This window comes from Cohnella herbarum, from assembly GCF_012849095.1.
GTDB lineage: Bacteria > Bacillota > Bacilli > Paenibacillales > Paenibacillaceae > Cohnella > Cohnella herbarum.
The window spans coordinates 5,445,001-5,502,671 of sequence record NZ_CP051680.1 but is presented as its reverse complement, the minus strand read 5'-3'; the positions used below and the strand labels follow the sequence as shown (position 1 = coordinate 5,502,671).

The 57,671-nt window shown below is 52.0% G+C and carries 53 protein-coding genes, 2 rRNA genes, 1 pseudogene and 3 riboswitches (2 of these 59 only partly in view); of the genes and pseudogenes, 3 read left to right on the top strand and 53 right to left on the bottom strand.

The features are described from left to right. From HH215_RS23465 to pth, 21 genes and pseudogenes are all read right to left on the bottom strand, one after another. Positions 1-456, bottom strand: partial view of a polysaccharide biosynthesis protein gene (locus tag HH215_RS23465; RefSeq protein WP_169282096.1) — the beginning only. It extends 1,257 nt beyond the left edge of the window; the window shows 456 of its 1,713 coding nt (coding positions 1-456); its start codon is at positions 454-456; its stop codon lies beyond the left edge, outside the window. Between the two features lie 264 nt (positions 457-720). Continuing rightward, complete coding sequence (spoVT, locus tag HH215_RS23460; protein WP_169282095.1) at positions 721-1,263, bottom strand: stage V sporulation protein T; 543 nt, start codon at positions 1,261-1,263, stop codon at positions 721-723. 421 nt (positions 1,264-1,684) lie between these two features. Then, positions 1,685-2,533, bottom strand: coding sequence for an ABC transporter ATP-binding protein (locus HH215_RS23455; RefSeq protein WP_254450195.1), 849 nt, complete (start codon positions 2,531-2,533; stop codon positions 1,685-1,687). A 24-nt stretch (positions 2,534-2,557) separates the two neighbouring features. Then, positions 2,558-3,436 carry an ABC transporter permease gene (locus HH215_RS23450; RefSeq protein WP_310735500.1) on the bottom strand — a complete coding sequence of 293 codons (879 nt, stop codon included), beginning with the start codon at positions 3,434-3,436 and terminating at the stop codon, positions 2,558-2,560. Positions 3,437-3,442: 6 nt separating this feature from the next. Then, entirely contained in the window at positions 3,443-4,474 is a 1,032-nt protein-coding gene (locus tag HH215_RS23445; RefSeq protein WP_169282094.1) for an ABC transporter substrate-binding protein, read from the bottom strand. Between the two features lie 63 nt (positions 4,475-4,537). Beyond that, positions 4,538-4,670, bottom strand: a riboswitch (guanidine-I (ykkC/yxkD leader). 98 nt (positions 4,671-4,768) lie between these two features. After that, positions 4,769-5,476: an urea ABC transporter ATP-binding subunit UrtE gene (gene urtE / locus HH215_RS23440; protein WP_169282093.1), complete on the bottom strand. Its 708-nt coding sequence runs from the start codon at positions 5,474-5,476 to the stop codon at positions 4,769-4,771. Then, entirely contained in the window at positions 5,454-6,242 is a 789-nt protein-coding gene (gene urtD / locus HH215_RS23435; RefSeq protein WP_169282092.1) for an urea ABC transporter ATP-binding protein UrtD, read from the bottom strand. Before urtD ends, urtE begins: the two co-directional genes overlap by 23 nt. After that, complete coding sequence (urtC, locus tag HH215_RS23430) at positions 6,193-7,296, bottom strand: urea ABC transporter permease subunit UrtC (RefSeq protein ID WP_169282091.1); 1,104 nt, start codon at positions 7,294-7,296, stop codon at positions 6,193-6,195. The genes urtD and urtC overlap by 50 nt, the downstream gene beginning before the upstream one ends. Positions 7,297-7,339: 43 nt before the next feature. Then, the gene (gene urtB / locus HH215_RS23425; protein WP_169282090.1) at positions 7,340-8,245 is read right to left on the bottom strand and encodes an urea ABC transporter permease subunit UrtB; all 906 of its coding nucleotides are present in this window, start codon (positions 8,243-8,245) and stop codon (positions 7,340-7,342) included. Positions 8,246-8,376: 131 nt separating this feature from the next. Continuing rightward, positions 8,377-9,672: an urea ABC transporter substrate-binding protein gene (urtA, locus tag HH215_RS23420; RefSeq protein WP_174887636.1), complete on the bottom strand. Its 1,296-nt coding sequence runs from the start codon at positions 9,670-9,672 to the stop codon at positions 8,377-8,379. A 618-nt stretch (positions 9,673-10,290) separates the two neighbouring features. Beyond that, the gene (locus HH215_RS23415; protein WP_169282089.1) at positions 10,291-11,472 is read right to left on the bottom strand and encodes an IS256 family transposase; all 1,182 of its coding nucleotides are present in this window, start codon (positions 11,470-11,472) and stop codon (positions 10,291-10,293) included. A gap of 442 nt (positions 11,473-11,914) precedes the next feature. After that, on the bottom strand, positions 11,915-12,301 hold the full coding sequence (locus tag HH215_RS36510; protein ID WP_254450194.1) for an allophanate hydrolase-related protein: 387 nt from the start codon (positions 12,299-12,301) through the stop codon (positions 11,915-11,917). Next, positions 12,301-13,284 carry an amidase family protein gene (locus HH215_RS36505; RefSeq protein WP_254450193.1) on the bottom strand — a complete coding sequence of 328 codons (984 nt, stop codon included), beginning with the start codon at positions 13,282-13,284 and terminating at the stop codon, positions 12,301-12,303. The genes HH215_RS36510 and HH215_RS36505 overlap by 1 nt, the downstream gene beginning before the upstream one ends. A gap of 67 nt (positions 13,285-13,351) precedes the next feature. Then, positions 13,352-13,525, bottom strand: a pseudogene (locus tag HH215_RS36500) (amidase family protein); the annotation flags it as partial. Between the two features lie 170 nt (positions 13,526-13,695). After that, positions 13,696-17,331 carry an urea carboxylase gene (gene uca / locus HH215_RS23405; protein ID WP_169282088.1) on the bottom strand — a complete coding sequence of 1,212 codons (3,636 nt, stop codon included), beginning with the start codon at positions 17,329-17,331 and terminating at the stop codon, positions 13,696-13,698. 32 nt (positions 17,332-17,363) lie between these two features. Continuing rightward, complete coding sequence (locus tag HH215_RS23400) at positions 17,364-18,020, bottom strand: urea amidolyase associated protein UAAP2 (RefSeq protein WP_169282087.1); 657 nt, start codon at positions 18,018-18,020, stop codon at positions 17,364-17,366. 33 nt (positions 18,021-18,053) lie between these two features. Beyond that, positions 18,054-18,779: an urea amidolyase associated protein UAAP1 gene (locus HH215_RS23395; protein ID WP_169282086.1), complete on the bottom strand. Its 726-nt coding sequence runs from the start codon at positions 18,777-18,779 to the stop codon at positions 18,054-18,056. Positions 18,780-18,859: 80 nt separating this feature from the next. Further along, positions 18,860-18,965: riboswitch (guanidine-I (ykkC/yxkD leader) on the bottom strand. A 226-nt stretch (positions 18,966-19,191) separates the two neighbouring features. Beyond that, positions 19,192-20,292, bottom strand: coding sequence for a peptidylprolyl isomerase (locus tag HH215_RS23390; RefSeq protein ID WP_169282085.1), 1,101 nt, complete (start codon positions 20,290-20,292; stop codon positions 19,192-19,194). Continuing rightward, positions 20,279-23,800 (bottom strand): transcription-repair coupling factor, encoded by a 3,522-nt coding sequence (gene mfd, locus HH215_RS23385; protein WP_169282084.1) that lies wholly within the window; start codon positions 23,798-23,800, stop codon positions 20,279-20,281. The genes HH215_RS23390 and mfd overlap by 14 nt, the downstream gene beginning before the upstream one ends. A gap of 201 nt (positions 23,801-24,001) precedes the next feature. Continuing rightward, on the bottom strand, positions 24,002-24,232 hold the full coding sequence (locus HH215_RS23380) for an anti-sigma-F factor Fin family protein (RefSeq protein ID WP_169282083.1): 231 nt from the start codon (positions 24,230-24,232) through the stop codon (positions 24,002-24,004). A gap of 182 nt (positions 24,233-24,414) precedes the next feature. Further along, positions 24,415-24,981 (bottom strand): aminoacyl-tRNA hydrolase, encoded by a 567-nt coding sequence (gene pth, locus HH215_RS23375; RefSeq protein WP_169282082.1) that lies wholly within the window; start codon positions 24,979-24,981, stop codon positions 24,415-24,417. Positions 24,982-25,106: 125 nt separating this feature from the next. On the opposite strand from pth, the gene HH215_RS23370 reads away from it, so the two are divergent. Then, positions 25,107-25,301 (top strand): hypothetical protein, encoded by a 195-nt coding sequence (locus HH215_RS23370; RefSeq protein WP_174887700.1) that lies wholly within the window; start codon positions 25,107-25,109, stop codon positions 25,299-25,301. Positions 25,302-25,854: 553 nt separating this feature from the next. On the opposite strand, the gene HH215_RS23365 is transcribed toward HH215_RS23370, so the two are convergent. The 15 genes from HH215_RS23365 to HH215_RS23295 all read right to left on the bottom strand — a co-directional run bounded on the left by HH215_RS23365 (position 25,855) and on the right by HH215_RS23295 (position 39,890). Beyond that, positions 25,855-26,499 (bottom strand): 50S ribosomal protein L25, encoded by a 645-nt coding sequence (locus HH215_RS23365; RefSeq protein ID WP_169282081.1) that lies wholly within the window; start codon positions 26,497-26,499, stop codon positions 25,855-25,857. Between the two features lie 54 nt (positions 26,500-26,553). Further along, positions 26,554-27,510, bottom strand: a complete 957-nt coding sequence (locus HH215_RS23360; protein WP_169282080.1) for a ribose-phosphate diphosphokinase — start codon at positions 27,508-27,510, stop codon at positions 26,554-26,556. A 17-nt stretch (positions 27,511-27,527) separates the two neighbouring features. Continuing rightward, positions 27,528-28,925 carry a bifunctional UDP-N-acetylglucosamine diphosphorylase/glucosamine-1-phosphate N-acetyltransferase GlmU gene (glmU, locus tag HH215_RS23355; RefSeq protein WP_169282079.1) on the bottom strand — a complete coding sequence of 466 codons (1,398 nt, stop codon included), beginning with the start codon at positions 28,923-28,925 and terminating at the stop codon, positions 27,528-27,530. Between the two features lie 118 nt (positions 28,926-29,043). Beyond that, positions 29,044-29,328, bottom strand: coding sequence for a septation regulator SpoVG (gene spoVG, locus HH215_RS23350; RefSeq protein WP_115995948.1), 285 nt, complete (start codon positions 29,326-29,328; stop codon positions 29,044-29,046). A gap of 110 nt (positions 29,329-29,438) precedes the next feature. Continuing rightward, complete coding sequence (locus HH215_RS23345) at positions 29,439-29,837, bottom strand: RidA family protein (protein ID WP_169282078.1); 399 nt, start codon at positions 29,835-29,837, stop codon at positions 29,439-29,441. Positions 29,838-29,865: 28 nt separating this feature from the next. Beyond that, positions 29,866-30,693, bottom strand: coding sequence for a pur operon repressor (gene purR / locus HH215_RS23340; RefSeq protein ID WP_169282077.1), 828 nt, complete (start codon positions 30,691-30,693; stop codon positions 29,866-29,868). A 102-nt stretch (positions 30,694-30,795) separates the two neighbouring features. Continuing rightward, complete coding sequence (gene ispE, locus HH215_RS23335) at positions 30,796-31,659, bottom strand: 4-(cytidine 5'-diphospho)-2-C-methyl-D-erythritol kinase (protein WP_169284542.1); 864 nt, start codon at positions 31,657-31,659, stop codon at positions 30,796-30,798. 617 nt (positions 31,660-32,276) lie between these two features. After that, positions 32,277-32,456 carry a small, acid-soluble spore protein, alpha/beta type gene (locus tag HH215_RS23330; RefSeq protein ID WP_169282076.1) on the bottom strand — a complete coding sequence of 60 codons (180 nt, stop codon included), beginning with the start codon at positions 32,454-32,456 and terminating at the stop codon, positions 32,277-32,279. A gap of 122 nt (positions 32,457-32,578) precedes the next feature. Beyond that, entirely contained in the window at positions 32,579-32,854 is a 276-nt protein-coding gene (gene veg, locus HH215_RS23325; protein ID WP_115995944.1) for a biofilm formation stimulator Veg, read from the bottom strand. Between the two features lie 149 nt (positions 32,855-33,003). Further along, positions 33,004-33,882 (bottom strand): sporulation peptidase YabG, encoded by an 879-nt coding sequence (gene yabG, locus HH215_RS23320; RefSeq protein WP_169282075.1) that lies wholly within the window; start codon positions 33,880-33,882, stop codon positions 33,004-33,006. 159 nt (positions 33,883-34,041) lie between these two features. Continuing rightward, entirely contained in the window at positions 34,042-34,917 is an 876-nt protein-coding gene (gene rsmA, locus HH215_RS23315) for a 16S rRNA (adenine(1518)-N(6)/adenine(1519)-N(6))-dimethyltransferase RsmA (RefSeq protein ID WP_169284541.1), read from the bottom strand. Between the two features lie 207 nt (positions 34,918-35,124). Beyond that, positions 35,125-35,676 carry a ribonuclease M5 gene (gene rnmV / locus HH215_RS23310; protein WP_169282074.1) on the bottom strand — a complete coding sequence of 184 codons (552 nt, stop codon included), beginning with the start codon at positions 35,674-35,676 and terminating at the stop codon, positions 35,125-35,127. A 183-nt stretch (positions 35,677-35,859) separates the two neighbouring features. Beyond that, positions 35,860-37,017, bottom strand: coding sequence for a resuscitation-promoting factor (locus HH215_RS23305; protein WP_169282073.1), 1,158 nt, complete (start codon positions 37,015-37,017; stop codon positions 35,860-35,862). A 276-nt stretch (positions 37,018-37,293) separates the two neighbouring features. Continuing rightward, positions 37,294-37,516, bottom strand: a riboswitch (cyclic di-AMP (ydaO/yuaA leader). Positions 37,517-37,694: 178 nt separating this feature from the next. After that, a complete protein-coding gene (locus tag HH215_RS23300; RefSeq protein WP_169282072.1) occupies positions 37,695-38,468 on the bottom strand; it encodes a TatD family hydrolase in 774 nt (257 codons plus the stop codon). A gap of 129 nt (positions 38,469-38,597) precedes the next feature. Further along, positions 38,598-39,890 (bottom strand): HD domain-containing protein, encoded by a 1,293-nt coding sequence (locus HH215_RS23295; protein WP_169282071.1) that lies wholly within the window; start codon positions 39,888-39,890, stop codon positions 38,598-38,600. Positions 39,891-40,220: 330 nt separating this feature from the next. Here HH215_RS23295 and HH215_RS23290 point away from each other — a divergent pair, with 330 nt between their 5' ends. Continuing rightward, positions 40,221-40,475, top strand: coding sequence for an AbrB/MazE/SpoVT family DNA-binding domain-containing protein (locus tag HH215_RS23290; protein ID WP_027086730.1), 255 nt, complete (start codon positions 40,221-40,223; stop codon positions 40,473-40,475). Between the two features lie 123 nt (positions 40,476-40,598). Here HH215_RS23290 and rsmI read toward each other — a convergent pair whose 3' ends face one another. The 15 genes from rsmI to HH215_RS23215 form a co-directional block, all read right to left on the bottom strand. After that, positions 40,599-41,558 carry a 16S rRNA (cytidine(1402)-2'-O)-methyltransferase gene (gene rsmI, locus HH215_RS23285; RefSeq protein ID WP_254450192.1) on the bottom strand — a complete coding sequence of 320 codons (960 nt, stop codon included), beginning with the start codon at positions 41,556-41,558 and terminating at the stop codon, positions 40,599-40,601. Next, positions 41,551-42,393: a tRNA1(Val) (adenine(37)-N6)-methyltransferase gene (locus HH215_RS23280; RefSeq protein WP_169282070.1), complete on the bottom strand. Its 843-nt coding sequence runs from the start codon at positions 42,391-42,393 to the stop codon at positions 41,551-41,553. Before HH215_RS23280 ends, rsmI begins: the two co-directional genes overlap by 8 nt. Positions 42,394-42,488: 95 nt before the next feature. Then, entirely contained in the window at positions 42,489-43,613 is a 1,125-nt protein-coding gene (gene vanT, locus HH215_RS23275; protein ID WP_169282069.1) for a serine racemase VanT catalytic subunit, read from the bottom strand. 33 nt (positions 43,614-43,646) lie between these two features. Next, the gene (gene vanG, locus HH215_RS23270) at positions 43,647-44,708 is read right to left on the bottom strand and encodes a D-alanine--D-serine ligase VanG (protein WP_169282068.1); all 1,062 of its coding nucleotides are present in this window, start codon (positions 44,706-44,708) and stop codon (positions 43,647-43,649) included. A 199-nt stretch (positions 44,709-44,907) separates the two neighbouring features. Beyond that, positions 44,908-45,270, bottom strand: coding sequence for a DNA replication initiation control protein YabA (yabA, locus tag HH215_RS23265; protein ID WP_375140458.1), 363 nt, complete (start codon positions 45,268-45,270; stop codon positions 44,908-44,910). A 131-nt stretch (positions 45,271-45,401) separates the two neighbouring features. Further along, complete coding sequence (locus HH215_RS23260) at positions 45,402-46,202, bottom strand: PSP1 domain-containing protein (RefSeq protein WP_169282066.1); 801 nt, start codon at positions 46,200-46,202, stop codon at positions 45,402-45,404. 2 nt (positions 46,203-46,204) lie between these two features. Beyond that, on the bottom strand, positions 46,205-47,182 hold the full coding sequence (gene holB, locus HH215_RS23255; RefSeq protein ID WP_169282065.1) for a DNA polymerase III subunit delta': 978 nt from the start codon (positions 47,180-47,182) through the stop codon (positions 46,205-46,207). 55 nt (positions 47,183-47,237) lie between these two features. Beyond that, complete coding sequence (locus tag HH215_RS23250; RefSeq protein WP_169282064.1) at positions 47,238-47,681, bottom strand: YaaR family protein; 444 nt, start codon at positions 47,679-47,681, stop codon at positions 47,238-47,240. Between the two features lie 22 nt (positions 47,682-47,703). Then, on the bottom strand, positions 47,704-48,033 hold the full coding sequence (gene darA, locus HH215_RS23245; protein WP_115995932.1) for a cyclic di-AMP receptor DarA: 330 nt from the start codon (positions 48,031-48,033) through the stop codon (positions 47,704-47,706). A gap of 109 nt (positions 48,034-48,142) precedes the next feature. Beyond that, complete coding sequence (tmk, locus tag HH215_RS23240) at positions 48,143-48,781, bottom strand: dTMP kinase (RefSeq protein WP_169284539.1); 639 nt, start codon at positions 48,779-48,781, stop codon at positions 48,143-48,145. A gap of 26 nt (positions 48,782-48,807) precedes the next feature. Then, the gene (gene wsfD / locus HH215_RS23235) at positions 48,808-50,271 is read right to left on the bottom strand and encodes a glycan biosynthesis hexose transferase WsfD (RefSeq protein WP_169282063.1); all 1,464 of its coding nucleotides are present in this window, start codon (positions 50,269-50,271) and stop codon (positions 48,808-48,810) included. Positions 50,272-50,292: 21 nt separating this feature from the next. Then, entirely contained in the window at positions 50,293-51,780 is a 1,488-nt protein-coding gene (locus HH215_RS36495; protein WP_169282062.1) for an aminotransferase class I/II-fold pyridoxal phosphate-dependent enzyme, read from the bottom strand. A gap of 27 nt (positions 51,781-51,807) precedes the next feature. Then, entirely contained in the window at positions 51,808-54,015 is a 2,208-nt protein-coding gene (locus HH215_RS23225) for an MMPL family transporter (RefSeq protein ID WP_169282061.1), read from the bottom strand. 18 nt (positions 54,016-54,033) lie between these two features. Next, on the bottom strand, positions 54,034-54,651 hold the full coding sequence (locus HH215_RS23220; protein ID WP_169282060.1) for a TetR/AcrR family transcriptional regulator: 618 nt from the start codon (positions 54,649-54,651) through the stop codon (positions 54,034-54,036). Positions 54,652-54,791: 140 nt separating this feature from the next. Beyond that, positions 54,792-54,977 (bottom strand): sigma factor G inhibitor Gin, encoded by a 186-nt coding sequence (locus HH215_RS23215; protein ID WP_169282059.1) that lies wholly within the window; start codon positions 54,975-54,977, stop codon positions 54,792-54,794. A 160-nt stretch (positions 54,978-55,137) separates the two neighbouring features. Between HH215_RS23215 and HH215_RS23210 the strand changes: the two genes are divergently transcribed. Further along, positions 55,138-55,665: a transposase gene (locus tag HH215_RS23210; RefSeq protein WP_169282058.1), complete on the top strand. Its 528-nt coding sequence runs from the start codon at positions 55,138-55,140 to the stop codon at positions 55,663-55,665. A 374-nt stretch (positions 55,666-56,039) separates the two neighbouring features. Here HH215_RS23210 and rrf read toward each other — a convergent pair. Beyond that, positions 56,040-56,156, bottom strand: a 5S ribosomal RNA gene (rrf, locus tag HH215_RS23205). Positions 56,157-56,279: 123 nt separating this feature from the next. After that, positions 56,280-57,671, bottom strand: a 23S ribosomal RNA gene (locus HH215_RS23200) (it continues 1,645 nt past the right edge of the window).

Below are 57,671 nucleotides of genomic sequence, written 5' to 3'. Positions count from 1 at the left end.
CCGATACCCTCTAAGAACCGCGGTCGCGGGAGCAAACAGTAGTGCTAGCGAAGACATTCGGATGGCCGGAGCCGCCGACTCCAGACCCATCAAGCCCGCAAACCAATCCGCTCCCAACCACAGAATGCCGAACATGGCGATTCCGCTTGTTCCAAGCAGGACAAGAGCCCAACGAAGTACCCGATTAGCCCCGTTCTCATCCCCGTGAGCCCTTCTCTCCGCTACGAGGACGCTGACCGCGACGGGAATACCCGCGGAAGCTAACGTCATCCACATCACGGCTAACGCGTAGACCGCGCTATACAAACCGAAAGCTTCGTCTCCGGCCAAGTTCTGTAGCGGAATTTTCTGCAGCGTGCCGATCAGCTTAGAGAGGATAGCCGCTCCCCCGAGCAAAGCCGCTCCTTGCCACATTGCCTTTTTTCCCGAATTATCGGCTCCGTATTCAATTCCCATTTCCGACCATTCCCCATTCCTTCTTCGCCAAGCATAAACGGCTTCCGCTGTCCTTAGGGACGGCGGATAAACGTTTATGTCGGAGACGATTCAGTAATAGATAACGAATTTATATCTAATCTGAATCGTGAATAAACCCGGCTTCCACATTCTCCCGTTGCATGGCCTGTGCTTCGATTATAATCGAAAGCCGCAAAGCAAAAAAGCTTCCCGGCGACAGATAGTCATCTGTCCGGGAAACTTTTTCGCGATTGCTCGTTATGTTTATTGCTCCATTTGCTTCGCAAGGAAGCCTGCTGCGGTTTCCACCATCTTGCTCTCCATGTCTCCCATGTTCACCTGCTCGTCCTTGCTGAGCAGTACGACCGTGCCGATCGGATCTCCGCCCGCGACGATCGGAGCTGCCACGAACGAACTGAGCGTTTCGCTCACGTCGCGCAGAACCTCATAGCTGCCCGATCCGGGTTCCAGAATGATTTTACGATTCTCCATGCAGCCTTCCAATAAATTGCCGATCGGTTTTTCCAAATATTCCTTCTTGGATGCTCCGGCTACGGCAATAAAGGTATCACGGTCGGAGATCATGGCGACATGACCCGTGCTCTCGAACAATGACTCTGCGTACTCTTTGGCAAAATCGCCCAACTCGCCGATCGGAGAATATTTTTTGAGAATAACTTCACCGTCGCGATCAACGAAAATTTCCAACGGATCCCCTTCGCGGATCCGGAGCGTGCGACGAATTTCTTTCGGAATGACGACCCGTCCGAGGTCATCAATACGGCGTACAATCCCGGTTGCTTTCATAGCTCGTGTTGCCCCACTTTCATTGGTGTATTCGCTCTGCAGTCGTCGGCGTGGATGACATGCCGACCTTTATGACGAACGCTTGATCAATCGGAAAAAGGTGACATTGAATCGTAAATGTAGTATTTAACCTCTCCCATTTTCTTATGCGCGCACCCTCTACTGGTGGAATCATCCAATTGATAAAAATATCCGGGCGTTTCGACGCTCAGCCACTCCGAAGAACTTAAAAATTGCCGCTCCCGCGCCGAAATGGCAGCAAGAGCAGCAAGAGTCCGTCGAAGATTCGGGACTGACATGTCGCACCTTAAGTTCCCAAAAATAATGGGTTGATCCAAGCCATGATGATTTTCCGATTGAAGATCAAGAATCCGAATTTGTTAAGTCTACACGTATTTAAGCAAAAATCAAAATTTAGACCTTACTCTTCCTTGTGCTTCAACAGAGCGGCCAGTTCTCTCCTAAGCTTCAGGAATTCCGAATGCTCGCGCACCTCCGACGTGCGTTCCGCGGGCAACGTTACGGGATAGGCCTTCAGAATCCGGCCCGGTCCCGCCCCCATCACGATGATGCGTTGCGAAAGAAAGATCGCTTCGTCGATATCGTGCGTGATGAACAGGACGGTCGTCTTTTCCTTCTCCCATACGTCAAGCAGCGCTTCCTGCATCTCCAGCTTCGTCTGCGCGTCGAGCGCTCCGAAGGGTTCGTCCATTAGCAACACCTTAGGCCCGTTAGCGAGAGCCCTAGCGATCGCCACGCGTTGCTTCATCCCGCCCGACAGCTGCTTCGGAAACCGATTCGCGAACGGCTCCAGCCGGGTGATTCGTAAATATCGGTTGGAAATCGCGCGGCGCTCCAGAATCGAGACTCCCTTAAGCTTTGGTCCGTATTCGATATTTTGACGGACCGTTAGCCAAGGAAAGAGCGTATACCCCTGGAACACCATGCCCCGATCGGCACCCGGTCCCACGACCGAATCGCCGTCCACGCAGACCGCTCCTTCGTTGGCCTCCTCCAAGCCCGCCACGATGCGCAATAGAGTGGATTTTCCGCAACCGGAAGGACCCAATATCGTCACGAACTCGTTCGCGCGAATTTCCAAATCGATATTGTCCAAAGCCCGAAAGCTCGTTTTCCCCGTCTTAAAAGTTTTTCCCACGCCCCGAATCGCTATCGCGCCCAATCCCCCTCCAGTCGAGAGTCCTTGGGACGTTATCGTTGCCGGCGTGCCGATGACTCCGTTACCGGTTGCCTCCATCGTTTCGCTCATGGCCTATTCCTCCTTCGGCGTTCATTACGCCCATGGGTACAACCGACGGTTAAGGAAAGCAAAGATTCGGTCGCTTATTAAGCCAAGCAGGCCTATAACAATGATGCCGACGAATATTTGCTCCGTATTCAAGAATCTTTGGGCTTTCATGATCGCGTATCCGAGCCCGCTATTCACGGCGACGAGCTCCGCGACGACCAAATAGGTCCATGCCCAGCCCAGCATCAATCGGAGCGTATTCAGCAATCGGGGCTGTACGGCCGGGATGATGACGGTCTGAATCACCTGCCACCGACTTGCCCCTAGCGTAAAGGAGGCTTGCACCAAATCCTTGGACACAAGTCGAGTGTCCGCGGCGACCATCAACACGAGTTGAAAGAAGCACCCTATGAAGATAAGCAGGATTTTGGCCCACTCGCCAATGCCGGCCCATACCATGATTAACGGAATGAACGCCACTGCGGGCATGTAACGGATAAATTCCATCGGCGGCTCGATGAAGGCTTCCCCATAACGATAGGTTCCTGCGAACAGACCGATCGGAATAGCTAAGAGACAGGCAAGCGCAAACCCTGCCATTACCCGGAAAACGCTAATCCCGATATGGTTCCAGTAGACGCTCGTGCCTAGCTGATCGAACAGACTTACGAGCACCTTGTCCGGCGTAGGCAGGAAAATCGGATTCACGAGTTGTCCATAGCTTAAGACCGACCAGAAAGAGAGCATAACGAGAAAAGAGGCGATCGCGGTAATCCCGAAGCCGCGCCTCGGGATATCTTCGAAGATTTGCATGGCATGCCTTTTTCTGGTCTTCGCACTTGAAACCGGGGGAGACGGTGACGACGCAGACCCGATAATGGTATCCGCAACCGTAACTCCGCCTGTTGCATTGGGCTTACTCATATGCCGTCACTCCCCTGCTGCTTTTTGTACGAATTTAGGCTCGAGCAGTGCGTCAACGTCAGGGATCTCGCTTATCATATCTAGCTTTTTCAGGAACTCCGCCGTCTTCTTGCCCGTGAATGATAGGGAGGTCAATTCCTCCCGTTGGCCGAAAGCGTTGACGTTGTCTTCCTTGCTGAACAGCTTGATGCTCTCGAGTCCAAGTTTGAAATCTTCCGGTGTCGTCTCGGCCCGCTTCGCCATGATTTCGATGGACTCCGTTTCGTTGGCTTTGAAATATTCAAGCGCCTCGAACCAAGCGTCGACGATCTTCTGAACGTCGTCCGAACGATCCTTTACGACGCTTTCGCGGAAAACGAGCAAATCGGGAATGAGCCCCGGCGTTTCTTTCGACGAGAACAAGATCTTGCCTTTGCCTTCCTTGACCGCCTTGGTCTGGAACGGCTCCCATAGCACGGAAGCGTCCGTGTTGCCTGCAATGAACGCCGGACCCGCGTCGTTGACCGTCATATTCACGTAATTGATATCGCCTTCGCCCAGTCCGTTCTGCTCTAGCGCCGTTAACAGAAGCAAATGGTCGACCGTCCCAAGCTCCGTGGCGACCGTCTTGCCCTTCAATTCCTTCACGCTTCCGATGTCAGGCTTGCTGACAATCGCGTCCCCGCCGTTCGAGTTGTCATTGACAAGCACGGCTTTTAACTTGATGCCCTTGGAGGCGGCAGGCAGCGTGTCGGACAACGTCTGGCTATTCGCATCGACTTTGCCCGTAGCCAGCGCCTGCAAGGAATCGCTATATACGGGAAACCACTCCAGCTTCACGTTAACGCCGTGTTTCTCGAAGAACCCTTTCTCCTCGACCAAATACCACATAAACCAGCCCGGCCAAGGGCTCAACGCGATGGAGATCGGCTCGTCAGAGCTTCCCGATTTCTCTTTGTTACCGCAAGCGGACAGTACGGACAGAACGCAAACGACGATAAGAATGACGGAGAATGCACTGAACAGCCGATTACGAGAAAGTTCCCGACTCCGATTCATAACGATCCCACTCCTTTGGATTTCGATTTGATCTTAGAAAATAACAAAAGCCTGGGAGAGAGGGTCTCCCAGGCTTTTGTCCTTCCGTGTGATATGGCGGGGCGGGCCTAACGTAACTCCGCGTTGCTCCCGTTGCCATACGCCATCTCTCGGACCAGCTTGACCTCACGCCAACGGAACCCTAGACGACTTTTGCGTTCCTAACTAGAGGAACCTTTATCTAATTGTCAACTTTGTTTACATTTTATCAGCCATTATCTAAAATCGTCAACACTTATGTTAGATATTATTACATTAAATCGTTAGATGCTTCATAACCGCCGGATCGTCCAGTTCCTCCCGCCCGCCTTGCCAAACGATCGTACCCTTCTCCATGATGTAGAAACGATCTCCGACGCTGCGAACGAAGTCCAAGCTTTGCTCCACGAGAAGAATCGCCGTCTTGCCCTCATCGCGGATCGACCGGATAACGTCTTGAATCGCATCCACGATAGAAGGCTGAATCCCTTCCGTCGGCTCATCGAGCACAAGTAAGTCCGGCTCGGAGATGAGCGCCCGCGCGAAAGCCAATTGCTGCTGCTGCCCGCCGCTCAAATCTCCGCCGCGACGTTTGTAGAAGGTCGGCAAAATCGGAAATTTCTCGATCGCCTCCGGCGGAATCGTTTTGCTTCGGCGCTTGGCGGAATCCGGATGAGCCTCCAGACCGACTCGCAAATTCTCATAGACGGTCAATTGGGAGAAAATCTCCCGCCCTTGCGGAACGTAACCGATACCCTTCTTCGCCCGCTCTCCCGGTGCCCGCTTCGTTACGTCCGCTCCTTTGAAGGATACGGAGCCTTTTCTTGCCTTAAGAAGTCCCATGATGCTTTTGACCAACGTAGACTTCCCTACGCCGTTGCGCCCCATCAGGCAGACGACTTGCCCCGGTTCAACCGTAAGCGACACGTCCCGTAAAATAACGCTCTCGCCGTATCCCGCTTCAAGCCGTTGAACTGATAACATCGTAATCCCGCCTTTTCCTGCCCAGATACACTTCCGCCACCCGGTCGTCCCTTTGCACTTCGTCCATGGACCCTTCCTTCAACAGCTTCCCTTCGTGCATAACGGTGACTTTGCTAGCGAAATTACGCACGAATTCCATATCATGCTCTACGACCACCACCGTACGTTTACGTACGATTTCCTGCAGCAGCTCGCCCGTTTTGTCCGTTTCCTTATCCGTCATCCCGGCTACCGGTTCATCCAATAACAGAATTTCCGGCTCCTGAAGGAGCATCATGCCGATTTCCAACCACTGCTTCTCCCCATGCGACAGGAGACCGGCGCGAAGCCGTTTCTTGTCGCCCAATCCGATCAACTCCAACTCCGCCTCCATGCGCTCTTGGTCGCTTTTCTTCATCGAAGCCCGCAAAGTCGCCCAAACTCCGCGGTTTTGGGACATCGCGATCTCCAAATTTTCTTCCACGGTTAAACCGGAGAAAATCGAAGGCGTCTGGAACTTCCGTCCGATGCCCAATTGCGCGATCTCATGCTCCTTACGCCGAGTTACGTCTACCGTCCCTTCGCGCCCATGGAATGCGACGCTGCCCGATGCGGGTCTCACTTTGCCGCAGATCGCGTCCAACATCGTCGTTTTCCCCGCGCCGTTCGGCCCGATGAGGAACCGAAGCTCGCCCGCGGCAAGCTCCAAGCTCATTTCTTGTACCGCCTTGAATCCATCAAACGACACCGTTACCTTCTGGCACGACAGAATTGAGTTTGATTTCATTCGTACTCCGCCTCCTAATGATCGTTTGGCGCAATTGACGGATCAAACCGACGATTCCGCCCGGTAAGAATACAGTGACCACGATAAACAACGCCCCGAGAAAAAATAACCAAAAATCCGGATAGGACGCGCTGAGTTCGCTCTTCGCTTGCGTCATGATGACGGCCCCGATAACGGCACCTACCAATGTCCCGCGCCCTCCGATGGCGACTAGAAGCACCATTTCGATAGACGGCACGATGGCCATCATCGTCGGAGAAATAATCCCTACATGGAGCACGAATAACATCCCCGCTACCCCCGCCAGTCCCGCCGATACGGCAAAAGCCGCCATCTGATAACTCGAAGGATCGTAACCCAGAAACCTCGTTCGGTTCTCTCCGTCCCGAATCGCCCTCAGCACCTTACCGAAGCGACTCTTGACCAAATATCTGCATAACAGAAATGCCAATATCAATGCCACAACGGTAGCCAAGTAAACCATCGTTTTAGCCGTATCCGACTTCAAGCTGTACCCGAACATTTTCGTATATCCGGTTAGTCCGTTCGTACCGCCCGTGTACGCCTGTTGACCCACGAATAAGGTCACCGTAATAATGACCAAAGCTTGGGTAAGAATCGTAAAATATACGCCGCGGATTCGGTTTCGGAAAGTGAAGAAGCCGAGCAGCAGCGCCAACCCGGCAGGAATGGCAATGCCCATTAAGGCCGCAAAAGCGAAGCTCTTGAACAGCTCCCAAAACCAAGGAAGCTTCGTTAACCCCATCCAATCCATGAAGTCGGGAATTCGCGACCCGCTCGACACGAGCTTCAGATGCATAGCCATCGCGTATGCTCCCAATCCGAAGAACACCCCGTGCCCCAAACTCAGAATACCCGTATAACCCCACAGCAGATCCAATCCCAAAGCCACGATGGCAAACGCCAAACATTTAGCCAATAAGTTTAAGCGAAAATCATTCAGATAGAGCGGAGCCGAGAACAATGCGGCCGCAGAGACGGCATAGCCGATCAACAACCAGACACGGCGCGGCAGTATAGAGGAGGATAGCACCGCGATCACCTTCTTCCTTACGTTTGTCTGATCCTAGTCCAGTCTAATCCAGGGACCGGGTCCTTACCGCGAACATCCCCATCGGCTTCCATTGCAGGAAGGCGACGATGCAGAGGAATACCAACACTTTGCCGAGAGAAGCATCCGTCCACCATTCGAAGAGCGTATTGAATACTCCGATACCGAGCGCTCCGGCTACGGTCCCGACCAACTTCCCGACTCCGCCGAGCACGACGACCATGAAGGCGTCCACGATGTAATAAGTGCCGATGGAAGGCCCGATCGGACCGATCAAAGTAAGCGCGCAACCCGCTATGCCGGCGATGCCGGAACCGATCGCGAACGTGAACGAATCCACGCGTCTGGTCGAGATGCCGAGACAGGCGGCCATCTCTCTATTTTGCATAACCGCCCTCATCCGCCGACCGGCGTTGCTCCGGTAAATATACAAGTACATCGCGAAGAGACAAAGCGCCACTAGCGCGATAATGAACAATCTTTTATAGGGAAGCACCACTCCCGAGAATACCGTCAGTCCTCCGTCTAACCAAGACGGACTCGACACTGCCACGTTAGGCGCCCCGAAGATGGAGCGAGCCAACTGTTGAAGCATCAATCCGACGCCCCAGGTGGCCAACAAGCTATCGAGCGGCCTTCCGTAGAGGAAGCGGATCAGCGTGACTTCGAGCAAGTAACCGATCGCGAATGCGATGACGAAGCTAACGAGTATAGCAACGGGAAAATAAGCGTCGAATAGGCTCTTGGGAAGGGTTGATTTGAATATTTGCTGCGTCATATACGCCCCGTAGGCGCCAATCATAATGAATTCCCCGTGCGACATGTTAATGACCTTCATGAGGCCGAAAGTAATCGCAAGACCAAGCGCGATTAACAATAGAATCGAACTCACGCTCAAACCGTTAAAAAATTGCGAGACCCATATTTCCATTACGCAACCCCCTACGCTCCAAATGCGTCAAACCCTACCGCGCGTTTTGCGATTTTGCTTAAAAGCGAGGGGAAGCCCCGGCTTTCGCCGAACACTCCCCCATCCCTCCCAGTTTCCGCAAGACGACACCTTTATTGATCGCTCAGACCTTTGGCCCAGTCATACGTCGTAAGGTACGGATCCGGCTTAACGGGACCGCCGGAATTCCACAATTCAACGATTTGACCGTCTGCTTTGATCTCGCCGATCCGAACGGTTTTGTAAATATGCTGATTGTCGCCGTCGATCGTGACTTTGCCTTCCGGCGCATTGAATTCAATGCCCTTGGCCGCTTCCTTCACTTTATCGACCTCGAAGGATCCCGCTTTCTCTGCCGCGGCCGCCCACAAGTACACGGCAACGTAACCGGCTTCCATCGGATCGCTCGTCACGCTTTCCGCGCCGTATTCTTTCTTGAAATTTTCGACGAAAATTTTGTTTTCCGGCGTATCCGTCGTTTGATAGTAATCCCACGCAACGAGGTGACCGGTTAAGTATTCGGGTCCGATCCCTTTTACTTCCTCTTCCGCAACGGATACGGAAATCGTCATCAGATCCGCGGACGTAATTCCCGCGTCCTTCAATTGTTTGAAGAAAGCCACGTTGCTATCGCCGTTCAGCGTATTGTAGACAACGTCAGGTTTAGCTTCTTTGATTTTCGCGATAATCGTCGTGTAATCCGTATGTCCAAGCGGCGTGTATTCTTCCGCTACCGTCTCTCCGCCTTTGGCCGCCAATTGCGCCTTGATGATTTTGTTCGCGGTACGCGGGAAAACATAGTCGGAGCCGAGCAAGAACACTTTTTTCTTGCCTTTCTCCAGCAAGAAATCAACCGAAGGGATGATTTGTTGGTTAGTGGTAGCTCCCGTATAGAAAATGTTAGGGGATGATTCCAATCCTTCATACTGCACCGGGTACCAGAGAAGTCCGTTTAATTCTTCGAATACGGGCAACATCGCTTTCCGGCTGGAGGAAGTCCATCCCCCGAATACCGTCGCGACTTTATCTTCGGACAAGAGTTTGCGGGCTTTCTCGGCGAAAGTCGGCCAATCGGAAGCGCCGTCCTCGACTACCGCCTCGATCTGTTTGCCAAGCACGCCGCCTTTGGCGTTTATCTCTTTAATCGCCATCAGTTCGGAATTCTTAACCGTTACCTCCGAGATCGACATCGTGCCGCTTAAGGAATGCAGAATACCAACCTTAACCGTATCTCCGCCCGCAGCGGCGGGCGATGAAGCAGGCGCCGATGACGATGACTCCGACGATGCCGGCGCCGCCGGCGAAGCCGAACCCCCGGCTTCGTTGTTGTTATTGCCGCCGCACCCCGCCAACACCAAACTTGCCGTCATCGTCAGAACGAATCCCTTTAACCAATTGCCCTTCTTCATCTTTCCACTCCCCGATCCTTAGTATGGTTTTCTCTCTAAAATCCGAACGTTCGGTTCTCTCCACAGCCCAACCGTTCGTAATTACATTATATGGTTATGTCATCATTTGTGTCAATATACCTTACATTTATTATTGAAATTTCGTGGAAATGGAGTAGTTATTCTAATTTTATGTAATAAAATATTACATAAATGTTCGTATTGTTATGTTGAAATAGGATGGTATTCGGTTTTTAGTGGATTTATGTTAGATATTCTAAAAATATAGCCTGACCTTATCCGTCGAAAGTCGGGCCGTCCCACGATATAGCGGTGAAAATCACCACTATCGAGCCGAAAGTCAGGCCGTCACGTGAAATAGCGGTAGAAATCAACACTATCGAGCCGAAAGTCAGGTCGTCACGTGAAATAGCGGTACAAATCACCACTATTGAGCCGAAAGTCGGGCCGTCACGTGAAATAGCGGTGAAAATCACCACTATCGAGCCGAAAGTTGGTAGCGTCAAGTAGTCTGTGTAGTAGGTTTTTCCATCGGGACGATGGATAGAAAAAATCAATTTGTTTAAGGTCGTGTGACTTGAGGCGCGTAGCTCAAGCGAAGGCGCGGGAGCTACAGCTTTAAGTCTTTTGTCTTGAATATTTCTCAGTGTACATCTTCTCAAATGCTGCTTTGGTGTCTGGGTCTACAAAGCCTCGAATTGCTCTTCCGCACCATTTCTCATTGTAGTCTAGGGATTGGAGGTAGATGATTTTCTCTGCTGCTTCAATGTTAGTTAGACTATTCATTGGCTTCAGGCGCTTGCGTAACTCTTTGTTCGTCCGTTCAATGGGGTTCGAAGTGTAAATCGCAGGTCGTGTGAGTGCTGGGAACTTGTAGAAGGTCAGTAACGTCGGGAGTTGTTCCTCCCACGACTTCACTTCCTTCGGATATTGCTTGCTCCATTTGGCTTTGAACCCATCGAAGACCGCCAAAGCTACATCGCCATCAAATGCCGTGTATACACCCTTCAAATCTTCGAGAAACTCGGTTTTATCGTTGACTCGAATTTTTGGAAAGGTACTTCTCACTTTATGGACGATACAGTGCTGCACATCGGCCTGAGGATACACTGCTCGAAAAGCTTCCTCAAGTCCAGGTAGCCCGTCAAAAACGCCAACTAGCACTTCGGTTGCTCCGCGGTTCTTTAAGTCAATTAAGACCTCTTTCCAAACGTTAGAACTCTCTTGGCCACCGACGTAAAATCCTAGAATTTGACGTATCCCTTTCTCGTCGATACCCATGACCAAGTAAACAGCCTCGCTACTGACTGTATTACGTTTGAGCTTAACATAGAGCCCGTCCAAATAGATAACGGAGTAGCGTTTCTCTAGCGGGCGCTTCTGCCACTGTTCGATGTCCTCCATAACCGTCTGAGTAATGTTACTGATGGTGGTCGGAGAATACTGAGTACCGAACATGCTCTCGATGAACTTGGCAACTTCGCGTGTGCTCATTCCGCCTTTGTACATATGAATGATGGCCTCTTCCAACCAGCCTTCTCTACGTTGGTAGGGTTGGAACAAACGCGTTTGAAAAGTGCCTTTACGGTCGCGAGGAACTTGGAGTTCGTTTATGGTTCCGTAACGGGTTTGGAACGTACGCTTGTAGTGACCATTACGACTGTTTCGCTGATCCTGTTGCTCGTTAAGCATGTAGTTCTTAATTTCTTCACGCATGAGCAGTTCTAGCTTCTCCTGCAACAGCTTTTTTACAGCATTTTCAAGTAGATTGCCGTACGCATTTTCGGATATAGTAGTCATCGAGTAGGGCTCCTTCTTGGTGATGTCGTAATCCCGAGGATACCCTACTTTTTTGTTGCCTGTTAAGGCTCCAAATGTTGGTACACAGACTACTTTACATCATCCGAAAGTTAGGCCGTCCCACGAAATAGCGGTGAAAATCACCACTATCGAGCCGAAAGTCAGGCCGTCCCACGATATAGCGGTAGAAATCACCACTATCGACCCGAAAGTCGGGCCGTCGCACGATATAGCGGTGAAAATCGCCACTATCGAGCCGAAAGTCGGGCCGTCGCACGAAATAGCGGTGAAAATCACCACTATCGTCTATCCAGGGGTTCTGCGTTGCGGGCGCATCTCTGTCCGCGGAAATGCTTAAAAGCCTTATTCGTTTACAAATAAGGCCCCTACAGTCCGAAAGCCCAAAGCACAATGAACTTCCGCCCTTGAGTCATGACCGTCTTTACACGTTCCTCCAACCTCCGAAAGCCGTTACGTCCACGGCTCCTACCATCTCCGCCCCATAGCCCTCGCAGATGAATCCGGAAACCTCGGACCCGTCCGCGAGCTCGACTTTGCCGATCCCTAGCGGGGCCGGTATCATGGCGACGAAAGAGCCGAACTCCGTCACCGGCACCTTCCATATTTCCAACTCTATCGCTTCCCCGCCGGACTTTTGCTTGATCAACCCCGGCTTGGCGGGAGTTGTCGGAAGTTTATAAAGCTTATATTTCGGGGCGGTTTTCGTTTCTCGTACGAACGTCGCTCCACGCTCCAGAAGTTGCGTCTCCAACGGAAACCCTCGCATGTGCAATCCGCATACGGCCACGAATATCCTATCGGCGGACACTAGACCCCCTCCCTTTCCAGCGCAATCGTCGCTTCGAACAATGTCGCCGCGCCCCGGATCAAATCCTCGCGCTCCGCCGAGGCGAAGAACGTGATTCCGAACGGAAGATCGGGAGCCACATCGCAAGAAGGCACGGCAACGGCGCACATATCCAGCAAATTGCAATGATTCGTGTATCTCCCCATATCACGGTTCGTCGCGACCGGATCCAGACGAACCTGCTCGCGCGTCCAAGTACCGCCCGCCGTCGGCATGACGAGCACGGCGTCCTCCAACCTTTTGCGAGCTTCGAGCTTATAAGCCTGCAACTTATGCATCACTTTGAATAGCGACGCGGCCGTATGCTTCCCATCCGCGCCCGATCGAAGGATCCGTTCGGTTACCGGAAACAAGCGTCCTTCATTCGCTTCTACGAACGCCTCCAATCCCGCCCACCGCTCGGCCACCCAAGGTCCTTCATACAAGATGGCCGCAGCCTCTTCATAAATCGACGCGTCAACTTCCTCTACAGGAATGCCGAGACCCCTTATTCGCGCGAGCGACATTGCCCACGCCCGTTCGTACTCCGCGGCGAAAGGCCCGAAAAATCCAACCATTCCGGCGATAGGCACGCAAATCCGGGACGGCAGCGAACAACCGGGGACCGGAAGCTCCCGCGACCACGGATCGCCCGAACACGATCCGCGCGCGACTCTATCCACCGCCAGAGCGTCGTCCAGACTCCAGGCGAATACCGACACGCAATCCAGGCTTTCGCACGCTGGCACGACGCCTTTGACCGGCCAAGCGCCAAGGCTCGGCTTGTAACCGACAAGCCGGTTCAGATGAGCGGGCACCCGCCCGGAGCCCGCTGTGTCGGTTCCGAGGGAAAAGGCCGCTTGCCCCCTTGCCACCGCAACCGCCGAGCCGCCGCTCGACCCTCCGCTGATCAGCTCCGCCTTCAGCGAATTGCAGGTTTCGCCATACGGACTGCGCGATCCCACCAACCCCGTTGCGAACTGGTCGAGATTCGTCTTGCCAAGCGGAATCGCCCCCCGCCGCTATGAGCCGACCCACGACTTCCGCATCCTCCGAAGGAGAATAGGCGAACGCGGGGCAAGCCGCGGTCGTCGGAGCCGCCCTCCAGTCCATGTTATCCTTAATGGCGAAAGGAATTCCCCATAGCGGCGAACCCAGCGGATCAAGCTCGCCCAGCTTTCGCAAATACGGTTCGATCCGCGACATCTCGGGTGGCGTGATCCAAATATTCATCCCCTCGTCATCCCGAGATCGGCGAATGATTTCCAGTACGACTTCTTCCGGGGTCGTCTCCCTTTTCAGATAAAGCTCGCGTAGTCCGCCGATGGTTAATACCGCCGGCAATGTCTCCGTCTCCATTTTTCAATCCCCCTCGTCTATTCCCGCAAGATGCTCAACATCAATTGACCGGAATGAACCGATTCCCCCGGGCCTACGAAAACCGTGCCAACGACCCCATCGCCAGGCGCCTGCTGGGCGAATTCCATCTTCATGCTCTCCTGAATAACGAGCGTGTCGCCCTTCTTAACTTCCTGCCCCGCGGTTACAAGCACCTTCCACACGCTTCCGGGCATTGGACTGCGCACCGCAATTGCCCCTTCCGGCAATTCGTCTTCCGCCGCCGGTTCGGTCGATTCCTGGTCCGATACGTATTTAGCCAAGCCAAGTTTTATCCAACTTTCTCGCTCCTCACGGAAAGCCGCTTGCTGTCGATCACGGAAAGCATCCGCGCCCCCCTTGATCGATTCGAGGAAACGTAAATATTCCCCGAGATCGAACGACGTTTCCGTAATGTCCACCTCGTATCTGCCGCGAAGGAAATCTTCTCGCAGGATGAGCAGTTCATCGGCGTCCACCGGGTAAAATTGGATTTGATCGAAAAACCGAAGCAACCACGGTTCGCCCGGTTTAAAGCTTGCCGTAGGACGAAGGCGGTTCCACATCTGCACCGTTCGGCCGACGAATTGGTACCCTCCCGGGCCTTCCATTCCATAGACGCACATATAAGCCCCGCCGATTCCGACCGCATTTTCCGGCGTCCAAGTTCGGGCGGGATTGTACTTCGTCGTCACCAGCCGATGACGCGGATCGGTCGGCGTTGCGACTGGAGCGCCCAAATAAACGTCGCCAAGGCCAAGCACCAAATAATTCGCTTCGAAAACGATCCTGCGAACATCCTCGACACTATCCAACCCGTTCACTCGGCGGATGAATTCGATGTTGCTCGGGCACCATGGCGCGTCAGGGCGAACGTTCTGCCGATAACGATCGATGGCAACTCTTGTCGCCGGATCGTCCCAAGATAAAGGAAGTCGGACGATTCTAGACGGAACCCGGATCGATTCCAGCGACGGAAGCGATCGTTCGATCTCGACAATACGCCGACAGGCTTCCATTACCGTCATTTTCGAAGGGTCGATATGAATTTGCAGAGAGCGAATGCCGGGCGTCAGATCGAGCACAGGAACGGCATCACTCTCCTTAATGGCCTGCATAAGCGCATGCGCCTGAAAGCGAAGCGCAAGATCAAGCTCCATCCGACCGTATTCCACCAACAAATAACGATCGCCGCTGCATCGGATAGTCAGCGGGAATTGACGCCTTTCCTCCTCGCGAAACAACACCGGGTAATCGCCGCGAAAATCGGTTGCCGCCGACAACGGGAGTACGACCGGCTCCAACTCGTCTCGCTCTCCTGCTCCGATCGCTAACAAGTTCCCTTCTTGAACGACTCTCAACGCATCGGCTTCTTGTAAAGACAGTAGCCGGAAACGGATTTTATCTCCCGGATGTAATTGGCCGAGCTTCCACAGCTCCGCGGTCGCCGTCGTCGCCGGGCACACGAATCCGCCAAGGCTCGGACCGTCCGGACCAAGTAGAATCGGCATGTCTCCGGTCAGATCAAGCGTGCCGATCGCATACGCGTTGTCGTGTATGTTGGACGGATGAAGCCCCGCTTCCCCGCCGTCTTCCCGTGCCCAGAGAGGCGCGGGCCCGATCAGTCGGACGCCCGTCCGCGAGCTGTTATAATGTACTTCCCACTCCGTTTCGGCAAGTTGGCGCAAATACTCCGGCCGCAGATATTCCTCCGTACAATGCGGCCCGGGTATAACTCCGATCGTCCACTCGTTTGTCATCGCCGTCCGATGCGCCGTCGCCAACGCCGTCCACTCGGTTTCTTCAGCACCTCGCTTCGAAGCCCCATGCACATTCACGTTCAGTACGTCGCCCGTTCGAATCGCCCGACCTCCGTGCCCGCCGAATTGGCCTAGAGTAAACGTCGAAGAGCTGCCGAGAATTTTCGCCATATCGAACCCCCCGCCGACAAGCAAATAGGAACGCATCCCCACTTTGGCTTCTCCGAATGTCAGCGTCTCGCCCCGCCGAGCTTGAATCGCCCGATACATAGGAACAGACTTCCCATCTATCATCGGCAGCATATCGGCCCCCGTCACGCAGAAAGTCATGTTGCTGCGGAATCGAAAGGAGCCGCCCCTAAGCGTCATTTCCAGACCGGATGCATCGTCTTCGTTGCCCAACAGTTTATTGCCTATCCGGAACGACAACGAATCCATCGGTCCGCATGGCGGAACGCCGACGTTCCAATAGCCGACCCGGCCCGGATAATCCTGCACCGTCGTCTGAACTCCGCCATCCAGCACTTCCAACGCGAATTCCGCCGGCTCGAAACCATTCAACAACCCCGTATAGACGTTACCCGATAAGCAATCCTCATTCGCAAGCAACTCTCTCAAATATTGCAAATTCGTCGTCACGCCATAGAAGCGAGTATCCGACAGCGCCTTTACCAGCTTGCGGATCGCGTCTTCTCGATCTTCCCCATGCACGATGATTTTGGCCAGCATCGGATCATACAAGGTCGTAACGGTCAATCCGTCCCGCACCCAAGTTTCATTACGAGCCTCTTCGGAAAATATCGCTTGATCCAACTGACCGGCGCTCGGGCGGAACCCCTGCAAGCAATCCTCCGCGTAGATTCGGGCCTGAATGCTATGCCCCTTCGGCTTCGCAACAAGGGAATCCAACCCCGTCAATTCGTTCGCCGCTTCTCGCACCATCCACTCCACGAGATCAACCCCGAGCACCTCTTCGGTGACGCCGTGCTCCACCTGAAGCCTCGTGTTCACCTCCAAGAAGTAGTACTCGCAAGACTCAGGGTCATACAGAAATTCAACCGTCCCAGCGCTGCGGTAACCGACCTCGGCCGCCAGCTTGCGTGCCGACTCCAACATGCCGGACCGCACGCGATCGGGAAAATTCGGTGCCGGGGTTTCTTCGATTACCTTCTGGTTCCGTCGTTGAATGGAGCAATCCCTCTCTCCTAAAGCAACCACCTCGCCGAACCCGTTTCCGAATATTTGCACCTCCACATGGCGTGCCTTCGCGATGTATTTCTCGAGAAAAACGCCGCCATTCCTGAAGTTCGTTTCCGCCAAATGCCTAACGGAATCGAACGCGGATCGGAGAGCCCCCTCCCCGTCGCATACCCGCATTCCAATCCCGCCGCCCCCGGCGGTACTTTTCAAGATGACAGGATACCCGATCCCATCGGCCTCTCGAACCGCCTCTTCGATCTCGACGATAAGCCCCGTCCCGGGCAACATCGGAACACCTGCTTTCGCCGCCGCCTCGCGGGCGGAATGCTTCAGCCCGAACGTCTCCATCTGCTCCGGAGTCGGCCCGATAAATGCGATCCCCCGCTCCCGGCATGCGCGAGAGAATTCGGCATTTTCGCTAAGAAAGCCGTAACCCGGATGAATGGCCTGCGCTCCCGTATCCACAGCGGTTTGCAAGATCAGTTCCGCGTTGAGATAACTATCCTTGGCCGGCCCGTCGCCAATCCGTACGGCTTCGTCGGCACGATCAACGTGAAGGCTGTCTTGATCCGCCTTCGTATAGACGGCCACGGATGCGATTCCGAGTTTCCGAAGCGTACGCTCGATGCGGACGGCGATGGCGCCGCGGTTCGCGATGAGAACTTTAGTAAACATAATGACCACTCCCTAAGCGATAATCTTCCCGATCAACAATCCCAGATGAGAACCCGAATCGGAGTCGGATGATAGGCGTTGCAAGGATTATTAAGCTGAGGACAGTTGCTGATCAGCGCCATAGTACGGCCGTACGATCTCATTTCGACGTAAGCCCCCGGCGAGGAGACGCCATCCTGGAACGTTAGCCCGCCTTCCGGCGTGACCGGAACGTTCATGAAGAAGTTAATGTTCGGCGCCAAATTACGCTTGGAGTATTTACCTCCTTCCGCGTGATTCGCCAGTTGAAGCATAAAAGTATCGCGGCAATTGTGCATGTGCAGCTTCTCATGGGCGTAGCGCACGGTGTTGCTCTGCGCCGAGCAAGCACCGCCCAACGTATCATGGCGGCCGCACGTATCCGCGACGATCGTCAGCAGCTCTTTGCCCGATTCCGCCCGCAGCACGGAGCCGGCCGACAAGTAGATGTTGCGCTGACCCGTTATCGTGCGAACGGCGCTATAGTGATCCTCCGGATTGTCCGCATCGTAGAAAAGCGTATCCGCAGCTTGATTCCCCTCCAGATCGACGATCCGCAGCACTTGCCCCGGATTTAGCTCCCGCATCCAACCGTTCCCCGCAAGGACGACTTCGTCGTAGACGGCGGATTCAGGTTGTCGCGAACTTTCGACTCGATTAAATACGGCCATGGATAATTCCTCCCAGAAAGTATGGATTGCTCGCTATCGGCCTTGCAGCGCGTAATATTCCCATGTGTTCTCATAAGCGCGTCGATTCTCCGGACGAAAGCCGACGCAGTAATCGTCGTAGCCGACCGCCCCTTCCGACGGCAGCACCTCCAATTTCACCGGCACCGAAGGATAAATCGTTCTCGGATCGAGCGGATTCGGGGTGTTCGACAGCACGAGCACGACATCCATTTCGGTTCGAAGCGTAACGGTGGAGTTCGGGAGGCAGTGCCCCGTATCGTAGTGCAATTCTCCCGTTTCGTCGCAATACACCTTCGAGAACAAATTCACGTTGGGCATGAGATCGCGCACGCCGAGTCCGCATCGCACGAGTTCGACGGCCAGATTGTCCCGACCGCTCCGCAACCAATCGTTCCGCGTTTCCTGATACGTAGTTACTCCGTATTTCGCATCCGTCTCCTCCCGGGTCGTGTAACCCGAAATCGTATCGTGCCAGCCCAAGCTATCCTCCACGATAGCCGCGAGCACCCTCCCGTTATCGCTCATAAGCGTATGCCCCCTTGTCAGATGCGCGGTGTACTGCGCCTTCAGAGTATCCGGCATATTGTAGCGCTCGGTTAGATCGTCCGCGTTATAGAGCAATACGGAGACGTTAGCCCCTGCTCCTAACGCCGTGAAGCGTAGCCGTTTGCCTCTGCCGATCTTGCCCGACCATTTCCCTCCCGGTCGGATGGAAACGCTCCAGTCGTTGTTTTCCATTCGAATCGCTCCTTTTTTAGATTCAAACCTGATCTTGGGTAAATAAAAAGGAGACATCACAAGACGATTGTCTTGATGATATCTCCCAGGTTTTTATCCTTCCGTGTCGCCCCCGCGCTCGGGAACGGTTTACTCTCGGACCAGCCCGGTAATCGAGTCTCCGGCGGAACCCTAGTAAACTTAGTATTAAGTTGTGTAACTAAACATAACATATCACGAGCGATTATCTTCGTCAATCCTGATTATTTGAATTTTTGGTCGCTTTTTTATTCAATAATCAATTTTTATGTTAGTTTATATTACATAATTGGATGATTAATTCGGCAGAAAAGCTGCATATAAAAAAAGACGCGCCCGGAATCCTTCGATCGCTTGATCGGAATTCCGGAACACGTCTTCGATTAGGGTTGCCTTACTTCGCTCCTGCCGACGCGCTTGGCGACGCGCTTGGCGATGCGCTTGGCGATGACGAAGGAGAAGCACTAGGAGATGCGCTAGGAGAACCCGATGCGCTAGGCGTCGGTTCTTGCGGCAACGTCACCTTGATTTCAAGCTTGTCCTGTTCTGCGGTCAAGAACTCGTTCAATTTCGTCGATGCAACGGCTGTCTTGATCTCGTCTTTGTCGGTCTCCTTAAGCTTATCGTAAGCCGTCGCTTCGCGACTCTCAACTTTCATGACGTGATAGCCGAATTGCGTTTTGACCGGTTCGCCGATAACGCCGATTTCTTGCGTGTTGGCCGCTTCCTTGAATTCCGGAACCCAGCCCTTCGCGGTTTGCTTCTCGTAAAGTCCGCCTTTATCTTTAGAGCCGTCATCCGTCGAATACTCCTTCGCCAGAGCCGCCCAGTCCTCGTTCGTTTCCAATTTCGTTTTGACCTCTTTGGCCAACTTCAACGCGTCTTCTTCGGATTTCAATTCCGCGCCGGTGTTCGGATCGACCGTACCGATCAGAATATGACGAACGGTAACTACGTTATAGTCCGTAGGAGCTTTCTCATACTCCGCTTTGATTTCTTCTTCCTTAACCGTCGGCTTCAGCTCTTCGCCTTTAGCCCCGTAGAAGGATTGGAATGCTGCGAGGTCCTTATACTGCGCGACCGCTTCTTTCACGGATAGATCTCCGTCATCCATAAGCTTCTTCAATGACGCATCCGTTTTTCTTGCATCTTCAAGCTGCTTTTTGAACGAATCCGCCGCCGTCTGAGCTTTCTTGTCCTCCTCCTTGGAGATATCCTTGATAAGGACTTTGCTCACGATATACTGCTTAACGAATTGTTCTTTGATTTGCGGAATCGACATGTACATCGCCGCTTGAGGATTCATGATCGATTGGAACGTCGCGTATTTGTTGAATTCTTTTTCTGTGACTTCTCCGCCCTTATACGTTGCGATAACGGTGGCACCAGCCCCCTTGTCGTTCTTACCGCAAGCGGATATTAGTGCGACGAGCATGACCAATGCCAGCGTCAACATTGACAACCGGCGGTATGGCATGCGATTACGGTGCAACATCCTGTAGTTCCCCCTTTGATTTTGTCGCTTCTTTGTATTGTACCAGAAAATCCTCCACGAGCGCTAATAAGGCATTCTCGTCCATCCCTCTTACCTTGAAGCGAATAAGCAATTGCTGCTCGGTGAAAGCCGTGACCATGCGCCCTTGCATCTTAGCTTCCAACGCTTTAAGCTTGCTCACTTCCACGTCGGCCCGACGTCGCTCTTCCAGCTTAAGCGTCAATTCGTCTCCTCGCCGGACAATGGATTCGATGCCGTATTTGCGTCCGTACACTTTTAGTCTAGCCACCGTCATTAAGTTAAGCACGGCTTTAGGCGGTTCTCCGAAACGGTCTACCAGCTCTTCGAACAAATCTTCGACGTCTTCGAGCGACGTTGCCGTCGCGACCTTCTTGTAGATCTCGATTTTCTGTATGCTATCGTAAATATATTCAGGAGGCAAATACGCGTCCACGCCCAAATCCAACTGGGTATTGACCGGCTGAGGCGGAAGAACGACGCCCCCCATCTCTAGCTTGCGGCTTTGAATTTCTTCCGCGAGCATCTGAGAATACAGGTCAAAGCCGACGGATGCGATAAAGCCATGCTGCTCGGCGCCGAGCAAATTGCCCGCTCCGCGGATCGATAGATCGCGCATGGCAATCTTGAAGCCGGAGCCGAGCTCCGTAAATTCCTTGATCGATTGCAGACGTTTCTCCGCAACCTCCGTCAACACCTTGTCCCGCTGATACGTAAAGTACGCATACGCGATCCGATTCGAACGTCCTACGCGTCCCCGAAGCTGATACAACTGAGATAGACCCATTCGATCCGCATCGTGCACGAGCAACGTATTGACGTTCGGGATATCTACTCCGGTCTCGATAATGCTCGTGCTAACCAAGACGTCGTATTCGCCGTCCAAGAAGTCCAGAATCGTTCTCTCCAGCTCCTGCTCCGACATCTGCCCATGAGCGACGGCAACGCGGGCATCCGGAACGAGCGCGCTAATCTGCTCGGCCATCTGGTAGATGCCTTGAACCCGGTTAAACAAATAATAAACTTGACCGTCCCGCGCGAGCTCCCGTTCCACCGCTTCCCTAACGAGCGTAGGGCTATATTCGACCACGTAGGTTTGCACCGGAAAACGATTTTCCGGCGGCGTCTCGATGACCGACAAATCCCTAACGCCCAGCATGGACATATGAAGCGTACGCGGAATAGGCGTGGCCGTAAGCGTCAGCACGTCCACGTTCGTCTTGATCTTCTTCAGCTTTTCCTTATGGGTTACGCCGAAACGCTGCTCTTCGTCCACGACAAGAAGCCCCAGCTCCTTGAATACGATATCTTGGGAGAGCAGGCGATGCGTACCGATTACAACATCTACCGTACCGGCCTTTAGACCCTTGATCGCTTCCGCCTGTTCCTTGCGCGACCGGAATCGGCTTAACACCTTGATATTAAAAGGATACCCGGAGAACCTCTCCCGGAAGGTTTCATAGTGCTGCTGCGCTAGAATCGTAGTCGGAACAAGCACAGCGACCTGCTTGCCCTCGATAGCGGCTTTGAATGCCGCGCGAATAGCAACCTCCGTCTTGCCGTAACCGACATCTCCGCAAAGCAACCGGTCCATCGGGCGAGGAGTTTGCATGTCTTCTTTGATTTCCTTGATGGCTCGTAGCTGATCCGCCGTTTCGTCGTAAGGGAACATCTCCTCGAACTCTTGCTGGTAGGGAGTGTCCTCCCCAAAGCCGAAGCCCGTCGTCGCCTGCCGTTCCGCATACAGCTTAATCAGATCGTCGGCGATGTCTTGCACCGAGGAGCGAACCTTCGACTTAACCCGATTCCAATCCGCTCCGCCGAGCTTGCTGACCTTGGGTTCCTTTTCCTCGTTGCCGACGTACTTCTGAATGAGGTCGAATTGCTCTACGGGTACCGAAAGACGGTCTCCTCCCGCGTAAACGATATGAAGATAGTCTTTGTGTATTCCGCCGACTTCGAGGGTTCCGATGCCGAGATATTTGCCCACCCCATGATTCTGATGGACGACGTAATCGCCGACCTTAAGCTCCGTATAGCTCTTGATCCGCTCCGCGTTGTCTAGGTGGCGATCTACCCTGCGGGCTTTGCGTTGCTTCTGGGTGAACATCTCGCCTTCCGTAATGACGACAAGCTTAATAGAAGGCAGCTCAAACCCGCTCTGCAGGTTCCCTTGCAGAATCTCCGGAGTTTCGATCTGATAGTCTTCGAGCACGCGTCTCATTCTCTCCGCGCGTTCCGCATTGCCCGCTAGCATCAAGATCCGGACTCCGCCCTTGCGCCAACGTTCCATCTCCGCCTTGAGCACGTTCATCTGACCGTGAAAATTTTGCATCGAGCGGCAGACGAAATTGATAATGTTCTGCGGCTGAGTATGGGGAATTTGGCGAACGAACAAGGACAGATACACCGTCTGGAAGCCTTTTGGATACAGCGCCTGTTCCGCGGAGACAGCCAGAACGAAGCCAGGCAATGACTTGCCCTGCTGCAGCAGATGGGTCGTCCATTCGGACTCGTCGCGTTCCAACTGCCGTGCGGTCTCGCCCAGCCTGTTCGGTTCATCCATTAAGAGAACCGCGTCCTTAGGAATATAGTCCAGCAGCGTTTGACGCTCCGGATATAGCAAAGACATGTACTTGTAAATTTCGGAAAAATAAACATTTTGTCGCAATAGCTCAATTTCCCGGGAAATTTCGGAGCTTAACCGCTCTTTCGCTTGCCTATCGGACATTTTCTCGAGTTGCTTATCGAGCAAATCGTGCGCATGTTGAGCCGCGTTCTGGAACCGCCTTTCCCCTGCGATCCATTCTCGGCTTGGCTGCACGGTATACGCTTCCAGCTTGTCGATCGACCTCTGATCCGCGGGATCGAACGTGCGAATCGAATCGATCTCATCGTCGAACCACTCGACGCGATAGGCGATTCCGGATGCAAGCGGGAAAAAATCCACGATTCCCCCGCGAACGCTCAGATGCCCCTTCTGCTCGACTCTATCTACGCGCTCGTAACCTAATTGGATCATTCCTCGCAGGAATTGATCCATAGGCAACGTATTGCCGACCTTCAGATCGATATGCGCTTCCGCCATCGTCTTCAGGTCGGGTTGGAACCTCCGAACCCCCGCGAACGGTACGACAATAACGCCGCGGAAGCCTTCCGCAAGCTTGAGAATAACTTCTAATCGGCGTGCCGACGTCTCCGGGCTCGAGATCGCCGTCTCCGCGGCAATTAATTCGTTGGCCGGATACAACAATACCTCTTCGGGAGAAAGGCACTCTTGTAGGTCATCCGCCATTTTCTGCGCCGAGAACATATTATGGGTAATTGCAAGAATAGGCCGTTGCAATTCCCTGTACAGTCCGGCAATAGCCGCTTGGCGCGCGGAACCGGACAAGCCAGCGACAAGCTGCTCCCGCATTCCGCCCTTCAAGCCTTGTATGACGCTAATTAAATCGGGATCGGTAACCAGCGATTGGATTAGCGGCTTCATGGCATTTCCCCTCTCAGATCACACGGGCCAGCCTACCGGATTTTACGTCAAACGGCACGGCGCGATGCGTCGGCTGGCTTGAAGTATCGTGGACGGGCAACCCGCTTCTACATAAGTAAATTTGCTCCGCAAAATCATGAAAAAAGCCCCGGCACATGCCAAGGACTCCTTAAGGAATGTCGGAACGTGATACATCCGCTTTCATTGCAATGGGTTGGACAACAAAGCCAACTCGGGGTTCGCATCCAATGTTTGGCTGCAATAATCGCAGATTACCCGTACGGTCACGTCCCCGTTGGAATTATACGCTATTATACGCTTTCGCTCTTCGGGGGTCAAGAAATGCAACCCGAGCCGGTATTCCGGTACATCGGCATTCTCGAAGCTTCCGAGCGGCATGCTGCAATGTCGGCAAATATAGTTTACAGCCATATGTATGCCTCCTGGAGTTAGGTTATGCGGCAGTTCCCGCTTCCTTATCCAGTATTCCCGCAAACCGTCATTTTTAACGATTCCGAAGGTATAATAATTCTCTATTCATTTCTGAATCGTCTTCGACATAAACGTTTCCGCGCTTCCCTAAGGACGGCGTAAGCCATTTATGCTTGAGCGTATCATCCCTTGGCGTTATACTTGGCCATCGTCTGTTCGAAGGAATGGGTGAACGAATATTCGATCGCATCGCACGCTTCTTCCACCGATTTGCGCAAATCGGCTTGCTCCGATTTCGCAAATGCGGACAGCACGTAATCCGATATCACCATTCCCGGCTTAGGGCGTGATATCCCAATTCGAACTCGGTTGAAATTCTGGGTCCCCATGTGCTGGATAATCGATTTAATTCCATTGTGTCCTCCCGGACTGCCTTGATACCTCAGCCGAATACGGCCGATCTCCGTGTCGAGATCATCGTATACGACGATCATGTCTTCGAGCTTTACTTTGTAATAGTCCATAAACGCCCGGAGCGACTCTCCGGATAGATTCATATAAGTCTGCGGCTTCAAGAGCGCGACTTTCGTATCTCCCATTCTTGCTTCTCCGACCAAAGCTTTGCATTTCTGCGTATTGACCTGGGTATTCAGTCGGCGTGCCATTTCGTCTATGACCATGAAACCGGCATTATGCCTTGTATGGGCATAAGTGGCTCCCGGATTACCTAATCCTACAATCCATCGCATAACGTTATTCATCCTCCACGGTACTAACGATAAAATTATTTTCTCGGGGGTGCAACGATTTTTGCCGCTCATGTGTCCTAATGAATACAGACTCTACAGAGAAAGAGGGGTGAATTGATGTGTACATGAACGGTCAGATGATTTATGATGATCGGCACTTCCTAGATCATATGTCTTCAGAGGTTCCAGTGCAAATTTACTGCGGTCGGCGGCATAGCGATATCGGGTTCATCGAATATTATGGCAAAGAATTCGTTCAGGTCAATAATATTTTCTACAACCGCAAGCAATTTACCTTCGTCTCGCGTCCAGGATACTAACAGCAATGTTGTTTTCCATAAGCAAAAAGAAAAGAAGAAAAGACCGTCACGGCGTTGATGGTCTTTTCTTTTTCCCCCTACTTGATCATTCCCGATTTATAGCGCACTGAGAGCTCTGTACCCCCTTCCGATGTCTTACCGCTGACTCTAGCTCAGTGAGTACTCTATAGCCTCCATGCGATGCCTTGTACTGACCTGTAGCGCACTGTGAGTACTCTATAATCACCATGCGATGTCTAAGAATGAACTGTAGCGTACTGTGAGTACTCTATAGCCATCATCCGACGCCTCGCACTGATCTGTAGCGAACTGTGAGTACTCTATATTCATCAATTGGCCGACTTGCGGTTTGCGGTTTGCGGTTTGCGGTTTGCGGTTTGCGGTTTGCGGTTTGCGGTTTGCGGTTTGCGGTTTGCGGTTTGCGGTTTGCGGTTTGCGGTTTGCGGTTTGCGGTTTGCGGTTTGCGGTTTGCGGTTTGCGGTTTGCGGTTTGCGGTTTGCAAGGTCCCATGTAAATGCAAAAGGGGATGCCGCGAACGGCGCCCCCTCCTCTATTACCCCTTGTCGACCGCCGTAGCGGCTTCCGAATGCTTGCGGTCTTCCTCCGCTTCGTCATTAAGCGCATCCAGTTCCTCTTCCGTACGTTCCTTCTGAGGAGCCAGAACCGCAAGGATAACCGTCTCTGGATCTTGCGTAGCCTCGACGCCGTTAGGTAGAATCAAGTCGCTGATCGTCAGATGCTCGCCAACCCCCAAGCCGCTTACATCCACGGTAATGGATTCGGGAATATCCCTAGGATAACACTCGATTTCGATTTCGTGCAGCACGGTTTGGAGCATTCCGCCTTCTTTTTCGCCCGGAGAAACTCCCGTTACTTCCAACCGCGCGCCCGTCGTAATCTTCTCGTTCATATTTATGCGTTTGAAGTCTATGTGCAGCACTTGCCGCGACATGGAATCTCTTTGCATTTCCGCCATCATTACGGGGTGTTTTCCTGCGCCCGGAATGTCCATCTCTATAACCGCATTCGGATAACTTCTCAGCATCGTTGCCAGGTCCTTCGCTTCAATCGAGATCATCGACGGCTGTTCAAGTCCCTTTCCGTATACGATTCCCGGAACCTTACCCGATGATCGCACCTTTCTTAGATCGCCCTTCGTTGAAGCCTCTCGCGCTTGTACGCTTAAACTCGCACTCATACCTGATTACCTCCTCTGAACGTCTAACCTTGTTTTACCCTAGGGAGGTGATCATTAAACATGAGGCTCGAATAGCTTACTGATCGATTGCTTCTCGTGAATCCTCACGATGGCTTCCGCGATGAGCGGAGCTACGGACAATACTTTTACCTTATTGGTAGCGCAAGGCTGTCTTAGAGGGATCGTATCCGTGATAACGATCTCGACGATAGGCGAGGCATCCAAACGTTCAATGGCCGGCCCGGATAGCACAGGATGCGTACAGCAAGCGTAGATATCCGCCGCTCCGGCTTCCTTCAGCGCATTGGCCGCAAGCGCTATCGTGCCGGCAGTGTCGATGATGTCGTCGATCAGTATGGCCGTACGACCGGACACGTCCCCGATAATATTCATCACTTCGACGACGTTAGGCTCGGGTCTGCGTTTATCGATAATCGCCAGAGGCGCTTGAAGCGCATCGGCTAATCTCCGAGCGCGAACGACGCCGCCATGATCGGGCGATACGACAACGGGGGAAGGCAGTTTTTTACTGTTAAAATAGTCTCCCAAGATTGGAACGCCAAGCAAATGATCGACGGGAATATCGAAAAATCCTTGGATCTGCATCGCGTGCAAATCCATAGCGATAACGCGATGCGCCCCGGCGGTTTCGATCAGATTAGCGACCAGCTTCGCCGTTATCGGATCGCGCGAACGAGCTTTACGGTCTTGACGCGCATAGCCGTAATACGGCATCACGACATTAATCGTGTCCGCGGATGCCCGCTTCAGCGCATCCACCATAACCAGAAGCTCGATGAGATGATCGTTCACCGGAGCGGAAGTGGATTGGATGACATAGACATCGCTTCCTCTTACGCTATCATCGAGCCGGATGTGGATTTCTCCATCGCTAAACCGGCTCATCGCTACGTTACCTAGCTCGAGCCCGATATGACCGGCAATGGCTTTCGCCAGTTCGGGATTCGAGCTACAGGAAAACAGCTTTAATGTTGGATCCGAATAGGCCATTGCATAACCGCCTTTGTTTATTCGGTTTCTCTTTCCTTCTTGGCACGCGCGCGGGCACGGATCTTGTCCGCGTATCCCGGCTTGTTGACTTGGCGCTCGCGCGCGATAGCAACGTCGTTGTCCGGAACGTTATGCGTAATGGTGGAACCTGCCACAACATAAGCACCGCTGCCGATTTTGACCGGCGCGATGAGATTGGCGTTGCTCCCTATGAACACGTTGTCCCCAATTTCGGTCTTCGATTTATTATACCCGTCATAGTTGGCCGTAATCGCTCCGCAGCCAATATTCACATTGGCACCTACGATAGCATCGCCTACATAACTTAAGTGCGGTACTTTGCTATGTTCTCCGATAACCGTATTCTTAATCTCCACAAAATCCCCGACTTTCACGTGCCTGCCCAGCTTCGTACCCGGACGTAAATAAGCAAACGGACCGACGCTGCATTCCTCGCCGACTTCCGCTCCTTCCGCAACCGACTGCCGAATCGTTGAACCGTCGCCGACCTTAGTATCCGTAAGTTCGGCAGACGGACCGATCACGCAATCGGCCCCGATCGCAGTATTCCCGCGAAGTACGGTTCCAGGGTATAGAACCGTATCCTGACCGATCGTTACGTTCGCTTCGATATAAGTATTCTCGACGTCGATGAAGGTCACCCCGTTCAGTTGGTGCCCTGCATTAATGCGCCGGCGCATCAGACGCTCGGCTTCGCCAAGGGCGATGCGGTCGTTAACGCCGATTCCTTCGGTGGAATCCTCGCACAGATAGGCGGCGATACTTTCTCCGCGGCCATGCAAAATACCGATAACGTCCGTGACGTAATACTCTCCTTGAGCGTTATCGTTCGTTACTTCGCTAAGCGCCGAGAACAGCTTCCGATTATCGAAGCAATACGTTCCGGTATTGATCTCTCGGATAGCCGCTTCTTCCGGAGAGCAGTCCTTCTGCTCGACGATGCGCAGCACCCTGCCGTCCTCGCCCCGAATAATCCGGCCTAGTCCGGTTGGGTTCTCCGCATCCGCCGTCAAGATCGTGGCCGCCGCCCCTTGGGCGATATGGTGCTCGATCAACGCGTTAATCGTAGCGCCTGTCACGAGCGGCGTATCTCCGTAAGTCACGACCGTAATGCCTTCTTCTTGGCTTAGCAGCGCTTCGGCCTGCAGCACCGCATGTCCGGTTCCCAGTTGCTCCGCTTGCAGGACGTACTCCGCCCGATCCCCCAAAGCCGTCTTCACGGCTTCAGCGCCGTGACCTACCACGACGACGGATCTTTCGCAGGCGGCTTCCTTAACCGCGTCCAGCACGTGTTCCACCATCGGTTTTCCGCATACGGAATGCAGCACCTTATATAGTTTCGATTTCATGCGCTTGCCTTGTCCCGCCGCAAGCACAATCGCCATCTTTTTCATCGGGTAGTTAGCCCCTTTCATTGCTTTATAACAATCATTAAACTTCTCCAGAATCATAGCTTATTCTTGCGCAAATGAAAAGAGAGCCTGCAGGGGCCCTCTTTTCGAATTTTCATTATTATGCCCCTTCGACCATAACTTCTTCCTCTTGTGCGGCACGTTCGTATTCAGCAAGTACTGCAGCTTGAATCTTCTCGCGCGTTCCAGAAGAAATCGGATGAGCGATATCCCGAAATTCCCCGTCCGGAGTCCGTTTACTCGGCATAGCGACGAACATTCCATTGTTCCCATCAATAACGCGAATGTCGTGGACGACGAATTCGTTATCGATGGTTATTGAAGCAATGGCTTTCATGCGCCCCTCCGAATTGACGCGGCGGAGTCTAACGTCTGTAATTTGCACCTATGTTCACCACCTTTGTCCTATCAGAAAGACTTGGTGTAATATTCCACAAATCAGTGCAGATTCCTTCTTAAATATGGTAAAACAATTGCTAAATTTGAAATAATTTTTTAATTCCTGACAGTTTCGACAGATATCGCCGCAATCAATTCTATTTCGACAAAAACATCCTTCGGAAGCCTTGCCACTTCTACGGTCGAACGGGCTGGAGTGTGCTCTCCGAAGTACGATGCGTACACCAAATTGAACTCAGAAAACTGGTTCATATCCTTCAAAAAGACGGTCGTCTTGATCACGTCATGGAAGCCGGCTCCTTCAGCTGCCAAAACCGCTTTCAGATTGGTTAGCACTTGATGCGTTTGCTCTTGAATCGTGCCGACCACAAGCTCGCCGGCCGGCGTCAATGGAATCTGTCCGGATGTATACAGCAGATTGCCAGCGCGCACCGCTTGAGCATAGGGTCCAATGGCTGCAGGGGCTTCGGGCGTCGAAACGATTTTCAGCGACATAAGTGATTTCCTCCGATAGTCGGTCATTTTATTTGGTGAAAAAGTTACCTGGCTGCACTTTAATCTGGCGGGTCTTCAAATCGACTTCCGATAATCTCGCAAGCGAGACGTAATCATGCAGTAACCGTTCCTCGTTATCGATCTCGCCAGACTCGACGAACACGCCAACGCCGGCGACGACGGCACGGAATTCATAGAGCAAGTCGACCATTCCCTGAATCGTACCGCCCGCCTTCATGAAATCATCAATGATCAGAACCCGGGATTCTTCTTTTAACGCGCGACGGGCCAGCGACATCGTCTGTATCCGCTTAGTCGATCCGGAGACGTAATTGATGCTCACGGCGGAACCTTCGGTCACCTTATGGTCGCGACGAACGATAACGACCGGCAAATTCAAATATTGGGCGGTTGCATGAGCCAAAGGGATACCTTTGGTTTCGACGGTCATAATGACGTCGATATTCCGATCGGCGAACGCCGTGGCGAACATCCGTCCTACCTCTTGCATCATAGCCGGTTGCCCCAACAAATCCGTCATATATAAATATCCGCCCGGAAGCAAACGTTCAGGCAGCTCTAATTCGCGACATATCGAACCCATTTTCTCCAAAGCCTGATCTTTGCGGCACTTCGGTACGAATCTAACGCCGCCGGCTGCTCCGGCTAGCGTATTCAATTCCCCGATTCCCTCGTCCTCGAAAACCTCTTTAATAATCGCCAAATCCTCGCTAATAGACGACTTAGCTGACTGGTAACGCTCAGCGAATGCTGTTAGGGAAATTAACGTATGAGGACGGGCCAATAAGTATTGCGTCATTTCAACGAGCCTAGCGCTGCGTTTCAATTTTTTCAAGTTCCCCTCTCCCGTCCAAAATCCGAATATTTTAGGAGTATCATAACACTTTTATACGGTTTTGTTCAAGAAGAATGGCGGGGATCTGCCGTTCAGTTGCAATTATGTTAGCATTCTTACCACATATACCTCTTTGCAAAATCCCCTTAAGCCGTTATATACGCGCGCAACCTTGACTTCCTTGGATACAAGTCCGAACACGGTAGGCCCGCTGCCCGACATTAACACCCCATCGGCACCCGCCTTGATCATGCAATCCTTGATTTGCCTAACTTCAGGATAGCGATTAAGCGTGACGTTCTCCAGCACATTGCCCAGGGAGGCGCACATGTCCGGAAAAGATTGACGGGACAGGGCATTCAGCATATTCGGAATGGAAGGATGCTCCTTCACGTCGTTAACCCGAAACTTGCCGTATACGTCCGCGGTCGATACGTTGATCGGCGGCTTCGCCAAGATCACCCAGCATTGGGGAGGCGAAGGAATCGTCTGCAGCTTCTCGCCTCGACCGCGTGCAAGAGCCGTTCCCCCCCGTATACAGAACGGGACATCGGAACCCAGCTCCGCGCCTAGAACCTCCAGCTCGTCCGTCGACAGCTCAAGGTTCCATAACCGGTTCAATCCCCTTAGAGTTGCCGCGGCGTCGCTGCTGCCGCCCGCGAGTCCCGCCGCTACCGGGATCTGTTTGTCCAAATGTATATAGACGCCTCGCTTAACCCCGTAGCGTTCCTTAATCAGCTTCGCCGCTTGAAACGCGAGGTTCTTCTCGTCAAGGGGAATAAAGCCGACCTGGCTCGACAATAGGATCTGATCCCGCGGGAGCTCTTCCATCTCCAGCCGATCGGCCAAGTCGACCATCGTCATTATCATTTCGACTTCGTGAAAGCCGTCATCCCTCTTGCGCAATACGTCCAATATTAAATTTATTTTGGCAGGCGCCTTCTCGTAAATCTTCGACAAGTTTATCACCACTTCCCAAGTAAAACGACTTCGCCGTCTTCAAGACGGCGGTACACGTTTGTATCGAGCGATCAGATGAATACAAAGACATTGAATTTTATCCTTTCTGATCGTTTAAGTAAAGGGCTAAGCTTTTCGTTGACAGGACAATCGCTTAAGAAATTGAAACAAACGCACCTCTATTTCGCTCCGCGAGCGGTTTTCCGGAGAAATAAGGGCGCTGGGCACCGCTATTTCGAACCGCGAGCGGATTTCCGGAGAAATAAGGGCGCTGGGCACCTCTATTTCGATCCGCGAGTGGGTTTCCGGAGAAATAAGGGTGCTGGGCACCGCTATTTCGATCCGCGAGTGGGTTTCTGGAGAAATAAGGGCGCTGGGCACCTCTATTTCACTCCGCGAGCGGGTTTCCGGAGAAATAAGGGTGCTGAGCACCTCTATTTCGCTCGTTCTTCAGGTCGGAAGAAAAGAGATTTCCCCGTTTCCGTAATTGACGTTTTCCTATGCATTTATCCATGCAAAAACCTTTACATATTATAACAAACAGCGCCTCTAAATGCGAAAAAGGAGGACAAACTCCCCCTTAATCGGGAATTCGCCTCCCGGCATGTCGCCATTGCCTGAAATTATTGCTGGGATTTCGATGCCGCCTGCTCCGCGATCTGAATCGCCCGTTTCACCATGTTCCCAGCATCCTTGGTCGTAATTCCGCCCCAGCCCTCTTGTTGGACTTTCCCGTAAAACCCGAGGTCCTTAGCTAGTTCCGTCTTCAATTGCTCGGACATCACGCTTCTTCTTCGACTCATCCCGTCGCCTCCTCGTCAAGGTTAAGACCCTTAATAGGATGCCTATTTAGAAGCTTATACATGCAAAACGGACAGCACGGCGCTTCTTCCCAAGCGCGATGCTGCCCGTACAATTAACCGTGTCAGTGCGATAAATAATTGATGCGAACCTGGCCATCGTCATTGCACAGCATAACTTCCACGGATTCAGTCAAAATATCGGCGTAACTGTACGAAACCCGCTTAAACGCGTGCTGTTCCTGATCCAGTTTAACAATGAAAACTGATGGGTAGATTTCTTCCAATACCCCCGTGCGTTCGATGGTTTTGCGTCGTCCACCGTTGGCGCGGAGCATGATTTTGGAGCCGACGTGCGGTTCCAGGCTTCGTTTGATCTCTAGAAGAGCGTTTTTAGCCATGATCCACTACCACCTCTTTCCCTGTAAATTATATCTAAAAACAGGGGAGGTGTCAAATGAGCAGAATATTATATCAACAGTGCTGATTTCATGTCAACGGTCATTTTCCTTGTAGATCCTGGGTTTTCCCAAAGATTCCATTCATTTCGTCACACAATGTTCACATTTTGTTCCGAATTCGCTTCTTTTAAATTCGGGACTCCGATCCGATATCGTCCCATGGTCTCAATTCCCCCGACGCCTTGCCTTCCGCTGATCGTATGGGCGATAACGTCGGTGATGTTGATCGTATCCCGGAACGGAGTGAACGCGGCGCGTACGGCTACGTAGACGGGATCCAGCGCATGAATCATAATTCGCCCCGGAGAGCTTGCGAAATTGGCCCCTGCTTGTAATAGGGCTTCGAAGTGGGACTGACAGGCGCCGGCAACGACGACGAGCGAATCGCGATTGCGTTCATAGTCCCTCGCGACATTGACCGCTTGAACGAAGTTCAACGAATTTTTGTAACTACTGAGCTGCTGCAGATCCTCGCGCTGCTTGAGCACCCCGTCATGGCCGGTAATGACGACAATGTCCGGATGAAATTGCGGGAGCATCCGAAGCAACATTTGCGGCATTTGCGACTCGTGACAGTGCACGCCTTCCGCGGGAACCCTTAATTGGCCATACACCTGCATGCTCTTCTTCAGATAGTTGGCGTCTCCGTCTAGATGCAGAACCCTGCCCGGCATCTCGAAGAAGGGTTGCCGCCGATCGTCTAGAGCCGTCGTGAAGCCCGCACGCACGGCTTGCTTGTTCCGTTCCTCGTTCATTCGGCGCAGAGATTCATTCGCCTGTATGCGCGCCTGGCGCGTCCCTCCGAGCTCGTCCGGATTGCGTACCGTTTGAAGATCTTCGATAGGGGAGTCGGCAAGCAAGCGGTAGTCCATCCCCCTGAGCACAGCTTGATCTGCGGCGAATGCCGCAACTCGGAACAATACATCCCCACCATAGGATTTGCGAACGACTAGATCCCCCTGCTTCATGGGCAAATCACCTCTTCGTCTATCCTATGGAGCGAATAGGCTTCGGGTGCGCGTCCGGAGTCGGCTTTTGATCTCAAAGCAGCCAAGCAAAAACACACGCGATTTTATGCTTTCCGAAATGCTCGAAGAGACCGTCTAGGCAACGGCCCTTCGAATTTATTAGAGCATACCGCTTCGGGTCAACGCCTCGCATACGGTTGCGAATTCTTGCAACGACAACGTCTCCGCGCGGCGCTCCGGTTGTATGCCGTTAGCCAGCAACATTTCCGACAGCTCTGCTTTGCGTTCTTTCCCCGATAACGAGGACAAGTTATTCGCAAGCGTCTTACGCCGCTGGGAAAACGCGGTCTGAACGACATGGAAAAACTTCGCTTCATCGGGAACGCTGACGGCCAGCTCCTGACGTCGTTTCAGCTTGATGACCGCCGATTCCACATTAGGGGCGGGGATAAACGCTTTGCCGGGCACGATGCAGACGAGCTCGGGCTCGCAGTAGTATTGCACGGCGATGCTCAGGCTTCCGAATTCTTTGCCCCCCGGCTTAGCCGCCATTCTCTCCGCGACTTCCTTCTGCACCATAACGACGATGTTCTCCAGAGGCAACCGTTCTTCCAGCAACTTCATAATGATCGGCGTCGTTACGTAATACGGAAGATTCGCTACTACGCTCACGCCGGCTAAGCCTGAGAATTGCTCCTCCCAGAGCTTCCGCAGATCGGTCTTAAGAATATCACTGTGAACGATGTTTACGTTCGCGTAGGGGGACATAACGTCTTCCAGGATCGGGATGAGACGCCTATCGATTTCCACCGACGCGACTTTGCCCGCCGCCTTGGCGAGTCTTTCCGTAAGTGATCCTATCCCGGGGCCAACTTCAAGCGCTCCGCGGGTCTCGTCCAAGCCCGCAGCGGCAATGATCTGATCCAACACGTCCGCGTTGATCAGGAAGTTCTGCCCTAGGCTCTTCTTGAAAGTAAAGCCGTGCTTGCGAATGATATCGCGGGTACGGCTGGATGTCGCGATTTCTTTTAACATGTCCTTGGAAGACGTTGCCGCAGACGAGCCCGACTTAGCTTCCGCTCCCTCCGGCTTTTGAGAATATTGATAAGGCTTCGTATGGGGACCATACTTTTTGCCGCCGTTATTTGCTCCGCCATTCTTTGGGCCGCTTTTTGTTCCGCCGCTCTTCCCTCCGGAACTTTTTACGCCCCCGTTTTTATCCATCGTTTTTTTCATATTCGGCTATAACCCTTCCCGCTCCAGTTGTTCCAATGCGGTTAGAAACTCGACTCGCGTAATTCGGAACATGAGACACCTTTTGTAAAATTGCTTGCCGTTCGCGTACCCGATCCCTAACAGCTCTCCCATTCGCTCTCTGCGGCGCGCAGACGAGGCGTGCACGATGAGCCCCGTATCGAGCAGATCGCTCCACTCGATCTCTCCAAGCTCCCCAGAATCGCCTTCAGGGCTTCGGACGCCTTCCAGCGCTCTGCGAATCGCCTCGTCGGAAGCATGCTCGACTCCGATTCCTCGCCGGCCTCTCGCTTCGTCCTTCGTCAGGAAGGCATGCTTGCAGCCCGGCACCCTTTCGGTCACGATCTTGCGAATGCGTTCTCCCGGAGCATCCGGATCCGTTAGAACGATAACCCCTCTGCGGGACTGTGCAAGCTCGATGCGCTTCAGCACGTCTTCCCCGATCGCGGAACCGCCCGTCTCGATCGTGTCCGCGCCTACGGCTCTCTGGACGGCCGTCGTGTCGTCCTTCCCTTCAACGACAATCATTTCTCGAATCATAACATTTCATTCCGCCTTTACAAAGCTATTCCTACAAGCGTATACGAGATTCCCGGCGACGGCAAGTCATCATGCGGATTCGTAGCAAACCGCTATAAAACAAAAATCGGGAGAAAGCCTCGCGGCTTCTTCCCGATTCACGACTTGCTATTGTTACGCGTAGGCCACTCATTCTCGTAACGATTAATCCGCGGAAGGTTTGACCGGACCGATCACGTATACCTTGTATCCGCGTTTCATGCCGAACTTGTTCGCTCGCGATTCGCTCTCGTAATAAACGTCGATCTTCTTCCCTTTGACCGCGCCGCCCGTATCTTCGGCTCTTCTGAATCCAATGCCTTCGATATAGACCCACCAACCGATAGGGATGACCTTAGGGTCGACGGCAATCGTACGCCCTTCTCGAACGACGGCACCGGAAGATGTGACTCCGTAACCGTGATCGCCCTCCGATTTACCGGTAGAGGCAAATCCGGCCGAATAGGCGGTCAGCGTTACATTGTTAAGCAGCCGCTTAACTTTTACGCTTTGGCCGTTTAACTTAACGACTCTCGCTTCGGCGGAAGTCGGCGGACCGCTATAAGAGAGAGTCGCCACCTCGGGCTTCTTCTTCGTGCCGATAGCGACGATTTTCTGAACGGCTGGTTGGGCAACGGTTTTCTCGATCATTTCCTGACTGACGAGCTTACCATCCTCGTAAACTTTCTCCGTCTTGAAGACGACGAGCCCTTTTTTCCCCGCATTAACAACCTTCAGCTTGCCTTCTTCCAGCTCTTCGTTCTTTTTCTGTACGACCTTAAAGTCGATTGGGTACTTGGTCTCTACGACTTCTTTACGAACCCTAACTACCGATACGGTCATCCCCTCTTTCAAGGGACTGCCCAGGGCCGGCGTAATCCGGTCCTCGTCGGACAGTTTAATCGCTAACGAACTTATGACTCCCCCAACCGTATCTTCGGTCGTGTAGGTAACTTTCTGATTTCCGTCCGCTCTGACCGTCACTCCTACAGCCCGATCGATAACGAGCTGGCCGCCCTCTTCAAGAGAATCGGTAAGCGATAGGGAAAGGCGATCATGCGGGCCAACGTGAATACCCTGTTCTTCGATAAAACCGAGTACGTTAGGAGACTGGGTTTCGAACATTTTAGATATTCCGTTGTCGATGAACGTAATGTTCTTAGTGGCTGCTTTCTGCAACAACGACATGAACATGATGGTGATGGCAAAAACGAGAATTGCGCCTAGTAGGGCTGCGCGCAAATGCTCATGCTTCCATCGCAGTGCGAAAAGCTTGCCGGTCGGTCGTGGAACATGGGTTTCCTCAGTAGGAATAACGCCCATATCTCGCTCCTCCTTCATAGCCCCGCCGTCGACTGTGATGCATGATACTTGTCTGACGCGACTAATCCAAAATGGTTATCGACGCTCGCCGATCCGTCCGTTACTGCGAAATTCCGGACGTTTGTTAAAGCGCCGCCTTATCCAGTAATGCACGCTCCAAAGCTTGGTACAAGCTTTTACAATTCTTTTTTTCAACACAAAAAGCCATCGAGACAGAGGACCTGTTCGTGGCTTCCGCATGTAGAAGAGTTAAAAGAATTGTCGCGGCACGAGGTTGACCTCTCTCTATCACGCTTGCGGGGTTAGCTGTCGGGTTCGGGCGAAAGAGAGTTGCCCTATTTGCTCCTTGGCATGACGAGTTACTCAGATAGAGTCGCGTCTCTGCCACTTGCAAAATTCACCCCAAGATTGCTCGGACCGCTGCGGACGTTTAATTGCCTAAACGCCGTTGCGTTGGGTCCCCCACTCTCCCGTTCGGGAGATTAAGCGCACTGGAAAAGGAATGTCATATTCGAACTTCTGTTGATGATAATAACCTCTAGTCGCCAAAGGTGTAAAGATGATGCAACGGACGAATTTGCTCGTTTTCACGGAAAAACGACCGGATCTATTCGATTATCCCAAGCAAAAGCCAGTTTTTTCTTCAAACCGAGCCGTTTTTCTTCCAAATCTTCCGTTTATCTCGTTATGCCCAAACAGCGGCGCCCATTTTCACTGGTAATATGTGCCATCTCATCCACTGAAATCCCTTTAATCTCCGCCGCGGTCTCCGCGACGAGACGAACGTAAGCCGACTCGTTCCGCTTCCCTCGGTGAGGGTGCGGAGCTAAATAAGGAGCATCCGTTTCGAGCAATAATCGATCGAGCGGAACACGTTCCAACACCTCTTTCGGCACTCTCGCGTTCTTAAAAGTAACCGGACCTCCGAATGAAATATAGAAGTTCATATCGAGGCATTTTCGGGCCGTTTCCCAGCTTCCGGAGAAGCAGTGCATAATTCCGCCGACTTCTTCCGCTTTCTCTTCTTTAAGTAATCTAACGATATCTTCGTGAGCATCGCGATTGTGGATGACGATCGGTTTGTTCAGACGTTTAGCCAACCGAATTTGCTCCCGGAATACGGTATGTTGGATTTCTTTCGGGGACGTATCCCAATAGTAATCAAGCCCGATCTCGCCGATGGCCACGACTTTTGGGTGGCTGCACAGCCGTTCGATCCAGGCCAAATCCTCCTCCAACTTCATATCTATAGCATCTGTCGGATGCCACCCTACGACCGCGTAGATAAAGGGATATTTCTCGGCTAACGCCATAGTCGTGGGAATCGTTTCCCGATTAAAACCGATGTTCACGATCGTATCTATCCCTGCCTCAAGGGCGCGGGCGATGACCTCTTCGCGATCGTTGTCGAACTTGGGAGAATCTAGGTGGGCATGGGTGTCGATAAGCATGTCGGAATTTGTCCCCCTTCTATAAATGTAGCTTCATCCAACCTTCTCGGTGCTGAAAACCTGACTTTTTGAACGTTCATTTGAAGATGTAATTCAAAAAATCGGCTTTTGATCACGAAGTTCCTTCTATTATATAGACAGTTTTTTGCGCGTCTCCGGACTTAACTTATGAGCGTGCGGGAGCACCTTCTCCAAGGGAAAGTAAATGTAGTATTTCCCGCGATGAAGACCGGCAATTGACTGAATAATATCCGACTTTACCGAGATCTCCGTTAATTGCTCTTGCTCGTCGAGCAGAAGAATCGGAGGCTTTTCTTTGCCGTCGGGCAATGCGCCCGGTTTATAGACGTCGTACGGCGAATCCATCGGAGTATCGACTTCCATATGATAGTCCGGATGAAGACCGATCCGCTCCCATTCTTGTCGAACTTCCTCGAGCCATAGCTTGTCCTCTTGCTCCAGCGGCGCGTACTTATACAACTGACGATTCAAGAACCGTCGGCACAGATCCGACAAGAGCTCGTCCTTCTCCTCCGTCCACTGGCCGAACGTCGTCTGCACCAATGCTTCGTCCAACTTCAAATATTGGCGCAGCGTGATCGTACCTTCCAGTAGCTCCCGAATCGGCGGAAGCATGAACGCGAATTCGTATTCCTCTTTATGAAGCTCGCCGGCTCTGCGGAAGATTTGCCTCAGCACAATTTCCGAACTCCGCGTCACCGGGTGAAAATAAACTTGCCAGTACATCTGGTATCGGGACATCAAGTAGTCTTCGACCGCGTGCATTCCGCTTTCTTTCACCACGATCTTTCCTTTATAAGGACGCAACACCCGAAGAATCCGATCCAAGTCGAACGTTCCGTAGTTCACTCCCGTAAAAAATGCATCCCGCAGCAAATAATCCATTCGATCCGCATCGAGTTGGCTGGATACTAAGCTAACGACGATCGGTTTCTCGTACTTCTTACGAATGACGGAAGCTACCTTAGCGGGAAATTGCGGATCCACCTCGCGCAGAACCCGGTTCACGCCGGTGTCTCCCAATATCACTTCGCAAGTAAATTCTTCATGGTCGGTACGAAAGATTTGTTCCAGCGAATGCGAAAAAGGTCCATGTCCGACATCGTGCAACAAGGAAGCGCAAAGACTGAGTAATTTTTCCTCTTGCGGCCAATCGTCGTATCCATTACGCTCAAATTGAGAAATAATTTTCCTTGTTATTTCATAAACGCCCAAGGAATGGGAAAACCTGCTGTGCTCCGCTCCATGGAAAGTAAGATAGGAGGTGCCTAATTGGCGTATTCTTCTGAGTCGCTGGAACTCGGGTGTATTAATGAGTTTCCAGATGGTCAGATCCTGCACGTAAATAGAATGATGAACAGGATCCTTGAAAACCTTCTCTTCTTGCAATTTCGCGAGCATGGACATCACCTCTTTTTTGTCACTTTTCGACAAACAACTGCTTTACTTATCGTTTTATGTCGAACGATGTCGAATAACGTTTTCCTTAAACATTCTTTAGTAGACAATGCCCTTTGTTCTCGAAATTGCCTTATTTGAAAGGATTCTCAGCAACTTTTCAGCAGAAATGCGACTTCTTCCCTAGCAATACAGGTTGACTTTTTTGGGAAAGGTTGGTACGATAGAGATCGGAAAAAAGAGAACTTTGTCGAATGCTGGCGAACACGGACATGCTCAGCAATTGATGGTCCGTTTGTTATTATTTTAACCTTTTGAGAGGGGTATTACCAAATGATGAAATCTACTGGTATCGTACGGAAAGTCGATGAGTTGGGCCGGGTGGTTATTCCAATCGAATTGCGCCGCACGTTAGGCATCGGAGAGAAAGATGCTCTTGAGATTTATGTGGACGGAGAGCGCATCATGTTGAAGAAATACGAGCCTGCTTGTATCTTCTGCGGTAATGCGGAGAACGTTACATATTTCAAAGGCAAAATTGTTTGCAGAGAATGTTTGAAGGATTTACCTTCACCTGTGACAAATTAAAGAAAATAGTTTATAATGAAAATTGTATTCTAATAATTGTTAATTCCAACCTTTTTATACTCCTTGCACCCCTCCCGATATCGATCTCGGGAGGCTTTTTTTTGTCTCGGTATCCGACAGGTTCTATTGTTCGTTTGTCTCTAGCAAGGCTTGATAGACATCGCGTCTGGATAACCCTCGATCCGTGGCCGCAAGCTTCATGGCTTCCTTGCGATTCGATTGCAGGGATTCGTAGTGAGCCACATGCTGCGCCAGCGTTAATGATGACCACCATTGACCGCCATTCGCATCTCCGGAAGCTCCTGTCCCTGTCCCTGTCCCTGTCCCCGCCGTCGAACTCGTACCTTCTATAATAATGCAACATTCCCCGAGCGGAGGAATCTGCTCGAGATGCTCGAGGCATGCGGCAACCGTTCCCCGGATCGCTTCCTCGTGGCGCTTGGTCAACTCTCGAACGATCGCCGCTTTACGCCCGCTCCAACGTTCCGCAATGACGAGCAACGATTTCTTCACCCTATGAGGGGATTCGTAGAAGATTAAAGTTCCGCTCTCTCCCTCCAGACCATCGAGGAGCTTGTTTAAGCCCTTGCGCTCACGCGGCGGGAAACCTACGAACAAGAACCTGTCGGTCGGCAGACCGGAGATGACGAGCGCGGACAGCGCCGCATTAGCTCCCGGAATCGGAACGACCGGTATGCCTGCCCCCACCGCATCCCTGACAAGCTCGGCTCCCGGGTCGGAGATAGCGGGAATTCCAGCATCGCTAACCAGGGCAATATGTTGACCCTCCATCAGCAATCGGATAAGCTCGGGTCCGCTGGCTTCCCGATTGTGCTCATGATAACTAACGAGCCTATTCTGAATATCGAAGTGAGTAAGCAGCTTCCGCGTTTGACGGGTATCTTCCGCCGCGATCAGTTGAACTTCCTTCAGCGTTCGGATAGCGCGGAACGTAATATCCTCCAAATTACCGATCGGCGTAGCGACCAAATACAAGGTTCCGGGAGTTTCCCGAACGGCAAAGCTTCGCTGGACGGAAGCCTGCTCGGTGCCCGGAATCATTTCACGATCCTCTCTAATCATCCTCAGCCTCCTTCCTAACTTCGTTTGTTTTGGTTATCGGGGCTCGTCCGTTCTGCCGCTTGAAATCGGGCAGCTCGGCGGCTTGTCCGTAGAATACCGCAAGTAGCTCCGGGGTATACTCTCCGTCTTCCTCGTAGACGACCAAAGGCGGCAATAACCGTACTTCCGGTTTGCCGTCTCGCGTTCCTTCTATTAAGATCATGTTCGCTTCCGCCTCCTTGCGAGGATGAACGAACCGGATTCTCTTCGGCTCCAGCCGATACCGTCGCATAAGGTCGATGATGTCGACCATTCTGCTCGGACGATGTACCATCGAGACTCGCCCGCCGATGCGAACCGACCTTGCGCAAGCCGCAATAACATCCTCCAGCTTACAACCGATCTCATGCCTGGCCATTGCTTGGTGATGGTTTTCCTTGTAATCGCCGCTCGAAAGCGGAAGATACGGCGGATTGACCGTGACGGCATCATACAGCTCGCCATCCGGCCTCCATTCGCGCAAGTCGCCCTCTATGATCTTGATTTTATCGGTTAACCCGTTTAGTCGAACGCTCCGATTCGCCATGTCCGCCAACCTGGGTTGAATCTCAATCCCGTCGACGGTTGCGTTCGTTCTTGTCGTCAGCAACATCGGGATGACTCCGTTTCCCGTGCACAGATCTAGAATGCGGCCCCTCGGCGGCACTCCGGCGAATCTCGCGAGCAACACGGCGTCCAAGGAAAAACTGAACACCTCCGAGCTTTGAATGATTCGTAGATTATGGGTAAGAAGATCGTCCAACCGCTCTCCGGGTTGTAAGGACGGTTCCACTTCTCTTATCGGATTCGAGTCCATTGAATAAAGCACCTTTCAGCCAAGTCATATTTAAAAATGGTTCACGCCCCTTAGCTTACTTGATTCCTCGGCCTATCGCAATGTTCATCGTTTTTTTAAGAGACATAAACGCGTTCGACGCGACTCCCGATTCGGCTAACGATTTCATTAGTTACCGTTCCGCACTGTTTGGCGATCAGACCCGCCGTTATGGTTTCCGTTCCGTCCTGTCCGATAATCGTGACCGTATCTCCTTGCCGTACCTCTTCGATCGAAGTCACGTCTACCATAAACTGATCCATGCAGATGCTTCCCGTCATGTTTGCCCGCTGTCCGCGAATCAGAACATAACCGCCATTATCCGCTAAGTTCTTCGGGATGCCATCGGCATAACCGATCGAAACGGTCGCAATCCGAACGTCTTGCGAAGGAATGAATTTGTGTCCGTATCCTACCGGATGATGCGCGGGCACATCGGACACCTGCGATACCGTGGCTCTAAGGGAGAGAACGGGCTGCAGCTTTGCTTGCGTGACCACTCGATCTTCTTCATTACTCAGCAAGCCGTACAATGCGATTCCCGGACGAGCCAGATCGAATGCGATATCCGGATAATTTAGAATGCCGTAGCTGCTTTGGATATGGACATTCCCCGGGTTCAAGCCTTCGGACCGAATTCGATCGATCACCGCATTAAATTGAGCGAGCTGCATCGTCGTAAACGCGACTTTCTCCCGATCCAGGCTGTCCGATACGGACAAGTGGCTGTAAGTTCCATTAACCCGCAAATGGATTGGATTGAAACAAGAGAGAATTTCATCCGTGTTCCGGTGCGATTCCCCTAAGCGATGCATGCCGGTGTCGATCTTCACGTGAACCTTAATCTTGCGTCCGCGTTCGTCTAATGCTCGTCCATAATCCGCGCTAACGATCGTTTGAGTCAGCTGGTAGCTGAAAAGGTCATCCGCGCGATCGGGTGAAGTGTAACCTAAGATGAGAATTTCGCCTTGTACGCCATGCCTGCGCAATTCGATCGCTTCCTCGATCGAGGCGACGGCGAAATGGATGACCCCGATTTCGTTCAGAAACTTTGCAACCTCAATGCCGCCATGACCGTAAGCATTGGCTTTGACGACCGCCATAACGGAGCAACGAGAGGGCAATGCTCGCATTAATTCGAATAAGTTGTGTTTCAAATGGGCTAAATTGATCTCCGCCCAAGCCCGATTCGAGGTTCTCATCTTCTCATCATCTCATCCCATCGTCAGAATGAATCATCCGTTTATTTCCCTTGCCATAGCAAGTTGAATCAACCGGTGCATTAGTTTCGAATAAGAAAGATCGCTATAGCCCATCATGTTCGGATATCGGCTTGCGGCCGTGAACCCGGGCATCGTATTCACTTCGTTAAATACGATACGCCCATGATCGGCAAGGAACATGTCCACCCTTGCAAGGCCTGTACAACCTAACGTTCTATAGATCAACCGCGCGGTTTCCTTTACCTTGGCGGCCATATCCGCGTCTATCCTCGCCGGCAGATGGATCTTCGCGGATTGCAGCGAATACTTCTCTCCGTAATCGAAAAATTCGCCCGATAACTCGATCTCGTCCACTTCGGCGATGAACGGTTGCGAATTTCCGAGTACCGCGCATCCCACTTCGAACCCCGCTACGTTCTGTTCTACGATCACCTTGTCATCGTAGGAGAATGCGATTTGAATCCCTTCGATGAGCTCCGTTCTGTCGCGGGCTTTCGTTATGCCGAATGAAGAACCGGACTTCGCCGGTTTGACGAATAAAGGAAAGCTAAGCTTCTCGGCGGCGTTGACTGCCGTTTCCAGGTCGTCGCCCGCGTACAGCGTCACCGAAGGGGCTGTCTCCACTCCCGCGGCTCTTACGAGCTGGCTAGCGATCCCCTTGTCCATGCAGATCGCGGATGACAACGTGTCGCATCCGACATAAGGAATACCCGAAAGCTCCAACAGGCCCTGCACGGTTCCATCCTCTCCGTTTTTGCCGTGAAGGACGGGGAATACGACATCAACGGGAAGGATACGAAACTCCGTTCCTCTCAGCTCAATGATTCCTTTACTTCCCTGGCTAGGGGAAATAAATGCGGGTGTGCAGCTAGAGTGGGTATGCCAGTTATCATTGCGTATATCTGCAGATCCGCCCTGGTAGTGAAGCCATTCACCTTCTCTTGTTATGCCGATCTGAATAATTCGATAGACGGAGCGATCCAGATGATCGATGACGGATGCGGCCGATTGTAAAGACACTCCGTACTCCGTCGAACAGCCGCCGAACAGTACCGCGATATTTTTCATATGCATAAGTCATTTCTCCTGTTCCATATTAAGAGGATGGAATTGATTATAAGGAACAGAACTAAAATAATTACAAATAATTCGTTAACAGTTCTTAAGATGTTATGAACTATTGTTTAAGCAAAATTTTAAACGTTCTGAAAAGCGGACAAAAAAAAGCAACGAACCCTCGAGAGGCCGTTGCTTCTATCCGACTACACTTAACTTATTTACTTAAGAAAGATAAACAGAACAAGCAATCGCCTTCCATTCGCAGATGACCGTAGTATACGTTGCAAATGTGAAAGCCTTCGTGATACAGACGGGCTAAGTTATCGTATCCCTCGCCTACAGCCATCGCTAAAGGCGGTTCTCCCTTGATGGCAGCCGGTTCTTCCGCCACTTCCTGGGTTACGGCTACGGGTTCAGTTTCCCGCTTGAGCACTTTTCTTAACTGCTGATTTTCGATTCTAAGCCGCTGATTTTCTTCCAGCAGCTCTTTAATCTTCAGCTTGAGATCCCCGAAGTCGGCATGTACGTTTCCTAAATGCGATTCGAGCTCTTCTACGCGGAGGAAAATGTCTTTCATGAACAACGATCCACCTCAAGGCACGATTATGTCGATTAATAGTGCGACTGTTTGCCAGCGATGCTAATCGCGCACAGTCGTCATAAGTGTGACTGCTTACTAGCAAAACCCATGCGCACAGTCGTCACAAGTCATTTCAAGACGACATCGTCAAATGGCAACTCTTTCACCTTACCCAGGTCGAACAACTGAACGTGTACGCTGCGACTGCCGATATTGATTCCCACGACTTTGCCTTCGCCCATGGAAGTGACAACCGCTCTGCCTACTGCCGGCAATTCTTCTTTGGCGCTCTCGTAATTGTCATGCTCGTATTTCAAACAACACATTAAGCGGCCGCACAAGCCTGAGATCTTCGTTGGATTAAGCGATAAGTTCTGGTCCTTCGCCATCTTGATGGAGACCGGTTCGAAATCGCCTAACCATGAAGAGCAACAGAGCACTCGCCCGCACGGACCAATTCCGCCGAGCATCTTGGCTTCATCGCGCACGCCGATCTGCCGCAACTCGATGCGGGTCCGGAATACGCCGGCCAAATCCTTGACCAGTTCCCGGAAATCAACGCGGCCTTCAGCCGTAAAATAGAAGATGATCTTATTCCGGTCAAACGTGTATTCCACGTCCACGAGCTTCATCTTAAGCGCGTGATCCTTGATTTTTTGCAGTCCAACGGTAAATGCGTTCTTAGCTGCTCCGCGGTTTTCCTCGACCGCCTTCGCGTCGGGATCGCCGGCTACTCGAATGACTTTCTTCAAAGGAAGAACGACATCCGCTTCTCCTACCGTCTTCGGGCCGACGACGACTTTGCCGTATTCTACGCCACGCGCCGTTTCCACGATGACATGCTGATCTTTGGACACCGGATGCTCGGCGGGATCGAAATAATAGATTTTGCCCGCTTTCTTGAAGCGGACTCCCACCACATCGTACAAATCTATCCCTCCCGCACGTTCACCAGAAATTGCTCCAGCGCTAATTGCGGCGCTACGTGAGCCTTTATTCGTCTTGCCGCCGTCAGAGCGGATTCCATTACGGTAACCCAAGATTGGATCGAACGACTCCAAGCCATCTTCGAAATCCATTCCTCTTGGTCCGGAAATACCATCTTATCCTGGCGGTCGGTCATTGCGTAAATCATATCTCTATACCACAAAGCTAACAGCTGTAGCAATATTTCAACGTGTTCGGAGAGATCCGTTTTAAAAACCTGCTGCTGCGCTTGAAGCAGACTCGCAGTGAACCGGGTTGGATTCTCCTTGCCTAATTGTATCACTACGTTTCGGATATCTGCAAACCAATTCTCTTCTACCAATTTTCTACTGGCATTTAACCCGGATGCCAGATTCACCGCCGCGCGTGCCAGAAGCTTAGATTTACCCTCCGCAACGAGAGCGTTTTCCAATGCTTCCCGATCTCCCGGCACGAAAGCAACCAGTTGCGCCCGCGATAAAATAGTGGGAAGCACCGATTGGGCGCTTGGCGTTAACAGGATGGCGACGACGGGAGAGGGCGGTTCCTCCAAAAACTTCAACAAGCTGTTTCCCGCCTGAACGGTCATCGTTTCGGCGCCTTCGATAATATACACCTTATAACCCGCACCGACGCTGCGATAGGAAAGCTCCCGCTGCAGCGTTCGAATTTGTTCGATCTTAACCGTTGCCCCGTCCGGACTAATGACGTGAAGATCCGGATGGTTGCCATGCAATACTTTGCGGCAAGCCAGACATTCACCGCAAGCGTCGTTGCCGCCTTTCTCGCAGAACAGGGCTTGGGCAAACGCGTTCGCCATCTCCATCCGGCCGGAACCCGGAGGTCCCGCGAACAGATAGGCATGGGCGACTCTATGGGAGGCTAGCGCATTCTGTAGCAAGGCTTTCGCCCGATCCTGTCCCGATATGTGGTGAAAACCCATGATGCGAACTCCTTACCCTATGACCTACCCGCAATCGCAAAGAGGCGGGTCAAAATCAAAATAAAATATTAATCAAAATGCCGCGAATTTCGCCGACCTTGTGAAGGAGGTCGATTCTGCCTTCCTCGCTTTGCAGCAGCTCTTCTCCCATCGCCACGAGCATCGCGTCGACCTCTTCCAGCAATTTATATCTTTTGCCGCGACCTCTACGGTCCCAGCCTTTCGTTTCCTTCAATGCAATGCCGCGGCGGACGGTGTCCTCCAAGAAGGCTTTGACCATCTGCCGATACAGCACCAGTTCCCGAACGGTCATGGAACGGGTTAACCGATCGCCCTGCAGCCGGATGTCTTCGAGCTTCCGCTGAAGCTCCTCGTGCGTCCTCTGCTCCTCCTGCTGCTGCATCATATCGCCGAAGTTCTGAGTCTGCGTCGGTCTCGCCATCATCTCTCCGCGCTGCACCGCCTTGTTGACGGGATAGTAGCCTGACTGGATCTTCATCTTAACTCACCGCCCGGCTTCATTAGAAGTGTTCAAACCGCTCGACCGGAAGCACGAACACGGCGGCTCCGCCCACCTGTACTTCGACCGGGAAAGGGATATAAGAATCCGCCGCTCCGCTTACGGGAGATACCGGCGTGACAAGCTGGTCGCGTACTTTGCAGTTGGCTCGAATGACGTCAAGGGCGCTTTGAATCCGGTCGTCCTCGATTCCGATCAGGAAGGTCGTATTGCCCGCCCGCAGGAATCCTCCGGTACTCGCCAGCTTGGTCGCCCGGAACCCTTCCTTAATTAACGCATTCGACAGCCGGTTGCTATCCTTATCTTGAATTACGGCAATCAGTAATTTCATCGTTCAGGCCTCCTCTAATTTCTTGAATAGGGGTCTGCAGCTTTATATCGCTAACTTTTGCTTCTTACCTTATAAATTGGACACTCGTACGCTAAAATCCTCTTTTTGCTTATTGTCCGCTTAACGATCCGCTTACGTGCTCCCACGCTTGATCGGCGATTTCTTCCGGATTGCCCGAAGCATCCAGCATTCGAATTCTGTCGGGAAACCTTTTCATGACCTCTAGATACCCTTCCCTTACCTTCATATGGAAGGATAGGCTTTCCAGATCGAGTCGGTTCACCTCTCTATGGGCATTGGCTTCAATACGAGACAAGCCCAACTCCGGATCAAGATCAAGATACAGCGTCAGGTGCGGCATACAATCTTCAGTCGCAAATCGATTGATCTCCCATACCTTATCGATCCCGAGTCCTCGCGCATATCCTTGATAAGCAAGACTGCTGTCTACGAAACGATCGCAGATTATAATGTCGCCCTTGCTTAAAGCCGGCATTACGATTTCGACGAGATGCTGCCGACGAGCCGCCGCGTATAACAAGGCTTCGGTCTTGGCTTCCATTTTCGTATTCTTCGTATCCAGAATGACCTTGCGGATCGATTCCGCGATCGGAACGCCTCCGGGTTCCCGAGTACTGCGGGTTCTTCGTTTCGTTTCCTTATATATTCTTTCCGACAATCTGGAGATAAGCGTCGTCTTGCCCGCTCCTTCTCCGCCTTCTATCGTAATAAACAGTCCGCCCGACACCTGGCTTTCCCCTTTCAAACATAACGCTACCTCCGGGCTGCTCGTTCCGCGAGGCGAATACCCCCGTATACGATTCCCGTGAGTACGCTTATTACCATCATATCAAAGCAGACATTAAACATAAACAAATGCTTGCCTAGATCGGCTTCTCCATCGCCAATAAGAGGCACAACGCAAGAGAAAATACCCGCCAACGCAACGATCGCCAAAGTCTCGGCAACCAGTCGCAGCCTCCTTGAGCGGTTTAACCGCCATACTACGCCTAACACGACATAATATGCCAGAAATAGGCTTATGTACGCAAGGGAATTACGCGGCATATATTCGTGCTTCCACTGGCTCCATCCGCTGAATCGATAAGTAATCGCACCCGGAGGTTTACCCGCCGATTGATCATAATTACCCAGGTAATAAGGCCGGATAAACATCGCGTTGTCCGCCGCTCTATCCAGCTTCTGCATGAATCTTGAAGGGTGGCGCAAATAATACAGAGCAATGTCCTTATGACTCAGTTTCTCCAGTACTTCCTGTCTCAAGACGGGGTCTTTCTGCGGGATGGCCGTATCCTTCTGAAAATAATTCGTTCCTGCCAGTACGGCGTATTTCTCCGGAATCCCAAGCTCCTCCATATCCTTTGCCACATGCGGCGAGTCCTTCAACACTCCGTAAAAAATCGATTGATACAAATTCGTGTTTTTCAGTCGATCAGGCGCTACGATAATCATTAAAGCGGACGCTACCGCCAACACCGCTACGCCGGTCCATACTTGTTTTCTCCATTTCGCATCGGTCCGTAAACCGATCATCCTCCAAGCGAGCAACGCAAAAGCAAAACCTAGAGGCGCGTTCTGAATTTTCGAGGTCGCTACCGCCAACGCGGCTACTATGAACAGTGCTAACACCTTACCGGTCGGACTTGGAGAAGAGGCTATTGCCATGATCGAAGCAACCAACAGTAACATGGCAATCAAAGCAAACGGCTCTCCGAAAAAGGATTGAAAAAACGCCAAATAGCCGATATCTCCGAATATGAAAATCAAACTAAGCGCTAACAGGATCGATAGGATTAACGTATTTCTTCGGCTAGCGGCTTCCGGCGTATGCCTAACGAGCAGAGTAATCGCCCACACGTACAAGACGGAATAACAAGCCCCGAGTATCCGAATATCGAATACTTCTCCGTTAAAGACTCTCCCGATCCATCCGGCAACGGCCACAAGAACGACGTGCGTAGAGATGTAACCGCCTAACGTATAGCCGCCGTAACCGAATTTCTGATGCGCATAGTTGAAATATAACTCTTCGTAGGACTGCTGCGGATCAAGCACCGTCAATCCGGTTATGCCGAACACGCGGCCGAAATCGCCGCTATCCGCTAACCCGATAACGGGGGGAATCATAATCAGTACGATAATCAGCACGCTCGCGGCAACGCCGGTTATGATCGCAATGCTTTTACGAATATCCGCGTTGACTGTCCCCTTAAACATTGCCACACCTCTTTACTTCCATTATGGCTTCCTTACTTGAATCGTTCGAAGCTCGGGGTCTCGGGCTCCCTGAATTTGCGCGCCCTCGTATTTCCAGTGCCTCAGTTGCTCTACGATGTCTTCGGTAATAGCTTCGCCAGGATAGAGCACGGGTATGCCCGGCGGGTAGGGAATCACCCATTCTGCGGCTATGAAACCCACGCTGCGGTCTAGTTCTACCGGTTGCGCAGAGACTACCTCTCTTCCGAACAAAGTCGGCTCTGGAACGCTCGTCAGGCCGTCGTTGGCCTTCGGAGTCACCCGACCCGTATTCGTACGAGTATGCTCAGGGAGTTTCCGTTCACGACCCGAGGAGATATTCTTGGCGATATCTAGCAGAGCGGTGCGCAATCCCTCGCCGTCGGCTAACTTGGAACCGATTCCGAAAGCCATCACGACGTAACGCGAGTCCGCCATCTCCGCGATGCAATTTCTTTGTATCAACTCGTCTCTTAACTCGAACCCGCTTAACGTTGCGCCCTCATCGAACAGAACGAGCTTTAACGGATCATACGAAATTCCTTCACTCGCGTACTGATCGTAACCAAGCGCTCTAAAAGGGGTTCGCTCCATCCCTTCCCTTGCCCGCTTCACGCTCTCCAATGCGGAATGGAACGCTTGCGAACCTTGCGCATGAAGCTGCCTGCGAGCCAAATCCAACGTCCCCATAATCGGAAATGACGGACTCGAGCTCTGTACCATCGTCAGCGCTTGTCGTATTTGCTCCCTAGGTAGCCTGTCTCCCTGCATGTGCAGCATAGCTCCCATCGTCATAGCGGACAGCATCTTATGCGTCGACTGCACGCTCAAGTCGGCTCCCGCTTGCAGGGCCGATTGCGGAAAATCCGAATGAAAGCCATAATGAGCGCCATGCGCCTCATCGATGAGAACAGGTATTCCCTTCCTATGAGCAACCGCGACGAGCAGCTTCAAATCCGGGCTCATTCCGTAGTAATTCGGGGCGGATAGAATAACCGCTTTGGCTTCCGAATATCGTTCAACGGTTGCCTGAAGAAGCTCCGTTGCGGGCATCGTAGCCAACCCCGAAGCGTTGTCGATCAGCGGCGGCAGCAAGATTGCTCTAGCTCCCGCTAGCATTAGACCGTGAATAATCGATTTATGTACGTTCCGCTGTACGATAACCAAATCTCCCGGCTGGCATACTCCCAAAATCATAGCGAGGTTGCCCGACGTACTGCCGCCGACAAGAAATCGGGTTTCTTCCGCACCGAAACAATCGGCGGCAAGCGTCTGAGCTTCCAGAAGCGGACCTTCCGGATGGTGAAGATCGTCGGTATCGGACAGCTCCGTCACATCAAGAGCAAGCAGCGGCTCGTAATAGGATGCCGCTAGCCCTTCTCCCCAGTCCGCGCGTTGTTTGTGTCCCGGAACATGAAAGGGATGCACCCGTAACCTCGCATGGGCAGCTAGAGCCTCATATAGGGGTGCCTTGTTTCTATCTATCGTCATATATCGGATGCCCCCTTTCACGTATACTTATGAACGTCCTACGCGTTTCTTCTTCAGCGTCTCCGGAAGCACCATCAATGCCGGGACGAGCATAGGCAATAAAATAAAGCAAAGCACGACTAACCCGACGATAACGGCCGCAGCTAATTCGATTAGCAGTACTAGCCCGGATGGAATCAGCGTGGCGAACGTACCTCCTAGAATGACCATCGCGGAGATAATGACGCCTCCGACGCTTTTTGCCGACTTGACGATCGCTTCGCTCGGAGCAATCTTACCATACTCCTTGAATCTCATCATGAGGAAAATGCTATAGTCTACGCCCACCGCTACGATAACGATGAAGGAGAAGAACGGAACGAAAGAGGATACCCCGTCCGCTCCGATCACGTACTCCGTAACGAGCTTAGAGGCGCTCATTGCCACGTAATAAGAAGCTAATAACGCCAGAACGATATACAACGAAGGCCAGAAAGCACGGATGACGAACAATAAGACGAGGAAGACGCTGACAATGACGATAATGGCGGTTCCGTTAAATGATTTGATCTGTGCCTTATTCATATCGTAAGTGGTCGAACTCGGTCCTGCCGCTCCGAACGTAGAGTTCGAGAGCGAGGTACCTTTAAGTCCGCTAGACAACGTGTCGTTAATTCTCTCTACCGTATCCAGCGCCGCAGGAGAGTATGGATCATCCTTCAGAATCACGATCAACTTCGTAATCTTGCGGTCTTTGGACATAAAGCTGGCTTCGGATTGTTGGAAGTCGGGGCTCGCGAGCACTTCGTCCGGGATAAAGAACTTCTTGGACCCATCTTCCTCCGTTAACCCGCTAGCATAGAAAAAATCGATCGGCGCGGCCTGCGGTTGCGTAACGCTGGAAACGGCAAGTACGCCTTCCACTTGCTTAAGATTGTTGGTTAACTTCTCCACGACGCTCAGAGAATCATTGTTATTCATAGCCTTATCGTTCTCGATAACGACCGTAGTCGGCAATGCTTGGCCGCGGCTGAAATGTTCTCCTACCAGGCTAAAACCTTTCGTAGAAGGATGATCGTTCCCCAGTTCCTTCAGTTGATCGAAGCTGAGTTTCTGCCCGCTGGTCAGCAAGACGGGAATAAGCAGGATCACGATAATGACTGTAGTTAGAACGGGACGTTTAACCGATATTTGCGTAAGCTTCGCCCAGAAACGGCTCTCCTTGTGACCCGTAACCTTCTTGGACGGCCAGAACAGCTTCGTGCCCAGTACTTTCATAAGGAACGGAGTAAGCGTCAGGATCTCAAGCACGAGAACGACCGCCCCTATCGCGACCACGTTGGCGGATTTATAAATTCCGAACTCCGAGAAGGTCAGTCCCGCGAAAGCGATAAATACCGTCAGAATGCTATAAACGATCGTTCTACCCGCTGTTTTATAAGAAGTGATAATGGCATCGTCGATGGAACTGCCGTTCGCAAGCTCCTCCTTAAAGCGGTTGAACAAGAGAATATTATAGTCGGTGCCTATCCCGAACAAAATAAGAACAAGCAGCATCTGCGTCACGCTCGTGATCGGGAAGTCGAGCTTATCGATTACCTGTGCCGCGATTCCCATAGAGACGAGATAGGATACCCCTACGGCCGCTAAAGATACGAAAGGGATCACGACGGAACGGAACATGAGAATCAATACGACCAGGATGAAAATAACGGTCAGCGCCGCGCTTTTCTCCACCCCTTCGGTAGATGCTTTAATGTAATCGTTCTGAATGAAGTCCTCGCCGCTTAAGTAGTACTCCACCTTCACGTCGGTAAGTATGTTGCCTATCTCTTTCTGAATGTCGTCGACGCTGCGTCCGTTCTTCTCTAGAATAAAGCTGGCCATCAGAGTCGTCCCGTCCGGAGAGACGAGCGAAGACTTCGCGGCCGGTATCGTAATCGGGTCGATGAATTGGCTGAGTCCCAGATTTTCCTGTTGTTCTCTTAAGCTTAGAATACCGGATTCAATCTGCTTCATATCCTCTTCGGACAACTTGTTCTCATTGAAGAAGATCAGAATGTTATTCATTCCCTGCGTTTCGTTCATCTTGCTGAGCAGTTGGCTGGCAACCTTGGACGGGCTATCTTGCGGCAGCGGATCTTGGCCTCTTTGATGCAGGATTTCGTTGACGTTCGGTTGAAATACGGTTAGCAAAACAGTCGCGACTAACCAGACGACCAGTATCGTCCAGCGCCATTTAATAATCGTTTTCATGATAGCGGCTCCTTTTTTCTACAGCTTCTTAAATAAACTCGTAATTCCCTCGGAGTAGACGAACAGATATTGGTCGACCAGATTCTGCAGAATATCTCCTTCTTCGTTATCCCTAAGGATCAGGCAGAGCCCTTCTACGATCGACGAAGCAAGCATTTGTACAAGGGCGTTTTCATTAACGGCAAGAGAACCCTGGTCATGTTTTATCTTGAAGACGACCCTCTCGAGGATGAAGAAGGTTAGCTCAACCAATTCCGACTTCGCGCTCTCGTACTTGGATCCCGCGCTATGGGTGAGCAAGATCATTAATGGTCCGCTATACGTCTTGAATAGCTTCACGATCGTATTTTCTATTTTGCTAAAATAGCCTGGAGCGTCCGGGGGTTCGTTCAAACAGCCGAAAATAACATCCTGACGGATAACCGAAATATACTCGGTGTATTGCTCGTAGACGGGCTGAACGATCGCATCGAACAAATGTTCCTTGCTCGCGTAATACCGATAAATATTGCCGCTAGTCACTCCTGCGGATTGAGCGATCCGACGCATGGAAGCCTTCATGTAGCCCTCGCGTCTGAATTCCTGTAATGCCGACTTTAGAATGTTGTTTCGGATTTCGTCTTTAAGAATTTGCAATAGTAATCACCTGTTCATTATTAGATCCTGTTAGCATTATAAGGGTTTTGGATTGCCGGCGCAAATGTGTCAGAACGTCAATATGTTTTCCGAACGACAAAAAAAGCCGAACAGACATTTATCTGCTCGACCGCATCCTATTAAACGTGAAATCGGACCCATAATTGCTTCAGTTGCTTAACAAAAAAAGGATATCTCTCATCTTCCACATTCGTATTCACCATTTCGGACTCGCATGATGTACATATAAATTCCGTTACGACGGTTATGCCTTCCTCTTTGGGTTGGCCGCATACGATGCAGGTATTCGCTTCCTTCTCTTCCATGAACAACCCTGCCCTTCCCTATTGTTGCATCTATTATGTCCGAATTCTATGAAAATATACGCATTCATAGTAAGAAATCTATACTAAACATAACAATAAGTTCAACAATATCCGATAGTAATGAACAGAAACCGTTTTGTGCAAGGGAGGAACCGTAAGGATGGCCAGTCCGTCAGAGATGCGCGAAGCAACCTTCTATAATTATAAGCTCATTCGTAAAATAGCTCTACGTCCGGAGAGTAAGTATAGTTACATGTCTACCGCGCTGCTCGTACTAACCGCTTTGTATTTCATATACGGTTGGATCGGGTTGGTTTATTCCGCCGTAGGCGTCATTCTTATGCTGATCGTTCATGCCATCGTCTTACGGATAACGATTCGCCGCGTAGACGAATTATCCGAGAAAAAATGGACGTTCCGCAGAGATTGGCCGTGGATCGGTCCGCTACCCATTATGGATACGCAATTAAACTTGTTCCGACGTCTTCATTTTCATCTCATCCTAGTGGGGAGCTGCGTAGCGGGAATATTCTATCCCTGGGCTCATTCCTCGCTTGTCATCGCGATGGTTTACTGGCACTTCTGGTTGCTAACGCCCCGATTGCGACTGCTTGTGTCGCTGTGGCGCGAAAGCGGAGACGGAGTCGTGCGTCTGGAATCTAAAGAAGTTTCTTATTATCACCAGTAAGATCTCTGGTCTAGGGGAGATGTACTTTGTGCTGAGGGAGTAACACTTATATTCGGCGCACTAGGGGCATTGACACACACATTGGGCACTAAAACGCACTGAAAGTACCTTATCTTCGCCAGAGTTGGGGATTCGAACACTCGTAGAGCACTGAGAGTACCTTATCTTCGCCAGAGTTGGGGACCGAGCACTTGTAGCGCACTGAGAGTACCTTATCTTCATCAGAGATGGGGGATCGCACACTTCCAGCGCACTGAGAGTATCTTATCTTCGTCGTGGCTGGGGATCGGACACCGTTGTAACACAACTATTCCCTCTAACATACTTAACATACGCAAAAAGCACCCGGTTAAGGGTGCTTTTCTTGTTCTCCGGCCTGGCAACGTCCTACTCTCCCAGGACCCTGCGGTCCAAGTACCATTGGCGCTGGAGGGCTTAACGGTCGTGTTCGGGATGGGTACGCGTGGAACCCCTCCGCCATTATTACCAGACCGGATCTTAAACTCAAGGCTTGCGCCTTGAAAACTGGATGCGAAGTAAAGCGATCAGAAGAAGGTGAGTATCATTTGTCTTGCTAGCATCATTCGTGACGACTAAAGTCGCACGAGTTCGTTTAGGATAAGCCCTCGACCGATTAGTACCCGTCAGCTCCACACATTGCTGCGCTTCCACCCCGAGCCTATCAACCTGGTGTTCTTCCAGGGGTCTTACGAATTGGGAAATCTCATCTTGAGGCAGGCTTCGCGCTTAGATGCTTTCAGCGCTTATCCCTTCCGCACTTGGCTACCCAGCGGTGCTCCTGGCGGAACAACTGGTACACCAGCGGTGCGTCCATCCCGGTCCTCTCGTACTAAGGACAGCCCCTCTCAAATTTCCTACGCCCGCGACAGATAGGGACCGAACTGTCTCACGACGTTCTGAACCCAGCTCGCGTACCGCTTTAATGGGCGAACAGCCCAACCCTTGGGACCTACTTCAGCCCCAGGATGCGATGAGCCGACATCGAGGTGCCAAACCTCCCCGTCGATGTGGACTCTTGGGGGAGATAAGCCTGTTATCCCCAGGGTAGCTTTTATCCGTTGAGCGATGGCCCTTCCATTCGGTACCACCGGATCACTAAGTCCGACTTTCGTCCCTGCTCGACTTGTAGGTCTCGCAGTCAAGCTCCCTTATGCCTTTGCACTCTGCGCGCGATTTCCAACCGCGCTGAGGGAACCTTAGAGCGCCTCCGTTACTTTTTAGGAGGCGACCGCCCCAGTCAAACTGTCCGCCTGACACGGTCCCTCTACCCGGTAAGGGTAGTAGGTTAGAACTCCGATACGATCAGGGTGGTATCCCAACGGCGCCTCCACAGAAGCTTGCGCTCCTGCTTCATAGGCTCCCACCTATCCTGTACAGACCGTACCAAAGTTCAATATCAAGCTACAGTAAAGCTCCATGGGGTCTTTCCGTCACGTCGCGGGTAACCTGCATCTTCACAGGTACTAAAATTTCACCGGATCTCTCGTTGAGACAGCGCCCAAGTCGTTACGCCATTCGTGCGGGTCAGAATTTACCTGACAAGGAATTTCGCTACCTTAGGACCGTTATAGTTACGGCCGCCGTTTACTGGGGCTTCAATTCATAGCTTCGGGTTGCCCCTAACCACTCCTCTTAACCTTCCAGCACCGGGCAGGCGTCAGCCCGTATACTTCGCCTTACGGCTTCGCACAGACCTGTGTTTTTGCTAAACAGTCGCTTGGGCCTCTTCACTGCGGCCCCCTCGTGCTATTCACACTACCGGGGCACCCCTTCTCCCGAAGTTACGGGGTCATTTTGCCGAGTTCCTTAACGAGAGTTCTTCCGCGCGCCTTAGAATTCTCATCTCGCCCACCTGTGTCGGTTTGCGGTACGGGCACCTTCTCCTGGCTAGAGGCTTTTCTTGGCAGCGTGGGTACATGACCTTCGGTACTATGATTTTCCCTCCCCATCACAGCTTGAGGTATTAGTGTGCGGATTTGCCTACA

Excerpts from the sequence above, each read along its gene's own strand:
- spoVT (WP_169282095.1), bottom strand. The coding sequence starts at position 1,263 with ATGAAAGCAACCGGGATTGTACGCCGTATTGATGACCTCGGACGGGTC.
- HH215_RS23455 (WP_254450195.1), bottom strand. The coding sequence starts at position 2,533 with ATGAGCGAAACGATGGAGGCAACCGGTAACGGAGTCATCGGCACGCCG.
- HH215_RS23450 (WP_310735500.1), bottom strand. The coding sequence starts at position 3,436 with ATGAGTAAGCCCAATGCAACAGGCGGAGTTACGGTTGCGGATACCATT.
- HH215_RS23445 (WP_169282094.1), bottom strand. The coding sequence starts at position 4,474 with ATGAATCGGAGTCGGGAACTTTCTCGTAATCGGCTGTTCAGTGCATTC.
- urtE (WP_169282093.1), bottom strand. The coding sequence starts at position 5,476 with ATGTTATCAGTTCAACGGCTTGAAGCGGGATACGGCGAGAGCGTTATT.
- urtD (WP_169282092.1), bottom strand. The coding sequence starts at position 6,242 with ATGAAATCAAACTCAATTCTGTCGTGCCAGAAGGTAACGGTGTCGTTT.
- urtB (WP_169282090.1), bottom strand. The coding sequence starts at position 8,245 with ATGGAAATATGGGTCTCGCAATTTTTTAACGGTTTGAGCGTGAGTTCG.
- urtA (WP_174887636.1), bottom strand. The coding sequence starts at position 9,672 with ATGAAGAAGGGCAATTGGTTAAAGGGATTCGTTCTGACGATGACGGCA.
- HH215_RS23415 (WP_169282089.1), bottom strand. The coding sequence starts at position 11,472 with ATGACTACTATATCCGAAAATGCGTACGGCAATCTACTTGAAAATGCT.
- uca (WP_169282088.1), bottom strand. The coding sequence starts at position 17,331 with ATGTTTACTAAAGTTCTCATCGCGAACCGCGGCGCCATCGCCGTCCGC.
- HH215_RS23400 (WP_169282087.1), bottom strand. The coding sequence starts at position 18,020 with ATGGCCGTATTTAATCGAGTCGAAAGTTCGCGACAACCTGAATCCGCC.
- HH215_RS23395 (WP_169282086.1), bottom strand. The coding sequence starts at position 18,779 with ATGGAAAACAACGACTGGAGCGTTTCCATCCGACCGGGAGGGAAATGG.
- HH215_RS23390 (WP_169282085.1), bottom strand. The coding sequence starts at position 20,292 with ATGTTGCACCGTAATCGCATGCCATACCGCCGGTTGTCAATGTTGACG.
- mfd (WP_169282084.1), bottom strand. The coding sequence starts at position 23,800 with ATGAAGCCGCTAATCCAATCGCTGGTTACCGATCCCGATTTAATTAGC.
- HH215_RS23380 (WP_169282083.1), bottom strand. The coding sequence starts at position 24,232 with ATGGCTGTAAACTATATTTGCCGACATTGCAGCATGCCGCTCGGAAGC.
- pth (WP_169282082.1), bottom strand. The coding sequence starts at position 24,981 with ATGCGATGGATTGTAGGATTAGGTAATCCGGGAGCCACTTATGCCCAT.
- HH215_RS23370 (WP_174887700.1), top strand. The coding sequence starts at position 25,107 with ATGAACGGTCAGATGATTTATGATGATCGGCACTTCCTAGATCATATG.
- HH215_RS23365 (WP_169282081.1), bottom strand. The coding sequence starts at position 26,499 with ATGAGTGCGAGTTTAAGCGTACAAGCGCGAGAGGCTTCAACGAAGGGC.
- HH215_RS23360 (WP_169282080.1), bottom strand. The coding sequence starts at position 27,510 with ATGGCCTATTCGGATCCAACATTAAAGCTGTTTTCCTGTAGCTCGAAT.
- glmU (WP_169282079.1), bottom strand. The coding sequence starts at position 28,925 with ATGAAAAAGATGGCGATTGTGCTTGCGGCGGGACAAGGCAAGCGCATG.
- HH215_RS23345 (WP_169282078.1), bottom strand. The coding sequence starts at position 29,837 with ATGTCGCTGAAAATCGTTTCGACGCCCGAAGCCCCTGCAGCCATTGGA.
- HH215_RS23330 (WP_169282076.1), bottom strand. The coding sequence starts at position 32,456 with ATGAGTCGAAGAAGAAGCGTGATGTCCGAGCAATTGAAGACGGAACTA.
- veg (WP_115995944.1), bottom strand. The coding sequence starts at position 32,854 with ATGGCTAAAAACGCTCTTCTAGAGATCAAACGAAGCCTGGAACCGCAC.
- yabG (WP_169282075.1), bottom strand. The coding sequence starts at position 33,882 with ATGAAGCAGGGGGATCTAGTCGTTCGCAAATCCTATGGTGGGGATGTA.
- rsmA (WP_169284541.1), bottom strand. The coding sequence starts at position 34,917 with ATGTTAAAAGAAATCGCGACATCCAGCCGTACCCGCGATATCATTCGC.
- rnmV (WP_169282074.1), bottom strand. The coding sequence starts at position 35,676 with ATGATTCGAGAAATGATTGTCGTTGAAGGGAAGGACGACACGACGGCC.
- HH215_RS23305 (WP_169282073.1), bottom strand. The coding sequence starts at position 37,017 with ATGGGCGTTATTCCTACTGAGGAAACCCATGTTCCACGACCGACCGGC.
- HH215_RS23300 (WP_169282072.1), bottom strand. The coding sequence starts at position 38,468 with ATGCTTATCGACACCCATGCCCACCTAGATTCTCCCAAGTTCGACAAC.
- HH215_RS23295 (WP_169282071.1), bottom strand. The coding sequence starts at position 39,890 with ATGCTCGCGAAATTGCAAGAAGAGAAGGTTTTCAAGGATCCTGTTCAT.
- HH215_RS23290 (WP_027086730.1), top strand. The coding sequence starts at position 40,221 with ATGATGAAATCTACTGGTATCGTACGGAAAGTCGATGAGTTGGGCCGG.
- rsmI (WP_254450192.1), bottom strand. The coding sequence starts at position 41,558 with ATGATTAGAGAGGATCGTGAAATGATTCCGGGCACCGAGCAGGCTTCC.
- HH215_RS23280 (WP_169282070.1), bottom strand. The coding sequence starts at position 42,393 with ATGGACTCGAATCCGATAAGAGAAGTGGAACCGTCCTTACAACCCGGA.
- vanT (WP_169282069.1), bottom strand. The coding sequence starts at position 43,613 with ATGAGAACCTCGAATCGGGCTTGGGCGGAGATCAATTTAGCCCATTTG.
- vanG (WP_169282068.1), bottom strand. The coding sequence starts at position 44,708 with ATGCATATGAAAAATATCGCGGTACTGTTCGGCGGCTGTTCGACGGAG.
- yabA (WP_375140458.1), bottom strand. The coding sequence starts at position 45,270 with ATGAAAGACATTTTCCTCCGCGTAGAAGAGCTCGAATCGCATTTAGGA.
- holB (WP_169282065.1), bottom strand. The coding sequence starts at position 47,182 with ATGGGTTTTCACCACATATCGGGACAGGATCGGGCGAAAGCCTTGCTA.
- HH215_RS23250 (WP_169282064.1), bottom strand. The coding sequence starts at position 47,681 with ATGAAGATCCAGTCAGGCTACTATCCCGTCAACAAGGCGGTGCAGCGC.
- darA (WP_115995932.1), bottom strand. The coding sequence starts at position 48,033 with ATGAAATTACTGATTGCCGTAATTCAAGATAAGGATAGCAACCGGCTG.
- wsfD (WP_169282063.1), bottom strand. The coding sequence starts at position 50,271 with ATGTTTAAGGGGACAGTCAACGCGGATATTCGTAAAAGCATTGCGATC.
- HH215_RS36495 (WP_169282062.1), bottom strand. The coding sequence starts at position 51,780 with ATGACGATAGATAGAAACAAGGCACCCCTATATGAGGCTCTAGCTGCC.
- HH215_RS23225 (WP_169282061.1), bottom strand. The coding sequence starts at position 54,015 with ATGAAAACGATTATTAAATGGCGCTGGACGATACTGGTCGTCTGGTTA.
- HH215_RS23215 (WP_169282059.1), bottom strand. The coding sequence starts at position 54,977 with ATGGAAGAGAAGGAAGCGAATACCTGCATCGTATGCGGCCAACCCAAA.
- HH215_RS23210 (WP_169282058.1), top strand. The coding sequence starts at position 55,138 with ATGGCCAGTCCGTCAGAGATGCGCGAAGCAACCTTCTATAATTATAAG.